This window comes from Mesorhizobium sp. M1163 (assembly GCF_040318415.1).
Lineage (GTDB): Bacteria > Pseudomonadota > Alphaproteobacteria > Rhizobiales > Rhizobiaceae > Mesorhizobium.
The window spans coordinates 1-45,652 of the sequence record NZ_JAMYMF010000047.1; the positions used below are offsets into that span (position 1 = coordinate 1).

General features: G+C 63.3%; 45 protein-coding genes, 1 tRNA gene and 2 riboswitches. Of the genes, 13 read left to right on the top strand and 33 right to left on the bottom strand.

Annotated features, from left to right (window positions below; translation table 11 throughout):
* Positions 1 to 307: 307 nt before the first annotated feature.
* From cobO to NKH43_RS31200, 4 genes are read right to left on the bottom strand one after another with little or no spacing between them, the layout of a single operon-like run.
* Positions 308 to 925, bottom strand: coding sequence for a cob(I)yrinic acid a,c-diamide adenosyltransferase (cobO, locus tag NKH43_RS31185; protein ID WP_023720715.1), 618 nt, complete (start codon positions 923 to 925; stop codon positions 308 to 310).
* A gap of 1 nt (position 926) precedes the next feature.
* On the bottom strand, positions 927 to 1,448 hold the full coding sequence (gene cobU, locus NKH43_RS31190) for a bifunctional adenosylcobinamide kinase/adenosylcobinamide-phosphate guanylyltransferase (RefSeq protein ID WP_023720716.1): 522 nt from the start codon (positions 1,446 to 1,448) through the stop codon (positions 927 to 929).
* A complete protein-coding gene (locus tag NKH43_RS31195) occupies positions 1,441 to 2,223 on the bottom strand; it encodes a CbtA family protein (protein WP_352861415.1) in 783 nt (260 codons plus the stop codon). The genes cobU and NKH43_RS31195 overlap by 8 nt, the downstream gene beginning before the upstream one ends.
* A 15-nt stretch (positions 2,224 to 2,238) precedes the next feature.
* Positions 2,239 to 2,418 carry a CbtB domain-containing protein gene (locus NKH43_RS31200; protein WP_023720718.1) on the bottom strand — a complete coding sequence of 60 codons (180 nt, stop codon included), beginning with the start codon at positions 2,416 to 2,418 and terminating at the stop codon, positions 2,239 to 2,241.
* A 36-nt stretch (positions 2,419 to 2,454) separates the two neighbouring features.
* Positions 2,455 to 2,650, bottom strand: a riboswitch (cobalamin riboswitch).
* Positions 2,651 to 2,789: 139 nt separating this feature from the next.
* Between NKH43_RS31200 and NKH43_RS31205 the strand changes: the two genes are divergently transcribed.
* Entirely contained in the window at positions 2,790 to 3,983 is a 1,194-nt protein-coding gene (locus tag NKH43_RS31205; RefSeq protein WP_352861417.1) for an aromatic ring-hydroxylating oxygenase subunit alpha, read from the top strand.
* On the opposite strand, the gene NKH43_RS31210 is transcribed toward NKH43_RS31205, so the two are convergent.
* Complete coding sequence (locus NKH43_RS31210; protein ID WP_023720721.1) at positions 3,962 to 5,161, bottom strand: MFS transporter; 1,200 nt, start codon at positions 5,159 to 5,161, stop codon at positions 3,962 to 3,964. The two genes, NKH43_RS31205 and NKH43_RS31210, sit on opposite strands and share 22 nt — an antisense overlap.
* Positions 5,162 to 5,408: 247 nt before the next feature.
* On the opposite strand from NKH43_RS31210, the gene NKH43_RS31215 reads away from it, so the two are divergent.
* A complete protein-coding gene (locus NKH43_RS31215) occupies positions 5,409 to 6,407 on the top strand; it encodes a heparan-alpha-glucosaminide N-acetyltransferase (RefSeq protein ID WP_352861419.1) in 999 nt (332 codons plus the stop codon).
* Between the two features lie 16 nt (positions 6,408 to 6,423).
* Positions 6,424 to 6,930 carry a methyltransferase family protein gene (locus NKH43_RS31220; protein WP_352861420.1) on the top strand — a complete coding sequence of 169 codons (507 nt, stop codon included), beginning with the start codon at positions 6,424 to 6,426 and terminating at the stop codon, positions 6,928 to 6,930.
* 19 nt (positions 6,931 to 6,949) lie between these two features.
* On the opposite strand, the gene NKH43_RS31225 is transcribed toward NKH43_RS31220, so the two are convergent.
* The gene (locus NKH43_RS31225) at positions 6,950 to 7,336 is read right to left on the bottom strand and encodes a MerR family transcriptional regulator (RefSeq protein ID WP_023676566.1); all 387 of its coding nucleotides are present in this window, start codon (positions 7,334 to 7,336) and stop codon (positions 6,950 to 6,952) included.
* A 139-nt stretch (positions 7,337 to 7,475) separates the two neighbouring features.
* Positions 7,476 to 8,873, bottom strand: coding sequence for a magnesium transporter (gene mgtE, locus NKH43_RS31230; RefSeq protein ID WP_352814642.1), 1,398 nt, complete (start codon positions 8,871 to 8,873; stop codon positions 7,476 to 7,478).
* Positions 8,874 to 9,170: 297 nt separating this feature from the next.
* On the opposite strand from mgtE, the gene NKH43_RS31235 reads away from it, so the two are divergent.
* Positions 9,171 to 9,392 (top strand): hypothetical protein, encoded by a 222-nt coding sequence (locus NKH43_RS31235; RefSeq protein WP_352861424.1) that lies wholly within the window; start codon positions 9,171 to 9,173, stop codon positions 9,390 to 9,392.
* Between the two features lie 197 nt (positions 9,393 to 9,589).
* On the opposite strand, the gene NKH43_RS31240 is transcribed toward NKH43_RS31235, so the two are convergent.
* Together NKH43_RS31240 and NKH43_RS31245 are read right to left on the bottom strand one after the other, a co-directional pair.
* Positions 9,590 to 10,072 (bottom strand): SRPBCC family protein, encoded by a 483-nt coding sequence (locus tag NKH43_RS31240; protein WP_352495926.1) that lies wholly within the window; start codon positions 10,070 to 10,072, stop codon positions 9,590 to 9,592.
* Positions 10,069 to 10,386 carry an ArsR/SmtB family transcription factor gene (locus NKH43_RS31245; protein ID WP_023720727.1) on the bottom strand — a complete coding sequence of 106 codons (318 nt, stop codon included), beginning with the start codon at positions 10,384 to 10,386 and terminating at the stop codon, positions 10,069 to 10,071. The genes NKH43_RS31240 and NKH43_RS31245 overlap by 4 nt, the downstream gene beginning before the upstream one ends.
* Before the next feature lie 429 nt (positions 10,387 to 10,815).
* Here NKH43_RS31245 and NKH43_RS31250 point away from each other — a divergent pair, with 429 nt between their 5' ends.
* Complete coding sequence (locus NKH43_RS31250) at positions 10,816 to 11,637, top strand: phosphatase PAP2 family protein (protein WP_023720728.1); 822 nt, start codon at positions 10,816 to 10,818, stop codon at positions 11,635 to 11,637.
* A 143-nt stretch (positions 11,638 to 11,780) separates the two neighbouring features.
* On the opposite strand, the gene NKH43_RS31255 is transcribed toward NKH43_RS31250, so the two are convergent.
* Positions 11,781 to 11,865, bottom strand: a tRNA-Leu gene (locus tag NKH43_RS31255).
* Between the two features lie 177 nt (positions 11,866 to 12,042).
* Here NKH43_RS31255 and lipB point away from each other — a divergent pair.
* Positions 12,043 to 12,786, top strand: a complete 744-nt coding sequence (lipB, locus tag NKH43_RS31260) for a lipoyl(octanoyl) transferase LipB (RefSeq protein WP_352483062.1) — start codon at positions 12,043 to 12,045, stop codon at positions 12,784 to 12,786.
* Between the two features lie 404 nt (positions 12,787 to 13,190).
* On the opposite strand, the gene NKH43_RS31265 is transcribed toward lipB, so the two are convergent.
* From NKH43_RS31265 to NKH43_RS31375, 23 genes are all read right to left on the bottom strand, one after another.
* A complete protein-coding gene (locus NKH43_RS31265) occupies positions 13,191 to 13,874 on the bottom strand; it encodes an ABC transporter ATP-binding protein (RefSeq protein ID WP_352861426.1) in 684 nt (227 codons plus the stop codon).
* Complete coding sequence (locus NKH43_RS31270) at positions 13,871 to 15,157, bottom strand: lipoprotein-releasing ABC transporter permease subunit (protein WP_352861428.1); 1,287 nt, start codon at positions 15,155 to 15,157, stop codon at positions 13,871 to 13,873. The genes NKH43_RS31265 and NKH43_RS31270 overlap by 4 nt, the downstream gene beginning before the upstream one ends.
* Positions 15,154 to 16,482: a proline--tRNA ligase gene (proS, locus tag NKH43_RS31275; RefSeq protein ID WP_352861430.1), complete on the bottom strand. Its 1,329-nt coding sequence runs from the start codon at positions 16,480 to 16,482 to the stop codon at positions 15,154 to 15,156. Before proS ends, NKH43_RS31270 begins: the two co-directional genes overlap by 4 nt.
* A 561-nt stretch (positions 16,483 to 17,043) precedes the next feature.
* Positions 17,044 to 17,328 (bottom strand): DUF1467 family protein, encoded by a 285-nt coding sequence (locus tag NKH43_RS31280; RefSeq protein ID WP_352861432.1) that lies wholly within the window; start codon positions 17,326 to 17,328, stop codon positions 17,044 to 17,046.
* Positions 17,325 to 17,729, bottom strand: coding sequence for a methylmalonyl-CoA epimerase (gene mce, locus NKH43_RS31285; RefSeq protein ID WP_352483057.1), 405 nt, complete (start codon positions 17,727 to 17,729; stop codon positions 17,325 to 17,327). The genes NKH43_RS31280 and mce overlap by 4 nt, the downstream gene beginning before the upstream one ends.
* A gap of 97 nt (positions 17,730 to 17,826) precedes the next feature.
* On the bottom strand, positions 17,827 to 19,497 hold the full coding sequence (locus tag NKH43_RS31290; protein ID WP_352861433.1) for a ribonuclease J: 1,671 nt from the start codon (positions 19,495 to 19,497) through the stop codon (positions 17,827 to 17,829).
* A gap of 84 nt (positions 19,498 to 19,581) precedes the next feature.
* Positions 19,582 to 20,403 carry a biotin--[acetyl-CoA-carboxylase] ligase gene (locus NKH43_RS31295; RefSeq protein WP_352861434.1) on the bottom strand — a complete coding sequence of 274 codons (822 nt, stop codon included), beginning with the start codon at positions 20,401 to 20,403 and terminating at the stop codon, positions 19,582 to 19,584.
* Between the two features lie 4 nt (positions 20,404 to 20,407).
* A complete protein-coding gene (gene nuoN / locus NKH43_RS31300; protein WP_023720737.1) occupies positions 20,408 to 21,844 on the bottom strand; it encodes an NADH-quinone oxidoreductase subunit NuoN in 1,437 nt (478 codons plus the stop codon).
* Positions 21,845 to 21,862: 18 nt separating this feature from the next.
* On the bottom strand, positions 21,863 to 23,368 hold the full coding sequence (locus NKH43_RS31305; protein WP_352861435.1) for an NADH-quinone oxidoreductase subunit M: 1,506 nt from the start codon (positions 23,366 to 23,368) through the stop codon (positions 21,863 to 21,865).
* Positions 23,368 to 25,341 (bottom strand): NADH-quinone oxidoreductase subunit L, encoded by a 1,974-nt coding sequence (gene nuoL / locus NKH43_RS31310; RefSeq protein ID WP_352861437.1) that lies wholly within the window; start codon positions 25,339 to 25,341, stop codon positions 23,368 to 23,370. The genes NKH43_RS31305 and nuoL overlap by 1 nt, the downstream gene beginning before the upstream one ends.
* Before the next feature lie 10 nt (positions 25,342 to 25,351).
* On the bottom strand, positions 25,352 to 25,660 hold the full coding sequence (gene nuoK / locus NKH43_RS31315) for an NADH-quinone oxidoreductase subunit NuoK (RefSeq protein ID WP_023676620.1): 309 nt from the start codon (positions 25,658 to 25,660) through the stop codon (positions 25,352 to 25,354).
* Position 25,661: 1 nt separating this feature from the next.
* Positions 25,662 to 26,282: an NADH-quinone oxidoreductase subunit J gene (locus NKH43_RS31320; RefSeq protein WP_352861439.1), complete on the bottom strand. Its 621-nt coding sequence runs from the start codon at positions 26,280 to 26,282 to the stop codon at positions 25,662 to 25,664.
* A gap of 117 nt (positions 26,283 to 26,399) precedes the next feature.
* Entirely contained in the window at positions 26,400 to 26,891 is a 492-nt protein-coding gene (gene nuoI / locus NKH43_RS31325) for an NADH-quinone oxidoreductase subunit NuoI (protein ID WP_023676622.1), read from the bottom strand.
* Positions 26,891 to 27,934: an NADH-quinone oxidoreductase subunit NuoH gene (gene nuoH / locus NKH43_RS31330; RefSeq protein WP_352483051.1), complete on the bottom strand. Its 1,044-nt coding sequence runs from the start codon at positions 27,932 to 27,934 to the stop codon at positions 26,891 to 26,893. The genes nuoI and nuoH overlap by 1 nt, the downstream gene beginning before the upstream one ends.
* 2 nt (positions 27,935 to 27,936) lie before the next feature.
* Positions 27,937 to 30,018 (bottom strand): NADH-quinone oxidoreductase subunit NuoG, encoded by a 2,082-nt coding sequence (nuoG, locus tag NKH43_RS31335; protein ID WP_352861441.1) that lies wholly within the window; start codon positions 30,016 to 30,018, stop codon positions 27,937 to 27,939.
* A 74-nt stretch (positions 30,019 to 30,092) separates the two neighbouring features.
* The gene (locus tag NKH43_RS31340; RefSeq protein ID WP_352861443.1) at positions 30,093 to 30,788 is read right to left on the bottom strand and encodes a helix-hairpin-helix domain-containing protein; all 696 of its coding nucleotides are present in this window, start codon (positions 30,786 to 30,788) and stop codon (positions 30,093 to 30,095) included.
* A gap of 78 nt (positions 30,789 to 30,866) precedes the next feature.
* Complete coding sequence (gene nuoF / locus NKH43_RS31345; protein WP_023720744.1) at positions 30,867 to 32,171, bottom strand: NADH-quinone oxidoreductase subunit NuoF; 1,305 nt, start codon at positions 32,169 to 32,171, stop codon at positions 30,867 to 30,869.
* Positions 32,172 to 32,181: 10 nt separating this feature from the next.
* Positions 32,182 to 33,237, bottom strand: coding sequence for an NADH-quinone oxidoreductase subunit NuoE (gene nuoE / locus NKH43_RS31350; RefSeq protein WP_023720745.1), 1,056 nt, complete (start codon positions 33,235 to 33,237; stop codon positions 32,182 to 32,184).
* Positions 33,238 to 33,272: 35 nt separating this feature from the next.
* On the bottom strand, positions 33,273 to 33,680 hold the full coding sequence (locus NKH43_RS31355; RefSeq protein WP_023720746.1) for a hypothetical protein: 408 nt from the start codon (positions 33,678 to 33,680) through the stop codon (positions 33,273 to 33,275).
* On the bottom strand, positions 33,677 to 34,867 hold the full coding sequence (locus NKH43_RS31360) for an NADH-quinone oxidoreductase subunit D (protein ID WP_023720747.1): 1,191 nt from the start codon (positions 34,865 to 34,867) through the stop codon (positions 33,677 to 33,679). Before NKH43_RS31360 ends, NKH43_RS31355 begins: the two co-directional genes overlap by 4 nt.
* Positions 34,868 to 35,470 carry an NADH-quinone oxidoreductase subunit C gene (locus NKH43_RS31365; RefSeq protein WP_023720748.1) on the bottom strand — a complete coding sequence of 201 codons (603 nt, stop codon included), beginning with the start codon at positions 35,468 to 35,470 and terminating at the stop codon, positions 34,868 to 34,870. It abuts the gene before it with no gap.
* A 5-nt stretch (positions 35,471 to 35,475) separates the two neighbouring features.
* A complete protein-coding gene (locus tag NKH43_RS31370; RefSeq protein WP_023720749.1) occupies positions 35,476 to 36,057 on the bottom strand; it encodes a NuoB/complex I 20 kDa subunit family protein in 582 nt (193 codons plus the stop codon).
* Entirely contained in the window at positions 36,048 to 36,413 is a 366-nt protein-coding gene (locus NKH43_RS31375) for an NADH-quinone oxidoreductase subunit A (RefSeq protein WP_023720750.1), read from the bottom strand. Before NKH43_RS31375 ends, NKH43_RS31370 begins: the two co-directional genes overlap by 10 nt.
* Positions 36,414 to 36,749: 336 nt before the next feature.
* On the opposite strand from NKH43_RS31375, the gene NKH43_RS31380 reads away from it, so the two are divergent.
* From NKH43_RS31380 to NKH43_RS31410, 7 genes are all read left to right on the top strand, one after another.
* The gene (locus tag NKH43_RS31380; protein WP_023720751.1) at positions 36,750 to 37,949 is read left to right on the top strand and encodes a winged helix-turn-helix domain-containing protein; all 1,200 of its coding nucleotides are present in this window, start codon (positions 36,750 to 36,752) and stop codon (positions 37,947 to 37,949) included.
* A gap of 29 nt (positions 37,950 to 37,978) precedes the next feature.
* A riboswitch (cobalamin riboswitch) is annotated at positions 37,979 to 38,182 on the top strand.
* A gap of 38 nt (positions 38,183 to 38,220) precedes the next feature.
* On the top strand, positions 38,221 to 38,655 hold the full coding sequence (locus tag NKH43_RS31385; RefSeq protein ID WP_352814657.1) for a DUF1636 family protein: 435 nt from the start codon (positions 38,221 to 38,223) through the stop codon (positions 38,653 to 38,655).
* Positions 38,652 to 39,704, top strand: coding sequence for a cobalamin biosynthesis protein CobW (gene cobW / locus NKH43_RS31390; protein WP_352861445.1), 1,053 nt, complete (start codon positions 38,652 to 38,654; stop codon positions 39,702 to 39,704). The genes NKH43_RS31385 and cobW overlap by 4 nt, the downstream gene beginning before the upstream one ends.
* 18 nt (positions 39,705 to 39,722) lie before the next feature.
* Entirely contained in the window at positions 39,723 to 43,331 is a 3,609-nt protein-coding gene (locus tag NKH43_RS31395; protein ID WP_352861447.1) for a cobaltochelatase subunit CobN, read from the top strand.
* A complete protein-coding gene (gene cobG, locus NKH43_RS31400; RefSeq protein WP_352861449.1) occupies positions 43,328 to 44,797 on the top strand; it encodes a precorrin-3B synthase in 1,470 nt (489 codons plus the stop codon). Before NKH43_RS31395 ends, cobG begins: the two co-directional genes overlap by 4 nt.
* Positions 44,794 to 45,447: a precorrin-8X methylmutase gene (locus NKH43_RS31405; protein ID WP_352861450.1), complete on the top strand. Its 654-nt coding sequence runs from the start codon at positions 44,794 to 44,796 to the stop codon at positions 45,445 to 45,447. The genes cobG and NKH43_RS31405 overlap by 4 nt, the downstream gene beginning before the upstream one ends.
* Positions 45,444 to 45,652: SAM-dependent methyltransferase (locus NKH43_RS31410; RefSeq protein WP_352861452.1), on the top strand; the 209-nt coding region annotated here is incomplete at its 3' end. The genes NKH43_RS31405 and NKH43_RS31410, both read left to right, overlap by 4 nt.

The following is a 45,652-nucleotide window of genomic DNA, read 5'->3' on the forward strand; positions in this document are numbered from 1 at the left end:
CCACGATCCGCTATGTCGGGCTGGCCAAGGCGACCGCCCAGGTGACGATGGCGGCGATCGCCTTCAACATGCGCCGATGGGCCGCTATCGCGGGATAGGTGCGCCTGAGTTCCGCCCATACAGGGTCGGACGACCGCCTGAAACCCCAAACAAGACGTCAAATCCCCCGCAAACAAGCGAACAACCGCCGCAACCCCGCCGCCGCAAGCTTTTGCTCATGACTGCGCAACAGGTCCACAAGGGGGGAGATCGGCAGCTTCGCCGGCGCCGCCTGCTCCGAAACGCCTTTCCCCGATCGCCAAACCCCTCAGAACTCTATCCCCTGCTGCGCCTTCACGCCGGCGGAGAAGTGGTGCTTGGTCACGCCCATCTCGGTGACCAGATCGGCCGCCTCGACTAGCGCCGGCTTGGCGTTGCGGCCGGTGACGACGACATGCAGGCCTTCGCGACGCGCCTTCAGCGCCGCGACCACCTTTTCGAGATCGAGGTAGTCGTAGCGCAGCGCGATGTTGAGTTCGTCGAGCACCACCAGGCTGATCGACGGCTCGGCCATCAGCTCGAGTGCCTTGGCCCAGGCGGCCTCGGCCGCCGCGATGTCGCGTTTCAGGTCCTGCGTCTCCCAGGTAAAGCCCTCGCCCATGGCGTGCCAGACGACGCGGTCGCCGAAGCAGGCAAAAGCATCCTTCTCGCCGGTGTGCCATTTGCCTTTGATGAACTGGACGACGCCGACGCGCTTGCCGTAGCCGAGCATTCTGAGCGCCAGCCCGAAGGCGGCCGTGGTCTTGCCCTTGCCCGGACCGGTGTTGACGATCAACAGCCCTTTCTCGACCGTCTTGGCTGCAACCTCGGCGTCCTGCACCGCCTTGCGCTTGGCCATCTTGGCGCGGTGGCGCTCCTCGTCCTTGGGGTCGATAGTATCAGCCATGTCATTTCACCCTGAGCGGCAGCCCCGCCACCATCAAAAGCACGGTGTCAGCGACGGCGGCAACGTCCTGGTTCAACCGGCCGGCCGCGTCGCGAAACCGTCTTGCCAGCGCATTCTCCGGCACGATGCCCTGGCCGACCTCGTTGGACACCACGAACCAGCGTCCACGCGGCCGCGACAGCACATCTGCCAGCCTTCGGCATTCGGCCTCGACATCATGTTCGGCCAGCATATGGTTGGTCAGCCACAGCGTCAGGCAATCGATCAGCACCGGCTGGCCGTCAGGCAGTGCCTCGATCGCGCCGGCAAGGTCGAGCGGCGCCTCGATGGTCGTCCAGCCGGCGCTGCGGCGCGAGCGGTGCAGCGCGATCCGTTCGCGCATCTCCTCGTCATAGGCTTGCGCCGTCGCGATATAGCTCCATGGCGCCGGACAGGCACTCACCAGCCTCTCGGCATGCACGCTCTTGCCGGAGCGCGCACCGCCGATGATCAGGGTCAGCGCCCCGGCAGCGCGGTCAGGCAAAGCTGTCGCGCAGGCTGGTCGCCGTGCCGGTGAAGCGGCCGCGCACCACGCCGACGACCGCGCCGAGCACCAGCCAGAACACCAGATTGGTCAGCGTCACCGCCACCACGAACTGATGATGCAGGCCTTCCGGGATTGTCGTCTCGAAGCTGTCGGGCTGCGGCGCGCCGACAATATGCGGCGCCACCATCAACGCCACCGCAAGGACCGCCAGCGGCAGCGATCTGCGGAAGGCGAGCAGGCCGAGACCGGCGGCGGTCGCCACCACCGTTGCCCACCACCAGATCTGGCGTTGGACAAGGTCGGCCGCCGGCATTGCCGGCAATTCCGGCGGCAGGCCGAGGCCGGGCGCCAGCGTGAACACGGCAAAGCCGGCAAGCCCCCAGAACAGGCCCTGGCGCCAATTGCCGATGCCGCCGGCGAATTCCGAAACCGCAACCAGGATCAGTGCGAAGCCGATGCCGGTGACGATATTGGCAACGACGCTGAAGGCAAAACGTTCGAAACCGTCGGCCGGCGCCCAGCCTTCGTCCTCCGCCGGAGCCATTGCTTCAGCCGGTGCCGGCGCGGCGCTGCTTATAGCCATCGTGCCCCCGGCGTTTTCGACCGGTGCCGCAGGTGCCGCGGCATGGTCATGGCCGCCGCCGGCCTGCTCGTAGACTTCCGCCTTCAGGATCAGCGGCACCGTGGCATAGGCCTGCATGCAGGCGAGAACGACGCCGGCCACGAGCCCTGCGATCGCCGCGATGAACACGACGTTGCGAAACAGTGTCATGATGTCAGCCCCTTGTCAGTGGCAGGGAAAGCCCATCGAATGGCGATAGTCGTGGGCGGCATTGTGGACCGCATCGATGTGCGAGAAGCCGACAAAGCCCATGACGAAAATGCCGAGGAATGCAGCAAGCGCCAGCTGCATGAAACGCGACTGCGAGGAGACGGAAGCGCCGAGCGAGACGGAAGCGGTATTCATGTCTTGTCCTTTCGCCCTCCACCCGAGGGCATAGAAGTCAGTTTCCTGTCGCCGGCAGGTCTCCTGGCTCGCGGATCAGCGCCCTTCCCCACCTTCCCGAAGAAAATCTTCAGTGGCATATGGAGAGGACTACCGCACACAGTTGCGGGGGCAGCCACGGCATTGGGCAAGAATTTCGCCCGCACCGCATTCCCTCTTGGTTCCAAACGGAACCGACGACATCAGCGACTATAGGCAGAATCGCCGCGCCCGGCAAACCAAATTCCGCCGGATCGTGTGGCGAATGCGCCGCCTCGCCAAGCTCGCCGGCCGGCGCCGCAATTGACAATTCTCACAGCCGGGTGTCGGCTGGCGGATGGGAGGAAGCCGGCATGCAACCCAGCCCGAATGAGCGCGGTCCCTATAACGGCCTGACGCGGGCCGAGCCGACGCTGCCGTCATCGGCCTATTGGGACATCGCAGGCTATCAGCGCGATCTCGAGGCCATCTGGTATCGCAACTGGCTGCTGGTCTGCCGCGAGGCCGACCTTGCCCAGCCGCTGGCATTCAGGACGTTTCGCATAGGCACGCAGGAGATCGTCGTGCTGCGCGACGAGACCGGCGAATTGCGCGCCTTCCACAACACCTGCCGCCATCGCGGCTCGCAGCTTTGCCAGCAGAGCGAAGGACGGCTGAAGGCGCGGCTCATCACCTGCCCCTACCACGCCTGGTCCTATTCGCTGCGCGGCGATCTGGTGCGCGTGCCGTCGAAATCGCTGCCGGACGGTTTCGACAAGGCCGATCATCCGCTCTACCGCGTCGCGCTTTCGGTGTGGCGCGGTTTCGTTTTCGTCAACCTCGCGCAAGACGCTGCCGGTTCGGCTGAAACATCCTTCGATCCGGCATCCGGCAACCTCGCCAACTGGCCGCTGGAAACGCTGCTGAGCGGCCATGTGCTGCGCAAGGTTATGAACTGCAACTGGAAGATATTTTGGGAGAACTTCAACGAGTGCCTGCACTGCCCTGGCGTCCACAAGGACCTGTCGCGGCTGGTGCCGATCTATGGCCGCGGCCTGATGGGCCGGCACGACGACCCCGAATGGGCGCGCCACGCCGACAATGACGCGCCGGAATTTGCCGGCGGCTTGCGGGCCGGGGCCGAAACCTGGTCGCGCGACGGGCGCGTCCACGGCTCGGTCTTTTCGAGCCTGACGCCGGCCGAGCGTGCTGCCGGGCAGACCTATGCCACCAACTTGCCGTCGATGTTCGTCGTCGGCCATGTCGACTATGTCAGGACCGTGCGGCTGGTGCCGCTTGGGCCGGAGCAGACCGAACTCACCGCCGAATGGCTTTTTTCGCCCGAAGCGCTCGTCGATCCGGCTGCGGATATCGACAACATCGTCGCCTTCGGTACCCAGGTGCTGGAGGAAGACGCTGATATCTGCGAGGTCAACCAGAAGGGCCTGCGCTCGATGCGCCATAAGGCCGGCGTGCTGATGCCCGAGGAATATGATTTGCACCGCTTCCACAACTGGGTGCGCGAGCGGCATGCGGCGCTTGAACATCAAAGCGATTTGGGCAGATAGCGCCAAGTGACGAAGCCGCAGACCGCCGCCAGCAGGCCGAGCGTCGCGAAAACCGCGCCCAGGCCGAAGAACGCCAGCACCACTGAATAGACCAGCGGCGGCGTCAGCTCGGAAAAGTCGAGATAGGTGCGGTAGACCGCCGCCATCTGCGCCCGCTCATACGAGCGCACCGAGCGCATGAACGCGGTCGAGCCCAGCGCATCGAGCGCGATGGTGAAGAAGGCACCGCAAAGCAGCAACGCGCCGGTGACGAGCGGCGCGGCCTCGCCGACGGCGCCGGCCGCCAGCAGCGTCGCCGACATGGCGAAATAGGCAAACGTCATGGTGCGCCGGCCGCCGAAACGCTTTCCCGCCCTGCCCCAGAAGATGGCCATGAACAAAAGCGCATTGCCGGCCGAAACCAAGAGGCCACCGGCGAGCTCGCCCTCGCCGGTGATCACCATGAACAGCGGCCCATAGACAAAGAACGTCGTCCAGAAGCAGGAACGGCCGAAGGCGATCAGCCAGGCCAGCCTCAGCCTTGGCTGCGCGACGAAGCGGCCGATATTGGCCAGCGGATTGACCGGCCGCGTCTTGCCCGGGCGGATCGACGGGTTGTCGCCAAGCCGGTAGGTCCAGAACAGCGCCAGCAGGGCCATGGCGAAGACGGCCACCGCGCTATGCGCGGCATAGATGCCGAAACGCGTGTAGAGGAAAATGCCGAGCGTCGGCCCGGCGGTCCAGGCAAGCATCGACCACGCCATGCGCAGCGACTCGGCCTGCATGAAATCGGTCTTGCGGATGTGGTCCATGATGTAGAGGTTGAGCGTGATCGCCAGCGCGCTGGCGCCGATGACGCGGCAGAGCATGCCGACCGTTTGGCCAGCAAGCGTATGAGTGACGAAGAACAGCGAGCCGACGGCCAGCAGGCAGGCACCGGCGGTATAGACCCAGCGCCGGGCAAAGCGCCGGATCAACATCGGCATGAACAGCGTCGCCGAGAGGCCGAGCATTGCCACGACCGTGTAGAGGATCGAGACGATCTGCTCGTTGTGCAGGATCTCATAGGCCTGGATCGGGATGACGCTGGAGACGGTGGCGCGCGCGAACGATTCGACCGCATAAAGCGAGGCGAAGGTGCGTGCATCCGCCGGCCGCAAGGCCGCAAGCCAGATAGGATGGCGCACATGGGTAGCCATTGCTTTCCCCGAAGCAGAATCGCCCAAAGCAGGGTTTGGAGCACAAATCTGCCGCGGCGATTCCTGGCCGGGTAACAGGAAACCGACGCCTTCACGGCAAAAAGCGAAGCCGGCCAAAGGCTTTCCGGCTCTGGCCTAAAGCGAGTTCTAATGCTGACCCGCGCCAACGCGACGCGAGGACTGCTTCTTTTGACGGTGGCAACCGTGATAGTCGTCTTGCCGGGGCTGAACCAAGACAGCGAGACCGATGAGCATCGCCACGCCGACCACCGCCGTTCAGGATCAACCGAAGGCGAAGCGCATCGCCGCCATCGACATCGCACGCGGCATCGCTTTGCTTGCCATGGCGAGCTATCATTTCACCTGGGATCTCGAATTTTTCGGCTACACCGATCCCGGCCTCACCGCCTTCGGCTGGTGGAAAATCTACGCGCGCTGCATCGCCTCGAGCTTCCTGTTCCTGGTCGGCGTCAGCCTCTATCTCGCCCATGGCAAGAAAATCCGCTGGACAGGCTTCTGGAAGCGCTTCGCCATGGTTGCCGGGGCGGCTCTCGCAATATCGCTGGTCACCCGAATCGCCACGCCCGACGGCTTCATTTTTTTCGGCATATTGCACGAGATCGCGCTCGCCAGCCTGCTCGGCCTGGCGTTCCTGCGGCTGCCGGCGCTGCTGACGCTGCTTGTCGCGGCGTTTGTCATCGCGGCGCCCTTCTACCTCAGATCCGAGGCCTTCGATCATCCGGCTTTGTGGTGGGTCGGTCTATCGGCGACCAATCCGCACTCCAACGACTATGTTCCGCTGCTGCCCTGGTTCGGCGCCGTGCTTGCCGGCATCGCGGTTACCAAACTCGCCGCCACCTCCGGCGTGCTGACCCGGCTGTCGGCCATGACGCCAGGCCGCTGGGCAAACCCGCTGGTCTTCATCGGCCGGCACAGCCTTGCCTTTTATCTGATCCATCAGCCGCTGCTGATCGGCTCGGTCTGGCTGTTTTCGCAATTCATGCCGGCGCGGGTCGAAAGCAGGGAGGTGAACTTTCTGAAATCCTGCCAAATATCCTGCGAGCAGGCGCGCGACACCGAGTTCTGCTCCAGCTATTGTGCCTGCATGCTGGACACTCTCCAGGGCGAAGCCTCGCTTGACCGGCTCTACAGCAACGACCAGTCCCCGGAGTGGAAGGCGCATATTGGCGAGCTCGCCGGCACCTGTACCGCCCAAACCGAGGCGGCGGAACCGAGAACGCGCTAATCGAGGGAGGACAGCAATGAGCGACAGTCACCCGAAACCCGTGCAGCAAAATCCTGGGCAGCCGAAGCTGGGGCACATCCCATGGCCGCCGCTGATCTATATCGCCGCCATCATCGTCAGCGTCGCGCTAGGGTTTCTCTATCCACTGCCGTGGATCGGCGATCTTCTCGGCGACATCCTGTTCGCCGCCGGGCTTGTGGGGCTGTTGGCGGTCGCCGCGCTCTGGTTCACCGCGATCCGCATCATGATCCGCGCCAAAACGACGCTCAACCCGAACGGCGTGCCGGACCATCTGGTGACCACCGGACCCTTCGCCGTCAGCCGCAACCCGATCTACCTCGCCAACACATTGCTGCTGGTCAGCCTCGCCTTTGTCTCGGGGATCGCCTGGTTCCTGCCGCTGGCGGTCATCGCGGCATTCCTGACGCAGAAGCTGACGATCGAGAGCGAGGAGAAGGTGCTGACGGCCAAATTCGGCAAGAAGTACCGGGACTACGCGAAAAGGGTGCGGCGCTGGATTTGAGCCGGGGCTGACACCGCGCTTACGTGGTGACGCCGAGTTCAACCAGCCGCTCGACGCAGGATTCCTCGGCCTGGTCGAGCTCGGCCAGGGTCTCCTCGAGGTCGCGGCGTTTCTGGCGAAGATCCTCGCGCTTTTCCTCGATGCGCTTGATCATCAGCTTGAGTTGGCCGACCTCGCCGGGCGGCTCCCTGTACATCTGGATGATTTCGCGGATCTCGTTGATCGAGAAGCCGAGCCTCTTGCCGCGCATGATCTGGCGGATGAGATGCCGGTCCGACGGACGGAACAGCCGGGTGCGGCCGCGCCTTACCGGCTGCACCAGCCCTTCGTCCTCGTAGAAGCGTAACGTCCGCGTCGACACGTCGAATTCGCGGGTCAGCTCCGTGATCGAATAATATTCCCGCATCGCCACTCCAATGCCCCGGCCACGCCGCGAGTTCCAACTGGCCGGCGCCGCCGGCATCCAGGCGCGTACCAGAATCGGCGGACAAGGCACCTTTCAAAGCCTCGCATGGCATTTACGTAAAAGTCAATTGAGGTGCCGTTCAGCCTACGCCGAACCACCATGTGGCAAGCCCGAGAAAGGCAAAGAAACCGACGACATCGGTGACCGTAGTGACGAAAACCGCCGAAGCCACAGCCGGGTCGATCTTGAAGCGGTCGAGCAGCAGCGGGATCAGGATGCCCGCCAGAGCCGCCACGAACATGTTGATGATCATCGCCGCCGCGATGATGCCGCCGAGATTGCGATCGTGGAACCAGGCAGCCGCGACGATGCCGATCAGAATGGCGAAGATGATGCCGTTGATGAAGCCCACCCCGATTTCGCGGCGGATGATGCGGCCGGCATTGTAGATGTCGAGGTCCCTCGTCGCCAGCGCCCGCACCGTGACGGTCATGGTCTGCGAGCCGGCATTGCCGCCCATGCCGGCGACGATGGGCATCAGCACCGCCAGCGCCACGATATGCTCGATGGTGCGGTCGAACAGGCCGATCACCGAAGCCGCGAGGAAGGCCGTCAAAAGGTTGACCAGCAGCCAGGGCACACGCGAGCGCGAAGTCGAAAGGATGCTGTCCGAGAGTTCTTCGTCGCCGACGCCGCCCATGCGCAGCAGATCTTCCTCGGCCTCCTGCTGGATGACGTCGACGACGTCGTCGATGGTCAGCACGCCGACCAGCCGCTCGTTCTCGTCCACGACGGCGGCGGACAGAAGATCGTATTGTTCGAATTCGCGTGCCGCCTCCTCCTGGTCCATGGTGGCCGGGATGGCATGCCTGGTCTCATGCATGACTTCTTCGACCTTGACCGAGCGCTTGGTGCGCAGGATCTGGTCGAGGTCGATGGCGCCGAGCAGCTTAAAGCTCGGATCGATGACGAAGATCTGGCTGAAACGGTCGGGAAGATTGTTGTCCTCGCGCATGTAGTCGATGGTCTGGCCGATCGTCCAGAATGGCGGCACCGCGACGAACTCCGTTTGCATGCGGCGGCCGGCGGTCTCTTCGGGATAGTCGAGCGAGCGCCGCAGCCTGATCCGCTCGGTGAACGGCAGTTGCGACAGGATCTCGTCCTGGTCCTCCTGGTCGAGGTCCTCGAGAATGTAGACGGCATCGTCGGAATCGAGCTCCTGCACGGCCTGGGCGATCTGCGCATTGGGCAGATTGTCGACGATGTCGCGCCTGATCGCCTCGTCGACCTCGGTCAGCGCGGAAAAGTCGAAATCCTTGCCCAGCAATTCGACCAGGGCGCGGCGCTGTTCCGGGTGCAGCGCCTCGAGCAGGTGGCCGAGTTCCGACTGGTGCAGATCGTCGACTTCGCGCTTCAGCGTCAGCGTATCGCGATCGGCGATCGCGGCACCGATCTGGGTGAGAAACGACGACAGGATGACGCCGTCCTCGTCATAGATGTCGGCGCGGCGCTCCTCGGCGGCCCTGGTGCCGGTCATGTGTTCGTCCTGGCCTTCCACCAGCGCCTCCCGCCATCGGATTTCCGGATAAGGTGCCTGTCAGGTCTAGACCATGATCCTGAAAAGTGGAAACCGGTTTTCCGAAAAGATCATGGTCAAACACAAAGATGGAGCGGCGGCGCGATTGGCTTGAGAATCGGCCTCTCCGTGCGCAACGGACGGATATCAGACGACCTTGCGAGCTGCCGGTTGCCCAAGATTGATAATTCAAGATTGATAATTAGAGGATTCTAATTTAGCATCTCTATAATTACCGGTAATAAAGGGAGGGTGTTTATGGGGAAGTATCTGTTTGCCAGTCTTGCGCTGGTTTGTTCGGGAATACTTTTGAACCCGATTGCCGCCGATGCAAAGGCCTTCAAATCTTTTCAGGGCAAGGAATGCAAGCCTGACTACAAACGGCTTTGCCCAATGACACCGATCGGCAAATGCGACCTTCAGAGCATGATCGAGCAGTTGTCACCCGCCTGCAAGGCTTTCGTCGAGAAGCACCGGTAATCCAGCTCTGCCATCGCCGCCGACCAACCGCCGGGTAGTCCGCGACAACGCCAGGTGTGGTGTGCCCCGGTCGGGGAATCGGTCGCCCAACAACATTAGTCCCGGTGGTCGGGCAGAACGGCATATGCTGCACCGGGAATGAGGCGAGGCCGACGCTGCGACGGTCTCGCTGGATATCGGGCTTAGAGGCCTGCCGATCAGGCAGCGTAGCGTTTGGCCTCAGCCGCGTAGGCGCCAAGGACACCACTCCAGCCACGCTCCGATTCGAAGGCCTGGCGCGCTGCTTCTGCGGTCTCGCCCATGTTCTCCAGAAGCCGGTGCTCGAGTTCCACCCGCGTCGAATTCTCGCCGAGCGCGACAAAGCGGATGTCGACCTCGGTCAGCAATGCCGGATCGTAGCGCCAGTCGGCCCCGATACGCCAGGCGAGCGTCAGCCTCGACGGCGGATCCCAGGCGAGAACCTCGCCCCAATCGCATTGTGACCCATCCTCGCCGATCTCGTACCAGCGGCCGCCGGCTTTCGGTTCGATCACCGCGGTCGTCAGGGCGGATTTGCCGATTGAGTGCGAAGCCGGCCACCACCGTCCGAACCCTGTCGTGAACACATCGAATGCCTTGTCGAGCGGCACCTCCACGGTCACCGACTTCCTGACCGGTGCGGGCTTGATCATAGTCGTCATTTCCTCTTCTCCTTGCTGTTGTCGACTTCCCGTTTGAAGGCGTCGAGCGCATCGCCCCACATGCGATCGAGCCAGGCGCGCATCTCGCCGAGCCCATGCGGGTCGAGATGATAGATATTGCTGGCGCCCTTGGGCTCGGCACGGACCAGTCGGGCTTCCTTCAGCACTTTGAGGTGCTGCGATACCGCCGGCTGCGAGACCGGAAGCACCCGCGTCAGATCGATGACCGAGCGCGGCCGATCGGCGATGAGCTCGAACACCTTGCGGCGTGTCGGATCGGCCAAGGCCACCATTCCTGCGTAATCATAAACCATGACTTATGATAAGCTAAAACTTATGATAGGTCAACCGAGGGAGTGGCGGGCCCGTGTTTAAGCACCGGCCGGTTCGACCCCGAGGCTCCGGGCAATTCCTTCGCGCGGGGCATGGACAGCAATGCGGATGCGAGATTGCTCAGGGAATCAATCCACCGCATGCGAGCCGGCAGGTGTCGACCACCGGGGAAAAGTAAACCTGACGGCAAGGTTTTTACCTTATCGGTGTATATGTCTCTCCGGCGAAACATTAAGAACGGGTAAATTGGCTTGGCCCTAACTACGGAAGCCTCTCGCCACAGGCCCTCAGCCATATGGCAATTGCGCCTCTCCTTGTTTATGGCAATGTACGTGTTAGGTGCATCTGCACTATATCCAGAAGTATTCCGTACATCAGCCCTAATCTATTCTCACAAGTTTCTTATTGGCATGCCGGTCTTGTTTATCGGTGGCGTCTGTTGTGCCGCGCTCATCCATGGCCGACGGCAACCGGTTCGCTACGCCCTGGATTTGGTTCAAGGGCGCTGGCGCGGCTGTCTGTTGGTGCTGCTGTTCTTCTTTGCCAGCTTGACCGCGTTCTCCACCTACAAGATCGCCATCCCGTCCGTCGTCCCATACTACGCCGACCACTGGTTAGCCGACGCTGATGAATGGTTGCACGGGATGCCGCCGTGGGAGATCGCCCATAAGCTCGACAGCAACGGGTGGTCGCTCGTCGTCTTCAACAGCTATGAAGTCATTTGGTTCTACCAGTGGTTCGGCACCATCCTTTTCGTGGCGCTCTGGTCGGACGAGATTGCGCGCATCCGCTATCTCAGCGCGGCAGCGCTGACGTTGTGCATCCTCGGAACTGTCTTGGCTTTGGCGCTGGCATCGGTCGGGCCGGTTTACTACCACCAGTTTGTTGGCGTGGATCGCTTCCACGGATTGAATGCCGCCTTGGACAGACTGGACCATAATTACATGGTGCGGGAACCCGCAGCATATCTCCTGATGGCTTACCGGAGTGGCCGGCCAAGCCTTGGCGGCGGCATCTCGGCCATGCCAAGCATGCATGTCGCCTTTGCCGCACTGAACGCCTATCTGCTGTCCTCGATCAATCTCTGGCTGGGCGCTCTGGGTTGGGCGTTTGCAGCCCTGATCCTGTACGGATCGGTGTACACTGGATGGCACTATGCCCTGGACGGCTACGTATCGATCGCTGCTGTATCTGTGATCTGGTGGGCAACCGGACGCCTGGTGCGCGAATAATTATCCACGCAAACCGCATATATGGCTACGCGCCGATGGCGTTTTCGCATCGGCCAAACTCGCGATCGCAGGCAAAAAAGCCTCGCGCCTGACAAAGACGCTCTTTGCCGTGCTCGAACTCAACGGGGCGCTTTCGAATTTAATGGTGCGGTCGAGAAGACTCGAACTTCCACGGGTTGCCCCACAGCGACCTCAACGCTGCGCGTCTACCAATTCCGCCACGACCGCACGTGGTAGGAGCCAGAACGAACCGGCCCGCGGCGTGTAGCAAATCGTTTCCGGTGAAACAAGTGCGCGGCCAGCAATAATCGGCCGGATATCGGCTTAACTCTGCAAAGCGCCGAACGTGCCCGGAACTGGACGTTTGTACCGATTGCCGCCATATGAGGGGCGAGACGAGATATCATGACAGAACGCAGCCAGATCGCCACGTCGTTCCTGCCCTCGCCCGGCTCGGCGCCGGTCGAATGGCGCATTGAGCCCGGGCTCACCGCCTATCCCGATGCGCTCGCCGTGATGGAGGCGCGCGCCGAAGCAATCCGCAGCGGCGCGGCTGGCGAGATGGTCTGGCTGGTCGAGCATCCGCCGCTCTACACCGCCGGCACCAGCGCCCGTTTCGAGGACCTGATCGAGCCGGACCGCTTCCCGGTCTTTGCCGCCGGACGCGGCGGCGAATACACCTATCATGGGCCGGGCCAGCGCGTCGCCTATGTCATGCTCGACCTCAAGCGGCGGCGCGAGGATGTCCGCGCCTTCGTCGCGGCACTCGAACAATGGATCATCGGCACGCTGGCCGCCTTCAACGTACGCGGCGAACGCCGCGAGGACCGCGTCGGCGTCTGGGTGGTGCGGCCGGATCGCCCCGCTTTGCCCGACGGCTCGGTCGCCGAGGACAAGATCGCTGCCATCGGCATCAGGCTGAGGCGCTGGGTGAGCTTTCACGGCATTGCCATCAATGTCGAGCCGGATCTCGGCCATTTCAGCGGCATCGTGCCGTGCGGCGTCCAGGATCACGGCGTCACCAGCCTCATCGATCTCGGCCTTCCCGTAACAATGGCCGATCTCGACCTGGCGCTGAAATCAGCCTTCGAAGATGTCTTCGGCCCGGCAGCGCCTTTGCAGGTCGAGGCGGCCCGCAAAGTCGGCTGACAGAACCTCACTGAAGACCGTAGTCCTACGCTGCGCCCCTCGCCTCCGCGAAGAACGGGTCGTCAGCGTTCGAGCCATGTCTTTCAGCGCATCCTCACATCGCGCCGATCCAGATTGCCATGGAAATGAGGAACGTGCTCATGCACACCAGCGAAACGACATCCTGAACAAGATCGGTCATAACTCTCTCCTGTTGTTAGTATGTTCGTATTTTGTTCTAATTTTGTTCGAATGTCAACGATCGCAATCCCGGCATGGCCGGAATTGCGTGCGGTCAATTTCGACAGGGTTAAGAAAGGGTTGAGAGGCAGATTGCCGACGGTTTCGGGCCGAGAGCGCGCACGAAAAATAGCGGACGGCGCACGCCAGTTCGCAGGCCGGCATCACCTCGGTCTTAGCACACCCTAAAGCGGGACGACCTTGCCGTCGGCAAGCGTCACGCGGCGATCCATGCGCGAGGCAAGCTCGTGATTATGGGTGGCGATCAGTGCCGCCAGGCCCGATTGCCGGACCAGCGCTGCCAGCGCCTCGAACACGTAGGAAGCGGTCACCGGGTCGAGATTGCCGGTCGGCTCATCGGCCAAAAGCACCAGCGGCGCATTGGCGACGGCGCGCGCAATGGCGACGCGCTGCTGCTCACCGCCGGAGAGCTCGGAAGGGCGATGATTCGCCCGCTTGCCGATCTGCATGTAGTCGAGCAATTGCGCCGCCCGCTCGGCCGCCTCCTTGCGCGCCAGCCCTTTTATCAGCTGCGGCATCATGATGTTTTCCAGCGCCGAGAATTCCGGCAGCAAGTGATGGAACTGATAGACGAAGCCGACATCGTTGCGGCGGATCGTCGTGCGCTCGTCGTCGGAAAGCCGACCGCAGGCGCGCCCCGCCAGGATCACGTCGCCGGCGTCCGGCCGCTCCAGCAGCCCGGCGGTGTGGAGCAGCGTCGACTTGCCGGTGCCCGAAGGCGCCACCAGCGCCACCATCTCGCCACGCTTAAGCGAAAAATCGGCGCCGTTCAGGATGGTCAGCTTGCGCGGCCCCTGCACATAGTGCCGTTCGACGCTCTTCAGCTCGATAATGGCCTCGGCCATCATTCGTACCTCAGCGCTTCGACCGGATCGAGCCTGGCCGCCCGCCACGCCGGAAACAGTGTCGCCAGGAACGACAGCGCCAAAGCCATGAGAACGACCGAGATCGTCTCGCTGGCATCCATCCGGGCCGGCAGCTGGCTTAGGAAATAAAGCTCGGGATTGAACAGCCGCTCGTTGGCCAGCCAGGAGAAGAACTGGCGGATGCGCTCGACGTTGAGGCAGATCAAGATACCGAGCAGTACGCCGGCGATGGTGCCGACAACGCCGATCGCGGCACCCGTCATCAGGAAGATGCGCAGGATCGCGCCGCGCGTCGCTCCCATGGTGCGCAGGATGGCGATGTCGTGGCCCTTGTCCTTCACCAGCATGATCAGGCCCGAAATGATGTTGAGGGCCGCCACCAGCACGATCAGCGTCAGGATCATGAACATGACGTTGCGCTCGACCTGCAGCGCGTCGAAGAACGTCTTGTTGCGTTGCCGCCAATCGACAAGGCTGATCGGCCGCTGCGCCGCCTCTTCGACCTTCGGCTTCAGCGCGTCGATATTGTCGGGATTGTCGGTGTAGATCTCGATCGTCTGCGCCCGGCCGTCCATGTTGAAATAAAGCTGCGATTCCGAGAACGGCATGTAAACGATGGAGCTGTCATATTCCGACATGCCGACCTCGAAGATCGCGGTGACCGGATAGCCCTTCATGCGCGGCGTCGTGCCGAGCGGCGTGACGTCGCCCTCGGGCGAGATCAGCGTGATCGTATCGCCAAGCACAAGGCCGAGATTCTCGGCCATGCGGCTGCCGATGGCGACGCCCTCGCCGGTGTCGAAGCCGACGATCGAGCCCTCCTTGATGTTGTTGGCGACGATGGTGATCTTGCCGAGGTCCTCGCCGCGTATGCCGCGCACCAGCGCGCCGGTGCCGCCGCCGACATTGCCTTGCGCCAGCACCTGCCCGTCGATCAGCGGAATGGCGTATTTGACGCCGGGCACGCCGTTGATGCGGCCGGCGACCTGGGCATAGTCCTCCAGCGGCATGTCGAGCGGCTGCACGATCAGGTGCCCGTTGACGCCGAGGATGCGCGTCAGCAGCTCGGCGCGAAAGCCGTTCATGACCGCCATGACGACGATCAGCGTGGCAACGCCCAGCATGATGCCGAGAAAGGAGATCGAGGCGATGACCGAGATCACCGTCTCCTTGCGGCGCGAGCGCAGATAGCGCCACGCAACCATACGCTCAAAGCCGGAAAAGGGTCCTGCCCCCGAAGGTTTGGCTGCTGCCGGTTCGTTCATGCGGCGGCACCGAAACGCTTTTTCACGTCGCCGATCGGCAGCGTCTCGCGCTCGCCGCTCCTGCGGTTCTTGATCTCGACCTCGCCGGCTGCGACGCCGCGCGGCCCCACGATCACCTGCCACGGAAGTCCGATCAGGTCGGCGGTAGCGAACTTGCCTCCCGGCCGCTGGTCGGTGTCATTGTAGAGCACCTCTTTGCCGGCGGCGGCAAAGGCGGCATGCATCTCGCCGCAGACGCGGTCGCATTCGGCATCGCCAGCCTTCATGTTGATCAGGCCGACGTCGAACGGCGCCACCGCTTCCGGCCAGATGATGCCGTTATCGTCATGGCTGGCCTCGATGATCGCCGCGACCAGCCGCGACGGGCCGATGCCGTAGGAACCGCCAGAGACGAAATGATCCTTGCCGTCCGGCCCGGTCACCTTGGCGCCCATCGGCTTGGAATATTTGTCGCCGAAATGGAAGATATGGCCGACCTCGATGCCGCGCGCCGAGACTTTGTCGGCTTCGGTGAGCTTTTCCCATGCCGCCTCGTCATGCATTTCGTCGGTGGCGGCATAGGGCGTCGTCCATGTCTTGACGATCTCGGCAATCTCGGCGTCATTCGAAAAGTCGGTATTCGCCCCCGGTACATCAAGCGAGAGATAGTCGCGATGGCAAAACACCTGGCTCTCGCCGGTGTCGGCCAGGATGATGAACTCATGGCTGAGGTCGCCGCCGATCGGCCCGGTGTCGGCGCGCATCGGAATCGCCTGCAGCCCCATGCGCGTGAACGTCCTGAGATAGGACACGAACATGCGGTTATAAGCGGCCTTGGCGCCTTCATAATCGAGGTCGAAGGAATAGGCGTCCTTCATTAGGAATTCGCGCGAACGCATGACGCCAAAGCGCGGGCGCACCTCATCGCGAAACTTCCACTGGATATGATAGAGGTTGAGCGGCAGGTCCTTGTAGGACTTGACGTAGGAGCGGAAGATCTCGGTGACCATCTCCTCATTGGTCGGGCCGTAGAGCATGTCGCGATCTTGCCGGTCCTTGATGCGCAGCATCTCCTTGCCGTAGTCTTCATAGCGGCCGCTTTCGCGCCACAGCTCGGCCGATTGGATGGTCGGCATCAGGATTTCGAGCGCGCCGGCGCGATTCTGCTCCTCGCGAATGATCCGGCAGACCTTGTCCAGTACCCGCTTACCGAGCGGCAGCCAGGAGAAGCTGCCTTGCCCCTGCTGGCGGATCATGCCGGCGCGCAGCATCAGCCGATGCGAGACGATCTCGGCCTCGCGCGGATTTTCTTTGAGGATGGGCAGGAAATAGCGCGACAAACGCATGAACTGGTCCGTGAGAGAGGATGGCGGCGCCGGGATCGGCGCAGCGCAGGCTTGCTTGCCCCGGCTTCATAGCCATTTCATGGCGGAATGGAAACCCGGCCCAGGCGCTGCACAGACGCCGCAATTGCCGCACACGGCTTGCTGGGCGTTTCGCAAGCAACGCCTGCCGTACTATTGTGCACTGCAGCACGAGATTGCCTGTTTCCGGGCAAAATTCTTCGTGACATTTTCACCCGCCTTAGGCTAGTGTGCCCCGATAACCGAGAGGGCGGAGAAAAATCTGCCCTCCTACGCGGTCAAAGTCTTGGGAGGATGCGATCTAGGCGCGGTAACTCGCTGCCGCCGGACACCGGAAACAGATCGGACGCGTTTAAATTGCAAGGCCTCGCGCCTTGCATTTTTTTTGTGCAATCATTTGGTTAGCAAGACAGATTGCCAAACTACATGACGTTGCGTCAGCCCAAATCCGGCCCACGGCTTTTACTTGGGCTGACCTTGCTGGCTGAGCTTGATTTCAGGGCGTCGGCATAGGCCTTGGATAGCCGGACATTGGGTAGCCGGCTAATGCGCTGGGCTCTGGTTGAAATCCGGCACGATGTGCGGGATGTCGTCGATGCCGAGACCAAGCCCTCTCGTGATGCCGTAGAAGATGCCCATCAGGACCAGTGTGGCGATCGTCGTGCGCAGTGCGGCGCGCAGCATATGCGGTCCGCGCGGCGCGCTCGGAACCGTACCCAGCGTCACATCCTGGTCATCGTCCTGCGTCCGCATGCTGAACGGCAGGACGGCGAACAACACCACCCACCAGGTAGCGAAGAACAGGGCGATGAAAGAGACCCAGCTCATGCTTGCTCCAGTTCGACCAGCGTGCCGAAAAAGTCCTTGGGGTGCAGAAACAATACCGGTTTGCCATGCGCGCCGGTCTTCGGATTGCCATCGCCCAGCACGCGCGCGCCGCTGGCCTTGAGACGGTCGCGCGCCGCAACAATGTCGTCAACCTCGTAGCAGACATGGTGCATGCCGCCGGACGGATTCTTCTCGAGGAATGCCGCGATCGGCGAGCCTTCGCCGAGCGGCTCCAGCAACTCGATCCTGGTATTGCCGACGTCGACGAACACCACCGTCACGCCATGCTCCGGCAGCGCCTGCGGCGCGGTCACGCGGGCGCCAAGTGTATCCCGATAGGCCGCCGCCGCCGCAGCCAGATCCGGCACGGCAAGCGCGACATGGTTGAGGCGTCCGAGCATTGACTGCGTCCTTAGGGCAGTAAGGCAATAGGGCAGTATGGGAGTAGGGAAAACTACTTTCTCCCCTACTGCCGTACTGCCCTACTCCCCTATTCCCTTACCGCGTGACGAACACCGTCACCAGCGGCTTCTTGCCCCAGGCTTCGTTGGCCGCGCCGCGCACCGCGCGCCGCACCGCCTCCTGGACCAGGTCGAGGTCTTTTCGGCGCTGGCGGGGGATGGAGTCCACGGCGCCGATTGCCGCATCGATCATCAGGTCTTCCAGGCTGTCGCCGCTGCCATCGGCCTCGGCGACGCCGATGGCGACTAGATCGGGATCGCCGGCGAGTTCGTATTTGTCGTCGAGCACGACATTGACGGCGACGTGGCCGGCGAAGGACAGCTTGCGCCGGTCGCGAATGCCCATCGCCTGGTCGGTGCCGACCAGCCTTCCGTCCTTGTAGATGCGGCCGAACGGCACCTGGTCGATGATCGCAGCCGCACCCGGATAGAGCCTGAGCATGTCGCCGTCGCGCACCTGCGCCACCTGGCCGATGCCGGACGTCGACATCAGCGAGCCCTGCGCCACCAGATGCGCCGCCTCGCCATGCACGGGAACGCCGATCTGCGGCCGCACCCATTCATACATCTTGCGCAATTCGCTGCGGCGCGGATGACCGGAGACATGCACCAGCGCATCGCCGTCCTCAATGATCTTGATGCCGAGATCGATCAGGCGGTTCTTGATCTCGAGGATCGCCTTCTCATTGCCGGGAATGGTGCGCGAGGAAAACACCACCGTGTCGCCGGCAGTCAGCGCCACCGACTTCATCTCGTCGCGCGACAGCTTGGCGAGTGCGGCAAGCGGCTCGCCCTGGCTGCCGGTACAGATGATGACGAGGTTTTCGCGCGGGATGAAGCCGTAATCTTCCTCGGCGATGAATTCCGGCAAGCCGTCCATATAGCCGAGTTCATCAGCCACATCGATGACGCGCTTCATCGAGCGGCCAAGCACCAGGCACTGGCGGCCGGCATCCCGCGCTGCCTTGGCGATGGAGACGATGCGCCCGACATTGGAGGAGAAGCTGGTGACGGCGACACGGCCCTTGGCGTTCTGGATGACGCTCTTGATGCCCTCGCCCACCGCCACTTCGGACGGCGATTCCCCTTCCCGCAGCGCATTGGTGGAATCGCAGATCAGCGCCAGCACGCCCTGGTCGCCATAGGCGCGGAAGCGTGACTCGTCGGTCATCGGCCCCACCGTCGGCGCCGGATCGATCTTCCAGTCGCCGGTATGGATGACGACGCCGGCCGGAGTGGTGATCGCCAGCGACATCGGCTCGGGAATGGAGTGCGCGACGGGGATGGCCTCGATCTCGAACGGGCCGACGGTGAATTTCTCGCCGGCCCGGTAGATCGTCACCGGGATCTTCGGCGCCCCTTGCTCGCCCTGCCGCTTGGCTTCCAGCAGGCCGGCGCTGAACGGCGTCATCCAGACCGGCGCCTTGAGCTTCGGCCAGATGTCGTGCAGCGCACCATAGTGGTCCTCATGCGCATGGGTGATGACGATGCCGCGCAGATTGGCGACATTCTCCTCGATGAAGCGCGTGTCGGGCAGCACCAGGTCGACGCCGGGCAGGGTTGCATCGGGAAAGGTGACGCCGACGTCGACGACGATCCATTCGCGCGCATTGGCCGGGCCATAGCCGTAGAGGGCGAAGTTCATGCCGATCTCGCCGACACCGCCGAGCGGCACGAAGACAAGTTCGGCGTTTTCCGCTTTCGCCATGATCTTTCCTTCCTTGCCCGTCAAACTCTTGGGCCGGTCAAATTCAAGCTGGTCAAATACAGGCCAGTCAAACGTATTGGCCAGTCAACCGCCGGCCGAGGCAACCGCGCCGAAATGCACGTCGCCGGCGGCGATCGTCAGAACCGAACCTTCATCGTCGCGGATCACGAAACGGCAGTCCTCGTCAATGGTCTCGAAGGTGCCGCGCACCACATTACCGTCAATTCTGACAGCAACCTGCCCGCCAAGCCCCGCCGCACGCGCCAGCCACCGCTGCCTGACGGCGGCAAGCCCACGCCCTTCGTTCCACAGCCGGGCATTCTCGCTCCATGCATCCGACAGCGCCAGAAACAGCGTCTCGGCATCGCAAGCAGACCCCAGCGCGTTGAGCGACGTCGCTGGATAGGGCAAATCCCTGGGATAACCCACCACATTGACGCCGATGCCGACAGCCACTGCGGAACGGCCCCCCTCCAGCATCGCCGATTCCAGTAGGATGCCGGCGAGCTTGGCGCCCGAGGCAAGCACATCGTTCGGCCATTTCAGCTCGAAACGGCTCTTGCCTTGGCTCGCACCATCGAGGCCGATCGCGATCCTGCCCTTCGGCACGACAGCGTCGAGCGCGTCGGCCAGCGCCAGTCCGGCAACGAAGCCGAGCGTCGCGGCAAGCCGAAGCTCGGTGTTGGTGATCACCAGCAGCGTCGCTGCCAGATTGCCTTCGGGCGTCGCCCAGGCGCGGCCACGGCGGCCACGCCCGGCTTCCTGCTTTTTTGAGACGACCCAGAGCTTGCCCGGATCGCCGGCCCGCGCGTGCTCCAGCGCCAGCGCATTGGTGGAGCCGACCGTGTCGTGCGCCTCGAGCCGGAACCCTTCCGAAGCCGCGGTTGGAGCCAGCCTGAATGTCATTCCGTCAGAAGAAGGTCTTGGCTGCGGCAGCGGCATAGGTTCCGATCGGGCCGCCGATCAGCACATAGAACAGCACGAAGGCGCCGCAGACGCCGAGCACGACGCGCAGTTCGGTCGCCATCGGAACGAAGCCGCCGACCGGTTCGTCGAACCACATGATCTTGATGATGCGCAGATAATAATAGGCGCCCACCACCGAGGCCAGCACGCCGATGATCGCCAGCGCGTAGAGATTGGCATTGATGGCGGCAAGGAACACGTACCATTTTCCCCAGAAGCCGGCGAGCGGCGGGATACCGGCCAGCGAAAACATCAGGATGGTGAGGATCGTCGCCATGATCGGGTTGGTCGCCGACAGGCCGGCGAGATCGCTGATCTGCTCGACATTGCCCTCCTTGCGCCGCATGGCGAGGATGAAGGCGAAGGTGCCGAGCGTCATCACCAGGTAGATCAGCATGTAGATGGCGACGCCGCGCACGCCGTCCTGGCTGTTGGCGGCAAGGCCGACCAGCGCATAGCCCATATGGCCGATGGAGGAATAGGCCATCAGCCGCTTGATGTTGGTCTGGCCGATCGCCGCAAAGGCGCCGAGCGCCATCGACGCGATCGAGATGAAGACGATGATCTGCTGCCAGTCGGCGGCGATCGGCTTGAAGGCGCCCATGGTGACGCGCACCATCAGCGCCATCGCCGCCATTTTGGGTGCCGCCGCCAGAAAAGCCGTCACCGGCGTCGGCGCACCTTCATAGACGTCGGGCGTCCACATATGGAACGGCACCGCCGAGATCTTGAAGGCAAGGCCGGCCAGCACGAAAACCAGGCCGAAGACGAGGCCGAGCTGGCGCTCGCCGCCGCTCAGCGCCGCGGCGATCTCCTGGAAGCCGGTATTGCCGGTGTAGCCGTAGACCAGCGAGATGCCGTAAAGCAGCATGCCCGAAGACAGCGCGCCAAGGACGAAATACTTCAGGCCGGCCTCGGTCGAGCGCAGACTGTCGCGGTTGATCGCCGCCAGCACGTAGATCGCCAGCGACTGCAGCTCGAGGCCGAGATAGAGCCCGATCATGCCGTTGGCCGAGATCATCAGCATCATGCCGAGCGTGCAGAGCAGGATCAGCACCGGATATTCGAACTTGTCGAAATGCTCCGCCTGGGCAAAGCGGACCGACATGACCAGCGTCACCGCCGAGCCGATTAGCGCCAACACCTTCATGAAGCGGGCGAACGGATCCTGGATGAAGGCTTCGCCATAGGCGTTGCCCTGCCCCGGGGAAAAGATCAGCCAGGCGCCAGCGATCACCAGCACGGCGACGGCAAGGCCGCTCACTGTGACGGTGGTGTTGGCGCGCGAATAGGCGCCGAGCATCAACAGCGCCAAGGCGCCGATGGCGAGGATCAGCTCTGGCGTCGAGAGCGACAGGCTGGAGAGAAGGTCCGGCGTCATGGTTCGCAAAACCCCCAGTCAGTTCGCCGCCGCGGTCTGCGCGGCGCCGATGGATGCAGTGACATTGGTAACGAGCGCCTTGACCGATTCGGCCGTCGCGTCGAAGATCGGCGCCGGATAGACGCCGAAGAAAATGACCAGCGCGACCAGCGGATAGATGATCACCTTCTCGCGTGTCGACAGGTCGAGCAGTCCTTTCAGGCTTTCCTTGGTCAGTGCGCCGAAGATCACCTTGCGGTAGAGCCAGAGCGCATAGGCCGCCGACAGGATGACGCCGGTGGCGGCGAAGAACGCCACCCAGGTGTTGACCCGGAACACGCCGAGCATGGTCAGGAACTCGCCGACGAAGCCGCTGGTGCCGGGCAGACCGACATTGGCCATGGTGAAGATCATGAACACGGTTGCATATTTCGGCATGTTGTTGACCAACCCGCCATAGGCGTCGATGTCACGCGTGTGCATGCGGTCGTAGACGACGCCGACGCAGAGGAACAGCGCGCCTGAGACCAGGCCGTGCGACAGCATCTGGAAGATCGAGCCCTGCACGCCTTCCTGGTTCATCGCGAAGATGCCCATGGTGACGAAGCCCATGTGAGCGACCGACGAATAGGCGATCAGCTTCTTCATGTCCTCCTGCATCAGCGCCACCAGCGAGGTGTAGATGATGGCGACGACGGAGAGCGCGAAGATCAGCGGCGCGAACATTTCGGAGGCGATCGGAAACATCGGCAGCGAAAAACGCAGGAAGCCGTAGCCGCCCATCTTGAGCAGGATGGCGGCCAGGATCACCGAGCCGGCCGTCGGCGCTTCGACATGGGCGTCCGGCAGCCAGGTATGCACCGGCCACATCGGCATCTTCACCGCAAAGGAAGCGAAGAAGGCAAGCCATAGCCAGGTCTGCATATTGGCCGGGAAGTTGTGGGTCAGAAGCGTCGGGATGTCGGTGGTGCCGGACTGGAAGAACATCGCCATGATGGCGAGCAGCATCAGCACCGAGCCGGCCAGCGTATAGAGGAAGAACTTGAACGAGGCATAGACGCGCCGCTTGCCGCCCCACACGCCGATGATGATGAACATCGGGATCAGGCCGGCTTCGAAGAAGACGTAGAACAAGACGATGTCGAGCGCGCAGAACACGCCGATCATCAGCGTCTCGAGCAACAGGAAGGCGATCATGTAAGCCTTGACGCGCTTCTCGATCGATTCCCACGAAGCGAGGATGCAGAGCGGCATCAGGAAGGTGGTCAGGATGACGAACAGCATGGAGATGCCGTCTACGCCCATATGGTAGGAGATGCCGGAATCCAGCCAGGCAAACTTCTCGACGAACTGGAAGCCGGGCTGCGAATTGTCGAAGCCGGTCCAGATGAACAGCGAAACCACGAAGGTGAAGGCGGTCGTGAACAGCGCAATGGCGCGGATGTTGCGGCGCGCATTGTCGCTGTCGTCACGCACGAAAAGGATGAGCAACACACCAACCAACGGCAGGAAGGTGACCAGCGATAGGATCGGCCAGGCGGTCATCAGAGCATCATCCAGGTGACGAGTGCGGCAACGCCGATCAGCATGGCGAAGGCATAGTGATAGAGATAGCCGGTCTGCAGCTTGACGACGCGGTTGGTGACGTCGACGACGCGCGCCGAGATGCCGTCCGGCCCGAGCCCGTCGATGATAGTGCCGTCGCCGGTCTTCCACAGGAAGCTGCCGAGGCGCTTTGCCGGCCGCACGAACAGGAAGTCGTAGAGCTCGTCGAAATACCATTTGTTGAGCAGGAAGGCATAGAGCAGGCGATGGTTGGCCGCGACGCTCCGAGGCATTTCCGGCGCGCGAATGTAGAATTGCCAGGCTATCGCAAAGCCGATCAGCATGGCGATGAACGGCGCGAGCTCGACCCAAAGCGGCAGTTCGTGGATCTCGTGCAGGATGTGGTTGTCAGGCAGCGTGAACAGCGACATCTTCCAGAATTCGGCATAGCCCTCGCCGATGAAGGCGCCGTGGAAGATCACGCCGGCGAACAGGGCGCCTGCCGCCAGGATGAACAGCGGCACCAGCATGACCGGCGGCGATTCATGGACATGGTGCATCACCTCATGGCTGGCCCGCGGCTCGCCATGGAAGGTCATGAAGATCAGCCGCCAGGAATAGAAGGAGGTGAAGCAGGCGGCAACGACCAGCAATATGAAGGCAAACCCGGCGACCGCATTGTGGCTGGCAAAAGCGGCTTCGATGATGGCGTCCTTGGAGAAGAAACCGGCCGTGCCGATGATCGTCACCGGGATGCCGACGCCGGTCAACGCCAACGTGCCGATCACCATCATCCAGTAGGTCGTCGGGATGAGCGTCCTCAGGCCGCCCATCTTGCGCATGTCCTGCTCGTCGGAGACGGCGTGGATGACCGAACCCGAGCCGAGGAACAGTAGCGCCTTGAAGAAGGCGTGCGTGAACAGATGGAAGATCGCCGCGCCATAGGCGCCGACGCCGAGCGCCACGAACATGTAGCCGAGCTGCGAACAGGTCGAATAGGCGATGACACGCTTGATGTCGTTCTGGACGAGGCCAACTGTCGCCGCGAAGAAGGCGGTGAAGGCGCCGATGAAGGTGACCACGGTCAGCGCCGAATGCGACAGCTCGAACAGCGGCGACAGCCGCGCCAGCATGAACACGCCTGCCGTCACCATGGTGGCGGCATGGATCAGCGCCGAGACCGGCGTCGGGCCTTCCATGGCATCCGGCAGCCAGGTGTGCAGCGGCACCTGCGCCGACTTGCCCATGGCGCCCATGAACAGGAGCAGGCAGACGACTGTCATCGCGGCTTGCTTATCAAGCGCATAGCCGAGGAAGGTCAGTACGGCCGGACCCTGCTGCGCGCCTTCGGCCGGAATGAACGTCGCCGCATTGGCGAAGATGGTGCCGAGATTGACCGAGCCGAAAAGCACGAACACGCCGAATATGCCAAGCGCGAAGCCGAAATCGCCGACGCGGTTGACGACGAAGGCCTTGATCGCAGCCGCATTGGCCGACGGCTTCTTGTACCAGAAGCCGATCAGCAGATAGGAGGCCAGACCGACACCTTCCCAGCCGAAGAACATCTGCACGAGGTTGTCGGCCGTCACCAGCATCAGCATGGCGAAGGTGAACAGCGACAGATAAGCGAAGAAGCGGGGCCGGTCCGGGTCGTGATGCATGTAGCCGATCGAGTAGATATGGACCAGCGCCGACACCGTATTGACGACGACCAGCATCACTACGGTCAGCGTGTCGATCCGCAGCGCCCACGACGCTTCGAGGCCTCCCGACTGGATCCAGCGCATCACCGGCACGGTGAACACCTCGCCGCCGCCGAAGCCGACCGAGAAGAAGGCGACCCACGACAGCACAGCCGCGATCACCAGGAAGCCGGAGGTGATGTATTCGGAAGCCTTGGCGCCGAGCGAGGTGCCGAACAGGCCGACGATCAGGAAGCCGAGCAGCGGAAGGAAGACGATGGCCTGATACATGGTGGTTCCGTCAACCCTTCATCATGTTCACGTCTTCAACCGCGATCGAGCCGCGGTTGCGGAAGAAGACGACGAGAATGGCAAGGCCGATCGCCGCCTCGGCCGCCGCGACGGTCAGCACGAACAGTGCGAACACCTGGCCGACCAGATCGCCGAGCGCCGCCGAAAAGGCGACGAAATTGATGTTGACCGCAAGCAGGATCAGCTCGATCGACATCAGGATGACGATGACGTTCCTACGGTTCAGGAAGATGCCGAACACGCCGAGCGTGAACAGGATCGCCGATACGGTCAGGTAGTGCGCGATGCCGACGACCATCTCAGACTCCTTCGCCCGTCTTGACCTTGCGGATTTCCACTCCGGTTATCGGCGTGCGGCCGACCTGGGCGGCGATCGACTGCCGCTTGACGCCCGGCTTGTGGCGCAGCGTCAGCACGATGGCGCCGATCATGGCGACCAGCAGCACCAGCCCCGCCACCTGGAAGTAATAGAGGTAATCCGTATAGAGGATGTCGCCGAGCGCCGCCGTGTTGGAGCGCGCGGCCAGGTCCGGGATGGGCTTCGAAACCGTCGCCGCCAGTTTCGGCGCAAATGTGTAGCCGCCGAGCACGATGATCAACTCCGCTGCCAGGATCAGGCCGACCAGCGCGCCGATCGGCGCGTATTGCAGGGCGCCTTCCTTCATCTCGGCGAAATCGACGTCGAGCATCATCACGACGAACAGGAACAGCACCATAACCGCGCCGACATAGACGACGAGCAGGATCATCGCCAGGAACTCGGCGCCGGTCAGCATGAACAGGCCGGCGGCGTTGAAGAAGGTCAGGATCAGGAACAGCACCGAATGCACGGGATTGCGCGCCGAAATGACCATGAACGCCGATGCCACCGCGACAAAGGCGAAGAGGTAGAAAAAGGCCGCCTCTAGTCCACTCAGCATGGGTTCCCCGGGTTTCCTGTCCGAACAGGACGTTCGTCCTGTTTTTTGCCACCGCCTCCGGTCGGCAAGTTGCGTGTTCCTTAAACGAGGCCCCTCGCCCCGTCCATGCGTCAAATATCAGCGGTAAGGCGCATCCAGCGAGATGTTGCGCGCCAGCTCACGCTCCCAGCGGTCGCCATTGGCCAGAAGCCTGTCCTTGTCGTAATAAAGCTCCTCGCGCGTCTCCGTCGCGAATTCGAAATTCGGCCCCTCGACGATAGCGTCGACCGGGCAGGCTTCCTGGCAGAAGCCGCAATAAATGCATTTCACCATGTCGATGTCGTAGCGCACGGTGCGCCGCGTGCCGTCATTGCGGCGCGGGCCGGCTTCGATGGTAATGGCCTGCGCCGGGCAGATCGCCTCGCACAATTTGCAGGCGATGCAACGTTCCTCGCCGTTCGGATAGCGGCGCAGCGCATGTTCGCCACGGAAGCGCGGGCTGACCGGCCCCTTCTCATGCGGATAATTGATCGTCTCCTTCGGCGCGAAGAACTGGCGCATCGACAGGAAGAAAGCACTGACGAAATCCTGCAATAGCAGTGACTTGGCGGCCTGGGACAATGCTGACATCAGGCAAACCCCGTGATCTTGAGGAAGGCGGCGGTGGCGACCACCATGAACAGCGAGATCGGCAGGAAGACCTTCCAGCCGAGCCGCATCAGCTGGTCGTAGCGATAGCGCGGCACGAACGCCTTCACCATCGAGAACATGAAGAACACCAGGCAGACCTTGAGCACGAACCAGATCAGCCCCGGCACCCAGGTGAACGGCGCGAAATTGAAGGGCGGCAGCCAGCCGCCAAGGAACAGGATGGTGGCCAGTGCGCACATCAGGACGACGGCGACATATTCGCCCAGGAAGAACAACAGGAACGGCGTCGAGGAATATTCGACCATATGGCCGGCGACGAGTTCCGATTCGGCTTCCACGAGGTCGAAGGGCGGACGGTTGGTTTCCGCCAGCGCCGAGATGAAGAAAACGATGAACATCGGAAACAGGGACAGCCAATGCCAGTCGAGGAAGGTATTGGGCAGGCCGATCCTCGTGCCCAGCCCATCCTGCTGCGACAAAACGATATCGGTCAGGTTGAGCGAGCCGACGCAAAGCAGCACGGTGACGATGACGAAACCGATGGAGACTTCGTAGGACACCATCTGCGCCGCCGAGCGCAGCGCACCGAGGAACGGGTATTTCGAATTGGACGCCCAGCCGCCCATGATCACGCCATAGACCTCGAGCGAGGAGATGGCGAAGACATAGAGGATGCCGACATTGACGTTGGCGATCGCCCAGCCCTCATTGACCGGGATGACCGCCCAGGCTGAGATCGCAAGCACCGCCGACACCAGCGGCGCCAGCAGGAAGACGCCCTTGTTGGCGCCGGACGGAATCACCGGCTCCTTGAAAACGAATTTCAGCAGATCGGCGAAGGCCTGCAGCGTGCCCCACGGGCCGACGACGTTCGGGCCGCGACGCAATTGCACCGCCGCCCAGATCTTGCGGTCGGCGTAAAGCACATAGGCGACGAAGATCAACAGAACGACGATCAGCACGACCGACTTCAAAAGGATCAGCAGCGCCGGCAGCACATAGAAGGAGAAGAAAGTGTCCATGTCTACTCCGCCGCCTGCCTGAAGCCGTTCTTCGCCAAAGCCGAGCACTCGGCCATCACCGCGGAAGCCCGCGCGATCGGGTTGGTCAGGTAGAAATCCTTGACCGGCGAGGTGAAGGTGCCCTTGTTCAGCCGCCCGCCGAGCTTGGCCACCCTGGCGATGTCGGCCGGGTCGCCGGCCGCGACATGGTCGATGCGGGCAAGATGCGGGTATTCCGCATAGAGCTTTGCGCGCAATTGCGGCAGCGAATCGAACGGCAGCTTCTTGCCGAGCACATCCGACAGTGCCCGAAGGATCGCCCAGTCCTCGCGTGCTTCGCCGGGCGCAAAGCCGGCCCGGTTGGTCTGCTGCACGCGGCCTTCGGTGTTGACGAAGGTGCCCGACTTTTCGGTATAGGCGGCACCCGGCAGGATGACGTTGGCGCGGTGCGCGCCCTTGTCGCCATGCGTGCCGATATAGACGACGAAAGCGCCGCCGGTCTTGGCCATATCGATCTCGTCGGCGCTGAGCAGGAACAGCACGTCGGTCTCGCCCAGCATGCCGGCGACGTTCCTGCCGCCCTCGCCCGGCACAAAGCCGACATCGAGGCCGCCGACCCGGGCCGCCGCGGTGTGCAGCACGGCAAAACCGTTCCAGTCGGCCCTTGCGGCGTTGACGGCGACGGCGAGCTTCGCCGCCTGGCCAAGCACGGCCGCGCCGTCCGGACGCGCCAGCGCACCCTGGCCGACGATGATCAGCGGATGCGTCGCCTTCTTCAGCAGCTGGAAGAACTTGCCGTTGCCGTCGGCAAGATCCTTCAGCGATTCCGGCCCGGCGCCGAGCTGCTCGTAATCATAGCGCGTATCGCCGACATCGCCGATGACGCCGACCGGCAGATTGCCGGCCCGCCAGCGCTTGCGGATGCGGGCGTTGAGCAAGGACGCCTCGAAGCGCGGATTGGCGCCGATGATCAGCACCGCATCGGCCTGTTCGATGCCTTCGATGGTCGGGTTGAACATATAGCTCGCCCGGCCGAGCGACGGATCGAGTGCGGCACCGTCCTGGCGGCAGTCGGTGTTCTTCGAGCCGAGCGAAGCCATCAGAAGCTTCAGCGCGTAGATCTCCTCGACGGCGGCAAGATCGCCGGCAATGGCACCGATCTTTTCGGGTGCCGCATTCGACACCGCTTCCTTGATCGCGGCAAAAGCCTCGGCCCAGCTTGCCGGCGCCAGTCTGCCATCCTTGCGCACATAGGGCCGGTCGAGGCGCTGCGTGCGCAAGCCGTCCCAGATGAAGCGGGTCTTGTCGGAAATCCATTCCTCATTCACCGCCTCGTTGGTACGCGGCAGGATGCGCATCACTTCGCGGCCTCGGCTATCGACGCGGATCGCCGAACCAACGGAGTCCATCACGTCGATGGATTCTGTCTTAGTCAGTTCCCACGGCCGTGCCTGGAAGGCGTAGGGTTTGGAAGTCAGCGCACCGACCGGGCAAAGGTCGATGACATTGCCCTGCAGTTCCGAAGTCATCGCGCTTTCGAGATAGGTGGTGATCTCGGCATCCTCGCCGCGGCCGATCAGACCGAGTTCCGATATGCCGGCAATCTCGGTGGTGAAACGGACGCAGCGCGTGCAATGGATGCAGCGGTTCATGATGGTCTTGACCAGCGGCCCGATATACTTGTCTTCGACCGCCCGCTTGTTCTCGTGGTAGCGCGAGGAATCGACGCCGAACGCCATCGCCTGGTCCTGCAGGTCGCACTCGCCGCCCTGATCGCAGATCGGGCAATCCAGCGGATGGTTGATCAGCAGGAATTCCATCACGCCTTCGCGCGCCTTCTTAACCATCGGCGTGTTGGTGAAGATTTCCGGCGGCTCGCCATTCGGGCCGGGGCGCAGGTCGCGCACACCCATGGCGCACGACGCCTGCGGCTTGGGCGGGCCGCCCTTCACCTCGATCAGGCACATGCGGCAATTGCCGGCGATCGACAGCCGCTCATGGAAGCAGAAGCGCGGCACTTCCGCGCCGGCGTCCTCGGCCGCCTGCAGCAGCGTGTAGTGGTCGGGTACAGTGATCTCTTTCCCGTCGACCTTGAGCTTTGCCATTTCGCCTCAAACCCCTGCGGACGTTCCGCAATCTTTCCTTCCGGACACAGCCGAGACCGCGCACGATATTGAATTCACTTTTTGACCCCGGCCAACGCGGCCGCCTGACCGATCCAGCCGTCACGGCCGATACGGCCCTTCAACGACAGGTAGTCTTCGATCCAGGCGATCTCTTGCGGCGTCCACGCGGCAATCTGGGCGTATGTCCAGATGCCAAGGCCGTTCAGCACCTTTTCCAGTTTCGGCCCGATGCCTGATATCGCCTTGAGATCAGCCGGCTCGGCTGGCCGGTCCATCGGCTTGGGCTGCTTGAAATCTTCCGGCATCAGCCCGGCCGACGCGTCCGCTGCAACGGTGCTCGCATTCGCCAAGCTCCGCGCCGCGGTGCTCGTCGCAATGTCGGTCACATCGTTGGCGAAGGACTGCGCCTCGGCAATCAGGGTTTTGGTCGCTGCGCGCGCCTTTGTCGAGGAGCTTTTACCGGTCGCGGAAAAGCGTTCCGTCCGGGCCTCGAAATCCTCGGCGACCGGCTGCCAAAGCCGCTGCGAGGTCTCGGCCGCGCCCGAAAGCACTCCCATCCAGATGCCAAAGGCGTGGTTGGCAAGACCGATGCCGAGTGCCGCCATCGCCGCCGCACTCGCGACAGGATGCGCCAGGAGATTGACGGCATTGGCCATCTCCTTCGGCATCATCCTGGTCAGATCCTGGTTCATCTTCAACAACGGGTCCATATCGGGCGTAAAATCGTCGGGTGTCGAAAACAGCGACATAGGTGGTCTCCTGGTCGTTTCCGTCTGCCCCGCGCTCGTTTCCTCGTCTCGGACATTCGCCCGCATTTTTGAATTCTTCTATTCTGCCGCCGCCAGCACCGGTTCGGCGCGGTGTGCGTTGCGCGAAAACTCGTCGATGCGCCGCTCCACCTCGCCGCGGAAATGTCGCATCAGGCCCTGGATCGGCCATGCCGCCGCGTCGCCAAGCGCACAGATCGTGTGGCCCTCGACCTGCTTGGTCACATCGAGCAGCATGTCGATCTCGCGCTTCTGCGCCTCGCCGCGCACCAGCCGTTCCATCACCCGCCACATCCAGCCGGTGCCCTCACGGCAGGGCGTGCACTGGCCGCAGCTTTCGTGCTTGTAGAAATAGGAAAGCCGCGCGATCGCTTTCACGATATCGGTCGATTTGTCCATGACGATGACAGCTGCCGTGCCGAGGCCCGATTTCAGGTCGCGCAGCGCGTCGAAATCCATCGGCGCGTCGATGATCTGCTCGGCCGGCACCAGCGGCACCGACGCTCCGCCCGGAATGACCGCCAGCAGATTATCCCAGCCGCCACGAATGCCGCCGCAATGCGTCTCGATCAGCTCGCGGAACGGGATCGACATCGCCTCTTCGACGGTGCACGGATTGTTGACGTGGCCGGAGATGCAGAACAGCTTGGTGCCGACATTGTTGGGCCGGCCGAAGGACGAGAACCAGGCGGCACCGCGGCGCAGGATGGTCGGCGCGACGGCGATGGACTCGACATTGTTGACCGTCGTCGGGCAGCCATAGAGGCCGACATTGGCCGGAAATGGCGGCTTAAGCCGTGGCTGGCCCTTCTTGCCCTCGAGGCTTTCGAGCAGCGCCGTTTCCTCGCCGCAGATATAGGCGCCGGCGCCATGATGCATGTAGATGTCGAAATCGTAGCCGGAGGTGTTGTTCTTGCCGATCAGCTTGGCCGCATAGGCCTCGTCGATGGCGCGTTGCAGCGCCTCGCGCTCGCGGATGAACTCGCCGCGCACATAGATGTAGGCGGCGACCGCGCCCATGGCGAAGCCGGCAATCAGGCAGCCCTCGACCAGCGTGTGCGGGTCATGGCGCAGTATGTCGCGGTCCTTGCAGGTGCCGGGCTCGGATTCATCGGCATTGACGACGAGATAGCTCGGCCGGCCGTCGCTTTGCTTGGGCATGAACGACCATTTCAGCCCAGTCGGGAAGCCGGCGCCGCCACGTCCGCGCAGGCCGCTGGCCTTCATCTCGTTGACGATCCACTCGCGCCCCTTGGCGATGATGCCGGGCGTGTTGTCCCAGGCACCGCGCGCCATGGCGCCGGCCAGCGACTTGTCGAAGCGGCCGTAGATGTTGTTGAAGATGCGGTCTCTGTCCTGAAGCATTGCTCGTTCCTCAGACCGGCTTCTTGCCGGTCGGCCGGCTCTTGTTTCCGGGCGACGGCTTGGCCGCCTTGGCGGCGGCCTTCGCCGGTTTAACCTTGGCCTCCGGCGCTTTGAAAGCAGACGCCGGCTCGGCCTTGTTCTTGGGGCCTTTGCGCTGTTTCGAGACGTCCTCGACCTGCGACTCGGCCTTGTTGGCATTGGCGGCCGAATGCAGCGGCGCTGCAACGCTCGCCGCCTTTTCCGCCGCGGGCGCGACTTTTGTCGCCGACGGCGATTTCAGCGCCGGGCTGGTCTCGACCGCGTCGGTCTTCGGCTTGCTGGCATTCGAGGGCGCAACCGGCGCCGGTGCAGGCGCGGTCGAAGCCGCAGACGGAACTGGTGCTGCGGCGGCAGTCGCCGGCCCCGCCTTGGTCGCCGCCTTGGTTTCCCGGTCGCGGGTTACCTTGAGGATCGCCTTTTCACTCTTGAGGGTCGTCAGGCCACTGGCCGGCTCTGAGGTGACGCGGCCGTTTTGCGGTCCTGGCGTCACCGAAGCACCCTTGCCGGCGTCATAGAGGTCGATGATCTCGGCAAGCCGCTCCGGCGTCAAATCCTCGTATGTGTCCTTGAAGACCATAACCATCGGTGCGTTGACGCAGGCGCCGAGGCATTCGACCTCCTCCCACGACAGCGTGCCCTTGTCGTTGGTGTGGAACTGGTCGTGATGGATCTTCGAGCGGCACACATCCATCAGCGATTCCGAGCCGCGCAGCATGCAGGGCGTGGTGCCGCAGACCTGGACATGCGCGCGGGTGCCGACCGGATTGAGCTGGTATTGCGTATAGAAGGTGGCGACTTCTAGCCCGCGAATATAGGGCATGCCGAGCATGTCGGAGATCGTCTCGATCGCCGCCTTGGTCACCCAGCCTTCCTGCTCCTGCGCCAGCATCAGCAAGGGGATGATCGCGGATTGCTCGCGCCCCTTCGGATATTTCTTGATCCACTGCTTCGCCGCTGCCGCATTCGCCCGGTTGAAGGCGAAGGAGGCTGGCTGGAGGCTGGCTTCTGCGAGACGGCGGACTGACATTTAGCGATCGACCTCACCAAAGACGTATAGGTTCGTCATCTTGCTGCGGCCTCCTTACAAAGTTTCGCCGTACCGTCGAAACATTGGAAAGTCGGCGAATTTGTCATGACAGGCGGGCAAACGCCGGATTTACCAGCCAAGCGAGCAACAAGCCGCGCGAACCCTGTTTTGCCGGAAGCGGCTGCCGATACCTCCGCCTTAGAGAAACTCGCGCCATCCGGCGCTGCGACGCTACACTCGCATGTATCTCTCTTGAAATAGAAAGCATCGACATCGGCGGATTCTGCTGTCGCACTTTCTTGCATGCCAAGCGTGACGTAGCTCAGCTTGAAGTGCTGCTTCACAAGATCGGAAGCATCGATAGAGGCTCCGCACTCGATTGCATATGCAGGGTGCATTGCGACAGCAATGACGATTAACGTGAGGCTCAGAATGCGATTCACCGATCGACCTCACCAAACACGATGTCGAGGGAGCCGAGAACGGCGGTGACGTCGGCCAACATGTGGCCGCGGCACAAAAAGTCCATCGCTTGCAGATGCGCAAAGCCGGGGGCGCGCAGCTTGCAGCGGTAGGGCTTGTTGGTGCCGTCGGAGACGAGATAGACACCGAACTCGCCCTTCGGCGCCTCGACCGCGGCATAGACCTCGCCGGCCGGAACGCGGTAGCCTTCGGTGTAGAGCTTGAAGTGATGGATCAGCGCTTCCATCGAGCGCTTCATCGCCGCGCGCTTCGGCGGCACCACCTTGCCGTCGAGGTTAGACACCGGCCCGCTGCCCTCCTTACCGAGCAACAGGTCGACGCACTGGCGCATGATTTTCGCCGACTGCCGCATCTCTTCCATACGCACCAGATAACGGTCGAAGCAGTCGCCGTTCTTGCCGATCGGAATGTCGAAGTCCAGCTCGGCATAGCATTCGTAGGGCTGCGATTTGCGCAGATCCCACGGCGCACCCGAGCCGCGCACCATGACGCCGGAAAAGCCCCAGGCCCAAGCGTCGGCCAGGGAGACGGTAGCGATGTCGACATTGCGCTGCTTGAAGATGCGGTTGCCGGTCAAAAGCGCGTCGAGGTCGTCGACCGACTTCAGGAACGGGTCGATCCACTTGCCGATGTCCTCGATCAGCTTCTGCGGCAGGTCCTGGTGGACGCCGCCCGGCCGGAAATAGGCCGCGTGCATGCGCGAGCCCGAGGCGCGCTCATAGAACACCATCAGCTTTTCGCGCTCGACAAAACCCCAGAGCGGCGGCGTCAGCGCGCCGACATCCATCGCCTGCGTCGTCACATTGAGGATGTGCGACATAATGCGGCCGATCTCGGAGTAGAGAACTCGAATAAGCTGCCCGCGCTTCGGCACCTCGATACCGAGCAGCCGCTCGGCGGCGAGCGCAAAGGCATGCTCCTGGTTCATCGGCGCGCAATAGTCGAGCCGGTCGAGATAGGGCACGGCCTGCAGATAAGTCTTGTGCTCGATCAGCTTTTCCGTGCCGCGATGCAAAAGCCCGATATGCGGATCGACGCGATCGACGACTTCTCCGTCAAGCTCCAGCACAAGGCGCAAAACGCCATGCGCAGCAGGGTGTTGCGGGCCGAAATTGATATTGAAGTTGCGAACGGAGGTTTCAGCCATTTACTGCTTTGCCTTCTCATCTCCCGGAAGCACGTAATCCGTACCTTCCCACGGAGACAGAAAATCGAAATTGCGGAATTCCTGCTTGAGCTCGACCGGCTCGTAGATGACGCGCTTGGCTTCGTCGTCGTAGCGCACCTCGACGAAGCCGGTCAGCGGAAAGTCCTTGCGCAGCGGATGGCCCTCGAAGCCGTAGTCGGTCAGGATCCGGCGCAGATCGGGATGGCCCGAAAACAGCACGCCATAGAGGTCGTAGGTCTCGCGCTCGAACCAGTCCGCGCCGGGATATATGCCGGTGATCGACGGCACCAGCGTCTCTTCGTCGGCCTGGACCTTGATGCGGATGCGGATATTCTGCCTCGGCGACAGCAGGTGATAGACCACGTCGAAGCGCTTTGCCCGCGACGGATAATCTGCGCCGCAAACGTCGATGATCGAAATGAACTGGCATTTCGGGTCGTCGCGCAGGAAGGTCACCACCTCGATCAGGTCGCGCGGCTCGACCGAGATAGTGAGTTCGCCATAGGCGAGCACCGCTTCGCCGATCCGGCCGGTCAGCTTCTCGCCAAGATAGGTCGAGAGGTCATTCAACGCCTGGGTCATGCCGCTCACCGTTCGATCGTGCCGGTGCGGCGGATCTTCTTCTGCAGCAGAAGGATGCCGTAGAGCAGCGCTTCAGCGCTCGGTGGGCAGCCGGGCACGTAGATGTCGACCGGCACGATGCGGTCGCAGCCGCGCACCACCGAATAGGAATAATGATAATAGCCGCCGCCATTGGCACAGGAGCCCATCGAGATGACGTAGCGCGGCTCCGGCATCTGGTCGTAGACCTTGCGCAGCGCCGGCGCCATCTTGTTGGTCAGCGTGCCGGCGACGATCATGATGTCGGACTGGCGCGGAGACGCGCGCGGCGCGACACCGAAACGCTCGCTGTCGTAGCGTGGCATCGAGGTGTGGATCATCTCGACGGCGCAGCAGGCGAGGCCAAAGGTCATGAACATCAACGAGCCGCTGCGCGCCCAGGTGATCAGCGCCTCGGTCGAAGTGACGAGAAAACCCTTGTCGGCGAGTTCGTTGTTGATCTCCAGGAAGAACGGATCATCCTCCCCCACCGGTCTGCCGGTGTTGGGGTCGATGAGGCCCTTGGGCTTCGGCGCGACGAGCGTGCCGGAACTGTCGTTCAATCCCATTCCAGCGCTCCTTTTTTCCATTCATAGGCAAAGCCGATGGTCAGCACCGCCAAAAACACCATCATCGACCAGAAACCGAGCATGCCGATCTGACTGAACGACACTGCCCAAGGAAACAGGAAGGCCACCTCCAGATCGAAGATGATGAACAGGATCGACACCAGGTAGAAGCGGATGTCGAACTTCATGCGGGCGTCGTCGAACGAGTTGAAGCCGCACTCATAGGCGGAAAGCTTTTCCGGATCGGGGTTGCGGTAAGCCACCAGGAACGGTGCGGCGAGCAGCGCCAGGCCGACGACCAGCGCCACGCCGATGAACAGGACGATGGGCAGGTACGAACCTAAAAGTGCGTTCATGCTGCAGTTTTCCGTTGGCGGCCAATCCACTCTGATTACAGCACCGGACCCACTTGCGGAAGCGTGACAGATTAACCACTGAACCGTTTTAAGGGGGCTCTATGCTGCAACGCGGCGAGGGTTAGCGCAGCGCTTTCGGCGAAGCAAGTCAAACCTTGTTCAAATCGCGGTGCTGGACGGCATATCCGGGAAAACTGGTCCGATCCGCTCCTGTTTGATTTCCTTCACTTTTCACTCCACTTTTCTCTCCTGACATAGATGCCGCCAAAACCTTGCTAGCATGGGGCGGAATCGCAGCTCATTTTCTCTGTCTAACATCGTCCGGATACCGCCTTCATGAAGGAAAAAATCTCGCTTGCCCTGGCCCGTCGCATTGCGCTTGCGGCACAGGGATTCAATGACCCGCGCCCCAGCGGCACGCCTGACCGCCGGCATCTGGCCCGGGTGCTTGCACGTACCGGCCTGCTGCAGATCGATTCCGTCAGCGCCGTGGTTCGCGCCCATTATATGCCGCTCTATTCGCGGCTTGGCCCCTACAAGCTGGCGCTGCTCGACGACGCCGCGGTGACACGCAAGCGCATGGTCTTCGAATATTGGGCGCATGAAGCCTCGTTCCTGCCCGTCGAGACCTATCCGCTGATGCGCTGGCGCATGCGGCGGGCCGAGCGCGGCGAGGAAATGTACAGCGGACTGGCAAAATGGGGCCGCGAGCACGCCGCCTACATTGAGGACATCTATCGCGAGGTCGCTGAACGAGGCCCGATCGCGGCGTCGGCTTTCGAAGGCCAGAAGGGCTCGGGCGGCTGGTGGGGCTGGAGCCATGCCAAGCATGCCTTCGAATGGCTGTTCTGGGCGGGCCGCATCACCACGGCGCACCGGCGTGGTTTCGAGCGGTTCTACGATCTGCCGGAGCGCGTGCTGCCGCCAACGGTACTCGCTTTGCCAGTTCCGTCCCCCGCGGACGCCCACCGCGAACTGCTGCGCATCTCCGCCCGCGCCCATGGCGTCGCCACGGCGGGCGATCTGCGCGACTATTTCCGCCTCTCGCCCGCCGACATCAAGGGCCGCATCGAGGAACTGGTCGAGGCTGGCGACCTGTTGCCGGTGAGCGTCGAAGGCTGGAGCAAAACAGCCTATCTCCACAAGGACGCCCGTTTGCCGCGCAGGATCGAGGCGCGCGCCTTGCTTGCGCCGTTCGATCCCGTCGTCTTCGAGCGGTCGCGCACCGAGCGGTTGTTCGACTTCCACTACCGCATCGAGATCTACACGCCGGCCGAAAAGCGCCAGTATGGCTATTATGTGCTGCCGTTCCTGCTCGGCGACAGCATCGTCGGGCGCGTCGACCTCAGGGCCGACCGCCCGGCCGGCGTATTGCGCGTCCATGCCGCCTATTCGGAGCCCGGCGCCCCGCCCCAAACTGCCGCCGCCCTTTTCGAGGAATTGAAGCAGATGCAGGGTTGGCTCGGGCTCGAGCGCATCGAGGTGACGGCTGCCGGCGACCTCGGCCAGCCGCTCGCAGATATCGCCGCGTCATAGACGTGCGTTGACACGACTGCCTTCACAAGCCTAAATCCGTTCCAGACGGTCCCCTGCCCGCAACGGCAAGGGCCAAGAGGGAATGCGGTGCGAAATCTCGATTTCAAATCCGCGGCTGTCCCCGCAACTGTAAGCGACGAGCCAAGGCCGAAAACCACTGGGATATTCCCGGGAAGGCGGCACCCAGGCGATGACCCGCGAGCCAGGAGACCTGCCGTCTAGGACATAAGAATCCGATCGCCTGGCGGGTTTTCCGGGCAAGGAGCCTGATTTGGAACGCGACAGCAGTTTTCCGGCTGAGACAGCGGATTTATTGTCCGGCCATGGTGATTCCCCGGCCGGCGTTACCGTCATCGTCTGCTCGTCCTGCCGTGACGAGACCGGTTCGGACGCTTATCCCCGCGCCGGCGAACTGCTCGCCGAGGACACGCGCCGCGCCGCTTCCAGCGAAAACATTAAAATCCGCACCGTCGAATGCCTCGGCAATTGCAAGCGCCGGCTCAGCGCCGCGATGCTGCGCGACGGCTGCTGGAGCTATGTCTTCGGCGACCTGACCACGACCAGCGGCACCGATCTGGTGACGGGGGCAAAGCTGTTCGCTACTTCGACGGACGGCCTCATTCCGTGGCGCGGCCGTCCCGATTGCCTGAAGCGCGGCTTGGTTGCCCGCATCCCTCCCCTCGACCTTTTGAAGGACTTGATATGACTTCCCCAGATTCGGCCGCCAACGTTTCGCGCGTCCCCTGCACCGTCGTCACCGGCTTTCTCGGCGCCGGCAAGACGACGCTGATCCGCCATTTGCTCGAAAACGCCAAAGGCAAGCGCCTGGCCATCATCGTCAACGAGTTCGGCGATATCGGCATCGACGGCGAGATCCTGAAGGGCTGCGGCATCGACACTTGCCCCGAGGAAAACATCGTCGAGCTGGCCAATGGCTGCATCTGCTGCACTGTCGCCGACGACTTTGTCCCCGCGCTCGACCAGATCCTGTCGCTGACGCCGAAGGTCGACCACATCCTGATCGAGACGTCCGGGCTGGCCCTGCCCAAGCCGCTGGTCCAGGCCTTCCAGTGGCCGTCGGTGAAAAGCCGCGTCACGGTCGATGGCGTCATCGCCGTCGTCGACGGGCCGGCGCTGGCTGATGGCCGCGTTGCCAACGACATGGACGCCCTGCAGGCGCAGCGCGCGCAGGACGAGACGCTCGACCATGACGATCCTGTCGAGGAGGTGTTCGAAGACCAGCTCGCTTGTGCCGACCTGATCATCCTGTCGAAGAGCGACCTGCTGGACGCAGCCGGCGCGGCGCGCGCCAATGCCGTCATCGGCAAGCATGTTGCGCGGGCGGTGAAGATCGTGCCGACCTCGCAAGGCAAGGTCGATCCGTCGGTGCTGCTCGGCCTTGGTCTCGCCGTCGAGGACGACATCGAGAACCGCAAGACCCATCACGACGACGAGCTCGACCACGAACATGACGACTTTGACTCGTTCGTCATCGACATTGCGTCGGTGCCCGACCCGGACGAGCTGGCACAACGCGTCGCCACGGCGGCGGAGGAAGAAAACGTATTGCGCGTCAAGGGTTTCGTCGACGTCGGCGGCAAGCCGATGCGGCTCTTGCTGCAGGCCGTCGGTCCGCGCGTCAACCACTATTACGACCGCGCCTGGACCGCTGAAGACGATCGCCGCTCGCGCCTCGTCGTCATCGGCCTGAAAGGGCTGAACCGCCCGGCGATCGAGCGTATCCTCGCCGGCTGATCCCAGGTACGAGCCGCGATGCACATCCTCACCACCACATCCGCCTCGCTCGACGATCTCGCCGAGCCTGTCGATCTCAGGCAAACGCCTGCGGATGTCGTGGCGCTGTCCTTCACCGACAGCGACCTCGCCGGGCTGGCGGCGGCGTGGAAGGCAGATGCGGACCGCCTGCCGTCGATGCGGCTCGCCGCCTTGCGCGACCTGCGCCACCCGATGTCCCTCGACCTCTGGATCGACAGCGTCGCCCGCCACGCCAAGGTCGTCCTGGTCCGCATCCTCGGCGGTTACGACTGGTGGCGCTACGGCTGCGACCAGCTTGCCGTTGTCGCGCGAAATCGCGGTATTAAGCTGGCGCTCCTACCGGGCGAGAGCCACGACGAGGATTTGCGGCTGATTGAAGGCTCGACGCTGCCGCGCCAGGAACTTGATGGTCTGCTCGACTATTTCCGCGAAGGTGGCCCGGCGAATATGACGGCGCTGGTGCAGAGGTTGGCAAGTCTCGCCGGATCGGGTGCGGCGGTCGCTGAACCTGTCAGCGTGCCAAAGGCGGGATTTTACGAGCCGGGACGCGGCGTTATAGAAAGAATGGACTTATCAAGCGTCGGCATTCCTTCGCGCCCCCCTCTGTCCTGCCGGACAGAGGGGGGCGCGACGGAACGCAGCCTAAACCTACCGTCCGCCGAACCCGCCCCCATCATCCCCATCCTGTTCTACCGCTCGATGCTGCTCGCCGCCGATGTCGCGCCCATCGATGCGCTTGTCGAGGCGCTCGGGCAGCGTGGCATAGCGCCGGTCCCCATCTTCGTCTCCAGCCTCAAGGACGCGGCATCGCTCGCCTTTGTCGAAACCGCGTTTGCCGCGCTGAACCCTGCCGCCATCATCACCGCCACAGCTTTCGCCTCGGGCGCCGAACCCGGCGTCGAGACGCTGTTCGACCGCGCCGGAGTGCCGGTGTTCCAGGTCGTCGTCGCGACCACCCGCCGCGACATCTGGCAGAACAACCAGCGCGGCCTGGCGCCCGCCGACCTTGCCATGCATGTCGTCCTGCCCGAGCTCGACGGCCGCATCCTGGCCGGCGCCATTTCCTTCAAGAGCGAAAGCGAGATCGATCCGGCATTGGCCTTCCGCGCCTTCGCCAACCGGCCAGAGCCTGACCGCGTGGCGCAGGTCGCGAACCGTATCGAGGCCTTCGTGCGTCTGCAGCGGACGCCGCGTGCGGAGCGCAAGCTCGCCATCCTGATCCCCGACTATCCGAGCGCGCCCGGCCGCACCGGCTATGCCGTCGGTCTCGACGTGCCGTCCAGCGTGCTGGCGATGCTGCACGACCTGAGCGAACAGGGCTACGCCGTTGAAGGGATTCCGCAAACGCCGCGTCAGTTGCTGGAGGTGCTGGAGCCAGCCGACCAGGGACTGGCTTTGCAGGATTATCTGACCTTCTCGAAGGAATTGCCGCCGGCGGCCATCGCTGCGGTGGAGGCCGCATGGGGGAATACGGATCATGAGACAGGTTCGCGCGAGGCACCCCCCTCTGTGCTGCCGGACATCTCCCCTTCAAGGGGGGAGATTGCGCTGTTGTCTCTGCTTTCGCCAACTACGAAGGGCGTTAAGGGAGAGCCGGCAGCCGAACTGCCAATCTCCCCCCTTGAAGGGGAGATGTCCGGCAGGGCAGAGGGGGGTGTCCAAGCGCCCACCACCGCAAAATTCCCCTTCCGCGCCGCCACCTTCGGCAATATCACCGTAGCCCTCGCCCCTGATCGCGGGCGCTCAGCCGACCGCCGCGCCGACTATCACGACCCGACACTGCCGCCGCGCCATGCACTGATCGCCTTTGGCTTGTGGCTGCGTAAGTCGCTCGGCATCCATGCAATTATCCATGTCGGCGCCCACGGCACGCTGGAGTGGCTGCCCGGCAAGACCGTGGCGCTCAGCGAAAACTGCTTTCCCGAAATCGTCACCGGCCCCCTGCCCGTCATTTATCCTTTCATCGTCTCCAACCCCGGCGAGGCAGCACAAGCCAAGCGACGCATTGCCGCCGTCACGCTTGGCCATCTGCCGCCGCCGCTGACCGGCGCCGGGCTGGACGAAGAGCAGCATAAACTCGAGCGACTGGTTGACGAATATGCCCAGGCCGACGGGCTCGACCGCCGCCGCCGCGACCGCCTGGCGAAGCTGATCGTCGAGACTGCGGAAAAGACCGGCCTCGCCTCAGAGGCCGGCGTCGCCAGGACCGACGCAGCCGACGAAGCCTTGCGCCGCATCGACGCCTGGCTCTGCGATCTCAAGGATTTCGCCATCAAGGACGGCCTGCATATCTACGGTCGCTCGCCTGAGGGCGAAACCGATCCTTTGCGCGAGCAGAGTGCGGCAGCCGAGAAAGTAGCACTCATCGCGGCCCTCGACGGCCGCCATGTCGCCGCCGGTCCGGCCGGTGCACCGGCGCGTGGCCGGCGCGATGTGCTGCCCACCGGCCGCAATTTGTTTACCGCCGACCCACGCACCATGCCGACGCCGACCGCCTATGATCTGGGCAAGGTGGCAGCGGAAGAAGTCGTCCGCAGCTACATGCAATCGCATGGCGACTGGCCGCGCTCGCTGGTCATCGACCTCTGGGGCTCGGCCTCGCTGCGCACCGGCGGTGAGGAGATCGCGCAAGGCCTGGCGCTGATGGGCTGCCGGCCGCAATGGGATTCCGCCACCGGCCGCATCACCGGCATCGAGGTGCTGCCGCCGGCAACGCTCGGCCGCCCGCGCGTCGACGTCACCTGGCGCATATCCGGCCTGTTCCGCGACATGTTCCCAACCCAGATCGCGCTGATCGATGCCGCCGCCAACGCCGTCGCGACCCGCGACGAGGACGATTCGGAAAACCCGCTGGCGGCGAGAACCCGTGCAGACGGCAAGATCAGCCCGCGCATATTCGGCACCTCGCCCGGCACTTACGGCGCCGGCATCGAGGACTTGCTATCAAGCGGCGACTGGGCCGCGCGCGAAGAGATCGGCCGCGCCTATCTCGCCGCCACCTCGCATGCCTATGGCGGCGCCGAGGGCGAAGGCATTTCGGCGCCCGGCGCTTTTGAGGGCCGCATCGCTGAGGCCGACCTTCTGGTTCATACCGGCGACGATCCCGGCCGCGACATCCTCGAAGGCTCGGCCGACGTCGCCTTTATCGGCGGCTTTTCGGCAGCGCTTGCCGCTCTCGGCAAAAACGCTGACGTGATCGTGCTCGACACCACGGATCCGCAAAAGCCCAAGCCACGCTCGGTTGGGGACGCCGTATCCCGCGTCGTACGGGCACGCGCCGTCAATCCGCGCTTCATTGCCGGCCAGATGCGCCACGGGCCGCGCGGCGCCTCGGAATTCGCCGAGACGGTCGACCGGCTTGTCGGCTTTGCCGAGACCACTCATGCCATATCTGGCGCGCTGATCGAGGCCGTGCACGACGCCTATCTCGGCGACCCCGTTGTCCGCGCCTTCATCCTGCGCGAGAACCCGTCGGCGGCGAAGGTCATGGCCGAACGTTTCATGTCGGCACGACGGCGCGGTCTGTGGCATCCGCTGCGCAATTCGATCGATGACGATCTCGCCGCACTGATTGCCGAAGCCCAGGCGCTTGGGGTGGCGGCATGAACGCTTTCTCCCGACGCGGCGCCTGCCCTGCTTTGTCGGCACCGATGCAAACCGGCGACGGGCTGCTGGTGCGGCTCAATCCGGCCGCTGGAGGACTGTTGCCGAAGTCGTTGATCGGACTCTGCGAATCCGCCCTGCGCCACGGCAACGGCATTATGGAAGTGACCGCCCGCGGCAGCTTGCAGATACGCGGCCTGACGCCCGAAAGCGCCCGGCTGCTGGCGATGGAGGTCGATGCGCTGGGTATTGCCGTTCGCACCGGCGTGCCGGTCGAGACTGGTCCGCTGGCCGGGCTCGACCCGCAGGAAATCGCCGATCCGCGCCCGCTAGCGGAGCGGATTCGGGCGGCAATCGAGGACGCCGGCGTCACGCAGCGTCTTGGCCCGAAGGTCTCGGTGATTGTCGACGGTGGCGGACAGCTGACCTTGGATGCAGTGACGGCCGATGCCAGGCTGGCTGCGGTGCGGACCGATGCGGGGACGCAATGGCAGGTGGCTATCGCCGGCGGCGGTCAGACTGCGACGCTACTCGTCATGGCCGAGGAAGATGCGGCCTGCGACATCGCCGTTGCGATCCTAAGGATGGTTGCCGAAAAGGGGCGCGATGCCCATGCGCGGGATTTGACAGAAAGACAGCTGAGATCTCTGGCAAATTGGCGATCCTTGGCGCCCCCCTCTGTCCTGCCGGACATCTCCCCCACTTGGGGGGAGATTGCGCCCTCATCTCAGCTTTCGCCAATCGATAAGCATGCTAAGAGTGAGCCACCGGCGAAGCTGCCGATCTCCCCCCAAGTGGGGGAGATGTCCGGCAGGACAGAGGGGGGCGCGAAGGATCGCCGGCCCATCGGAGTTTTCGACTTGGCTGCAGCCGGAACCGCCCTCGGCATCGGCCTACCCTTCGGCAGCATGCCGGCGAACCAGATCATCGCTCTCGCGCAGAGCGCGCTGGCCCTTGGCGCCACCGAAATCCGCCTGGCGCCGGGCCGCGCGCTGGTTTTCCTCGGCCTCGCGCCAGCGGCCTGCCCGCCGCTCCACCAAGCCGCCGCAACCCTCGGCTTCGTCACCGACGCCGCCGACCCGCGCACCAGGATCGCCGCTTGCCCGGGTGCTCCCGCCTGTGCCTCCGGCCGCATCGCGACGCGCGAAATCGCCGAGACCATCGCCGTGGAAAACCGCGACATCTTCGATTCTTCCTTGACGCTGCACATCTCCGGCTGCGCCAAGGGCTGCGCCCATCCCGGTCCGGCGGCGCTGACATTGGTCGGTAGCGAAAACGGAGCCGGACTTGTCGTGGACGGGACGGCTAAGATGTTTCCTGCCGGATACAGGCCGGGCGATGATGCCTCGCGCGGCATCGGCGGCATTGCAGCGGCAATCCGCAGAAAACGACTCCGAGGCCAGACTGCCGCCGCCTGCCTTGCAAGGCTTGGCACGGCCGGCGTCGTCAAAGCTTACCGACAGGAATGAGCATGCCCGCCCAGAACCCCATCACTTACGACTATATTCATGATGGCACAGCGATCTATGAGCGCTCCTTCGCCATCATCCGCGCCGAGGCCGACCTGTCGCGCTTTTCCGAAGCCGAGGCCGACGTCGCTATCCGCATGATCCATGCATGCGGCCAGGTCGAGGCTGCGCGGCATTTCGTTTTCTCACGCGATTTCGTCGCCGCTGCGCTCACAGCGTTGAGCGCCGGCGCGCCGATCTTCTGCGACGCACAGATGGTCTCGCATGGCGTCACGCGCGCCCGGCTGCCGGCCGGCAACGAAGTGATCTGCACGCTGCGCGATCCGCGGACCGCCGACATCGCGAGAAAAATCGGCAACACCCGCTCGGCCGCGGCGATCGACCTGTGGGGCGAGCGCATGGCCGGTTCGGTCGTCGCCATCGGCAATGCGCCGACCGCCCTCTTTTATCTGCTGGAAAAGCTGCGCGACGGCGCGCCGAAGCCGGCGGCGATCATCGGCATGCCGGTCGGGTTTGTCGGCGCCGCCGAATCGAAGGATGCGCTGGCCGAAAATTCCTATGGCGTGCCCTTCGCCATCGTGCGCGGCCGGCTGGGCGGCAGCGCCATGACCGCCGCCGCGCTCAACGCTTTGGCGAGGCCGGGCCTATGAATGCGATCGCAAAAGGTCGGCTGGTCGGCGTTGGCACCGGTCCTGGCGACCCAGAACTTTTGACGCTGAAGGCAGTGCGCGCGCTGGCTGAGGCCGATGTCGTTGCGCATTTCGCCAAGCGCGGCAACAACAGCAACGCGCGCGCCATTGTCGGAGCCCATTTTCGCGCTGATTTGATAGAGTTGCCGCTGCTCTATCCGGTGAC

Coding starts and splice junctions, on each gene's coding strand:
- cobO (WP_023720715.1), bottom strand. CDS start 925: ATGGCTGATACTATCGACCCCAAGGACGAGGAGCGCCACCGCGCCAAG.
- NKH43_RS31195 (WP_352861415.1), bottom strand. CDS start 2,223: ATGACACTGTTTCGCAACGTCGTGTTCATCGCGGCGATCGCAGGGCTC.
- NKH43_RS31200 (WP_023720718.1), bottom strand. CDS start 2,418: ATGAATACCGCTTCCGTCTCGCTCGGCGCTTCCGTCTCCTCGCAGTCG.
- NKH43_RS31205 (WP_352861417.1), top strand. CDS start 2,790: ATGCAACCCAGCCCGAATGAGCGCGGTCCCTATAACGGCCTGACGCGG.
- NKH43_RS31210 (WP_023720721.1), bottom strand. CDS start 5,161: ATGGCTACCCATGTGCGCCATCCTATCTGGCTTGCGGCCTTGCGGCCG.
- NKH43_RS31215 (WP_352861419.1), top strand. CDS start 5,409: ATGAGCATCGCCACGCCGACCACCGCCGTTCAGGATCAACCGAAGGCG.
- NKH43_RS31220 (WP_352861420.1), top strand. CDS start 6,424: ATGAGCGACAGTCACCCGAAACCCGTGCAGCAAAATCCTGGGCAGCCG.
- NKH43_RS31225 (WP_023676566.1), bottom strand. CDS start 7,336: ATGCGGGAATATTATTCGATCACGGAGCTGACCCGCGAATTCGACGTG.
- mgtE (WP_352814642.1), bottom strand. CDS start 8,873: ATGACCGGCACCAGGGCCGCCGAGGAGCGCCGCGCCGACATCTATGAC.
- NKH43_RS31235 (WP_352861424.1), top strand. CDS start 9,171: ATGGGGAAGTATCTGTTTGCCAGTCTTGCGCTGGTTTGTTCGGGAATA.
- NKH43_RS31240 (WP_352495926.1), bottom strand. CDS start 10,072: ATGACGACTATGATCAAGCCCGCACCGGTCAGGAAGTCGGTGACCGTG.
- NKH43_RS31245 (WP_023720727.1), bottom strand. CDS start 10,386: ATGGTTTATGATTACGCAGGAATGGTGGCCTTGGCCGATCCGACACGC.
- NKH43_RS31250 (WP_023720728.1), top strand. CDS start 10,816: ATGCCGGTCTTGTTTATCGGTGGCGTCTGTTGTGCCGCGCTCATCCAT.
- lipB (WP_352483062.1), top strand. CDS start 12,043: ATGACAGAACGCAGCCAGATCGCCACGTCGTTCCTGCCCTCGCCCGGC.
- NKH43_RS31265 (WP_352861426.1), bottom strand. CDS start 13,874: ATGATGGCCGAGGCCATTATCGAGCTGAAGAGCGTCGAACGGCACTAT.
- NKH43_RS31270 (WP_352861428.1), bottom strand. CDS start 15,157: ATGAACGAACCGGCAGCAGCCAAACCTTCGGGGGCAGGACCCTTTTCC.
- proS (WP_352861430.1), bottom strand. CDS start 16,482: ATGCGTTTGTCGCGCTATTTCCTGCCCATCCTCAAAGAAAATCCGCGC.
- NKH43_RS31280 (WP_352861432.1), bottom strand. CDS start 17,328: ATGAGCTGGGTCTCTTTCATCGCCCTGTTCTTCGCTACCTGGTGGGTG.
- mce (WP_352483057.1), bottom strand. CDS start 17,729: ATGCTCGGACGCCTCAACCATGTCGCGCTTGCCGTGCCGGATCTGGCT.
- NKH43_RS31290 (WP_352861433.1), bottom strand. CDS start 19,497: ATGGCGAAAGCGGAAAACGCCGAACTTGTCTTCGTGCCGCTCGGCGGT.
- NKH43_RS31295 (WP_352861434.1), bottom strand. CDS start 20,403: ATGACATTCAGGCTGGCTCCAACCGCGGCTTCGGAAGGGTTCCGGCTC.
- nuoN (WP_023720737.1), bottom strand. CDS start 21,844: ATGACGCCGGACCTTCTCTCCAGCCTGTCGCTCTCGACGCCAGAGCTG.
- NKH43_RS31305 (WP_352861435.1), bottom strand. CDS start 23,368: ATGACCGCCTGGCCGATCCTATCGCTGGTCACCTTCCTGCCGTTGGTT.
- nuoL (WP_352861437.1), bottom strand. CDS start 25,341: ATGTATCAGGCCATCGTCTTCCTTCCGCTGCTCGGCTTCCTGATCGTC.
- nuoK (WP_023676620.1), bottom strand. CDS start 25,660: ATGGTCGTCGGCATCGCGCACTACCTGACCGTATCGGCGATCCTGTTC.
- NKH43_RS31320 (WP_352861439.1), bottom strand. CDS start 26,282: ATGCTGAGTGGACTAGAGGCGGCCTTTTTCTACCTCTTCGCCTTTGTC.
- nuoI (WP_023676622.1), bottom strand. CDS start 26,891: ATGTCAGCATTGTCCCAGGCCGCCAAGTCACTGCTATTGCAGGATTTC.
- nuoH (WP_352483051.1), bottom strand. CDS start 27,934: ATGGACACTTTCTTCTCCTTCTATGTGCTGCCGGCGCTGCTGATCCTT.
- nuoG (WP_352861441.1), bottom strand. CDS start 30,018: ATGGCAAAGCTCAAGGTCGACGGGAAAGAGATCACTGTACCCGACCAC.
- NKH43_RS31340 (WP_352861443.1), bottom strand. CDS start 30,788: ATGTCGCTGTTTTCGACACCCGACGATTTTACGCCCGATATGGACCCG.
- nuoF (WP_023720744.1), bottom strand. CDS start 32,171: ATGCTTCAGGACAGAGACCGCATCTTCAACAACATCTACGGCCGCTTC.
- nuoE (WP_023720745.1), bottom strand. CDS start 33,237: ATGTCAGTCCGCCGTCTCGCAGAAGCCAGCCTCCAGCCAGCCTCCTTC.
- NKH43_RS31360 (WP_023720747.1), bottom strand. CDS start 34,867: ATGGCTGAAACCTCCGTTCGCAACTTCAATATCAATTTCGGCCCGCAA.
- NKH43_RS31365 (WP_023720748.1), bottom strand. CDS start 35,470: ATGACCCAGGCGTTGAATGACCTCTCGACCTATCTTGGCGAGAAGCTG.
- NKH43_RS31370 (WP_023720749.1), bottom strand. CDS start 36,057: ATGGGATTGAACGACAGTTCCGGCACGCTCGTCGCGCCGAAGCCCAAG.
- NKH43_RS31375 (WP_023720750.1), bottom strand. CDS start 36,413: ATGAACGCACTTTTAGGTTCGTACCTGCCCATCGTCCTGTTCATCGGC.
- NKH43_RS31380 (WP_023720751.1), top strand. CDS start 36,750: ATGAAGGAAAAAATCTCGCTTGCCCTGGCCCGTCGCATTGCGCTTGCG.
- cobW (WP_352861445.1), top strand. CDS start 38,652: ATGACTTCCCCAGATTCGGCCGCCAACGTTTCGCGCGTCCCCTGCACC.
- NKH43_RS31395 (WP_352861447.1), top strand. CDS start 39,723: ATGCACATCCTCACCACCACATCCGCCTCGCTCGACGATCTCGCCGAG.
- cobG (WP_352861449.1), top strand. CDS start 43,328: ATGAACGCTTTCTCCCGACGCGGCGCCTGCCCTGCTTTGTCGGCACCG.
- NKH43_RS31405 (WP_352861450.1), top strand. CDS start 44,794: ATGAGCATGCCCGCCCAGAACCCCATCACTTACGACTATATTCATGAT.